This window comes from Propioniciclava sp. MC1683 (genome assembly GCF_014164675.1).
Taxonomy (GTDB): domain Bacteria; phylum Actinomycetota; class Actinomycetes; order Propionibacteriales; family Propionibacteriaceae; genus Propioniciclava.
The window spans coordinates 1-51384 of record NZ_JACJFX010000022.1; the positions used below are offsets into that span (position 1 = coordinate 1).

General features: G+C 69.1%; 46 protein-coding genes. 27 read left to right on the forward strand and 19 right to left on the reverse strand.

Annotation, left to right across the window (positions count from 1 at the left end):
* Positions 1-123 precede the first annotated feature (123 nt).
* Both H5397_RS12335 and H5397_RS12340 read right to left on the reverse strand, forming a co-directional pair.
* On the reverse strand, positions 124-906 hold the full coding sequence (locus H5397_RS12335; RefSeq protein ID WP_182817785.1) for a hypothetical protein: 783 nt from the start codon (positions 904-906) through the stop codon (positions 124-126).
* A 17-nt stretch (positions 907-923) separates the two neighbouring features.
* On the reverse strand, positions 924-1577 hold the full coding sequence (locus H5397_RS12340; RefSeq protein WP_182817786.1) for a nitroreductase family protein: 654 nt from the start codon (positions 1575-1577) through the stop codon (positions 924-926).
* A gap of 80 nt (positions 1578-1657) precedes the next feature.
* Here H5397_RS12340 and H5397_RS12345 point away from each other — a divergent pair, with 80 nt between their 5' ends.
* From H5397_RS12345 to H5397_RS12400, 12 genes are all read left to right on the forward strand, one after another.
* A complete protein-coding gene (locus tag H5397_RS12345; protein WP_309224363.1) occupies positions 1658-2791 on the forward strand; it encodes a radical SAM protein in 1134 nt (377 codons plus the stop codon).
* Positions 2792-2793: 2 nt separating this feature from the next.
* Positions 2794-3678 (forward strand): hypothetical protein, encoded by an 885-nt coding sequence (locus tag H5397_RS12350; protein WP_182817787.1) that lies wholly within the window; start codon positions 2794-2796, stop codon positions 3676-3678.
* A 132-nt stretch (positions 3679-3810) separates the two neighbouring features.
* Complete coding sequence (locus H5397_RS12355; protein ID WP_182817789.1) at positions 3811-3963, forward strand: hypothetical protein; 153 nt, start codon at positions 3811-3813, stop codon at positions 3961-3963.
* Positions 3964-4233: 270 nt separating this feature from the next.
* Positions 4234-5331: a radical SAM/SPASM domain-containing protein gene (locus H5397_RS12360; protein WP_220492251.1), complete on the forward strand. Its 1098-nt coding sequence runs from the start codon at positions 4234-4236 to the stop codon at positions 5329-5331.
* Positions 5303-6682, forward strand: a complete 1380-nt coding sequence (locus tag H5397_RS12365; RefSeq protein WP_182817791.1) for a radical SAM protein — start codon at positions 5303-5305, stop codon at positions 6680-6682. Before H5397_RS12360 ends, H5397_RS12365 begins: the two co-directional genes overlap by 29 nt.
* A 94-nt stretch (positions 6683-6776) precedes the next feature.
* Positions 6777-7415 (forward strand): bifunctional 2-polyprenyl-6-hydroxyphenol methylase/3-demethylubiquinol 3-O-methyltransferase UbiG, encoded by a 639-nt coding sequence (locus tag H5397_RS12370; RefSeq protein WP_182817793.1) that lies wholly within the window; start codon positions 6777-6779, stop codon positions 7413-7415.
* A complete protein-coding gene (locus H5397_RS12375; RefSeq protein WP_182817794.1) occupies positions 7366-8124 on the forward strand; it encodes a TrmO family methyltransferase in 759 nt (252 codons plus the stop codon). The genes H5397_RS12370 and H5397_RS12375 overlap by 50 nt, the downstream gene beginning before the upstream one ends.
* A gap of 84 nt (positions 8125-8208) precedes the next feature.
* The gene (locus tag H5397_RS12380) at positions 8209-10848 is read left to right on the forward strand and encodes a hypothetical protein (RefSeq protein ID WP_182817795.1); all 2640 of its coding nucleotides are present in this window, start codon (positions 8209-8211) and stop codon (positions 10846-10848) included.
* Complete coding sequence (locus H5397_RS12385) at positions 10833-12191, forward strand: ATP-grasp domain-containing protein (RefSeq protein WP_255438886.1); 1359 nt, start codon at positions 10833-10835, stop codon at positions 12189-12191. Before H5397_RS12380 ends, H5397_RS12385 begins: the two co-directional genes overlap by 16 nt.
* Positions 12192-12193: 2 nt before the next feature.
* Positions 12194-14461 (forward strand): hypothetical protein, encoded by a 2268-nt coding sequence (locus tag H5397_RS12390; protein ID WP_182817797.1) that lies wholly within the window; start codon positions 12194-12196, stop codon positions 14459-14461.
* Entirely contained in the window at positions 14458-17148 is a 2691-nt protein-coding gene (locus H5397_RS12395; protein ID WP_182817798.1) for a pentapeptide repeat-containing protein, read from the forward strand. Before H5397_RS12390 ends, H5397_RS12395 begins: the two co-directional genes overlap by 4 nt.
* Positions 17145-18311: a hypothetical protein gene (locus tag H5397_RS12400; protein WP_220492252.1), complete on the forward strand. Its 1167-nt coding sequence runs from the start codon at positions 17145-17147 to the stop codon at positions 18309-18311. Before H5397_RS12395 ends, H5397_RS12400 begins: the two co-directional genes overlap by 4 nt.
* A 41-nt stretch (positions 18312-18352) precedes the next feature.
* On the opposite strand, the gene H5397_RS12405 is transcribed toward H5397_RS12400, so the two are convergent.
* From H5397_RS12405 to H5397_RS12450, 11 genes are all read right to left on the reverse strand, one after another.
* Positions 18353-18814, reverse strand: a complete 462-nt coding sequence (locus tag H5397_RS12405; RefSeq protein ID WP_182817800.1) for a hypothetical protein — start codon at positions 18812-18814, stop codon at positions 18353-18355.
* A gap of 239 nt (positions 18815-19053) precedes the next feature.
* The gene (locus tag H5397_RS18370; RefSeq protein ID WP_255438887.1) at positions 19054-19176 is read right to left on the reverse strand and encodes a hypothetical protein; all 123 of its coding nucleotides are present in this window, start codon (positions 19174-19176) and stop codon (positions 19054-19056) included.
* A gap of 105 nt (positions 19177-19281) precedes the next feature.
* Positions 19282-19581: a hypothetical protein gene (locus tag H5397_RS12410; protein WP_182817801.1), complete on the reverse strand. Its 300-nt coding sequence runs from the start codon at positions 19579-19581 to the stop codon at positions 19282-19284.
* Positions 19582-19592: 11 nt separating this feature from the next.
* The gene (locus tag H5397_RS12415; protein WP_182817802.1) at positions 19593-19877 is read right to left on the reverse strand and encodes a hypothetical protein; all 285 of its coding nucleotides are present in this window, start codon (positions 19875-19877) and stop codon (positions 19593-19595) included.
* Positions 19870-21006: a C2 family cysteine protease gene (locus H5397_RS12420; protein ID WP_182817803.1), complete on the reverse strand. Its 1137-nt coding sequence runs from the start codon at positions 21004-21006 to the stop codon at positions 19870-19872. The genes H5397_RS12415 and H5397_RS12420 overlap by 8 nt, the downstream gene beginning before the upstream one ends.
* Before the next feature lies 1 nt (position 21007).
* Positions 21008-21268 carry a hypothetical protein gene (locus tag H5397_RS12425; protein ID WP_182817804.1) on the reverse strand — a complete coding sequence of 87 codons (261 nt, stop codon included), beginning with the start codon at positions 21266-21268 and terminating at the stop codon, positions 21008-21010.
* A gap of 15 nt (positions 21269-21283) precedes the next feature.
* Positions 21284-21787, reverse strand: coding sequence for a hypothetical protein (locus H5397_RS12430; protein WP_182817806.1), 504 nt, complete (start codon positions 21785-21787; stop codon positions 21284-21286).
* Complete coding sequence (locus tag H5397_RS12435; protein WP_182817807.1) at positions 21784-24516, reverse strand: FtsK/SpoIIIE domain-containing protein; 2733 nt, start codon at positions 24514-24516, stop codon at positions 21784-21786. The genes H5397_RS12430 and H5397_RS12435 overlap by 4 nt, the downstream gene beginning before the upstream one ends.
* Positions 24516-24992 carry a nucleotide exchange factor GrpE gene (locus H5397_RS12440; protein ID WP_182817808.1) on the reverse strand — a complete coding sequence of 159 codons (477 nt, stop codon included), beginning with the start codon at positions 24990-24992 and terminating at the stop codon, positions 24516-24518. Before H5397_RS12440 ends, H5397_RS12435 begins: the two co-directional genes overlap by 1 nt.
* On the reverse strand, positions 24989-26107 hold the full coding sequence (locus H5397_RS12445) for a tetratricopeptide repeat protein (protein WP_182817810.1): 1119 nt from the start codon (positions 26105-26107) through the stop codon (positions 24989-24991). Before H5397_RS12445 ends, H5397_RS12440 begins: the two co-directional genes overlap by 4 nt.
* A gap of 1 nt (position 26108) precedes the next feature.
* Positions 26109-27614, reverse strand: coding sequence for an Hsp70 family protein (locus tag H5397_RS12450; protein WP_182817811.1), 1506 nt, complete (start codon positions 27612-27614; stop codon positions 26109-26111).
* Between the two features lie 412 nt (positions 27615-28026).
* On the opposite strand from H5397_RS12450, the gene H5397_RS12455 reads away from it, so the two are divergent.
* The gene (locus tag H5397_RS12455; RefSeq protein WP_182817812.1) at positions 28027-28923 is read left to right on the forward strand and encodes a hypothetical protein; all 897 of its coding nucleotides are present in this window, start codon (positions 28027-28029) and stop codon (positions 28921-28923) included.
* Here the strand turns inward: H5397_RS12455 and H5397_RS12460 are convergent.
* Complete coding sequence (locus H5397_RS12460; RefSeq protein WP_182817813.1) at positions 28917-29828, reverse strand: L,D-transpeptidase family protein; 912 nt, start codon at positions 29826-29828, stop codon at positions 28917-28919. The genes H5397_RS12455 and H5397_RS12460 overlap by 7 nt on opposite strands.
* 190 nt (positions 29829-30018) lie before the next feature.
* Here H5397_RS12460 and H5397_RS12465 point away from each other — a divergent pair, with 190 nt between their 5' ends.
* From H5397_RS12465 to H5397_RS12480, 4 genes are all read left to right on the forward strand, one after another.
* The gene (locus tag H5397_RS12465) at positions 30019-31227 is read left to right on the forward strand and encodes an acetyl-CoA C-acetyltransferase (protein ID WP_182817815.1); all 1209 of its coding nucleotides are present in this window, start codon (positions 30019-30021) and stop codon (positions 31225-31227) included.
* A 2-nt stretch (positions 31228-31229) separates the two neighbouring features.
* Entirely contained in the window at positions 31230-32009 is a 780-nt protein-coding gene (locus H5397_RS12470) for a CoA transferase subunit A (RefSeq protein ID WP_220492254.1), read from the forward strand.
* 1 nt (position 32010) lies between these two features.
* Positions 32011-32664, forward strand: a complete 654-nt coding sequence (locus H5397_RS12475) for a 3-oxoacid CoA-transferase subunit B (protein ID WP_182817818.1) — start codon at positions 32011-32013, stop codon at positions 32662-32664.
* Positions 32665-32895: 231 nt separating this feature from the next.
* Positions 32896-34377 (forward strand): sugar transferase, encoded by a 1482-nt coding sequence (locus H5397_RS12480; protein WP_182817819.1) that lies wholly within the window; start codon positions 32896-32898, stop codon positions 34375-34377.
* A 43-nt stretch (positions 34378-34420) separates the two neighbouring features.
* Here the strand turns inward: H5397_RS12480 and acpS are convergent, their stop codons facing one another.
* From acpS to H5397_RS12495, 3 genes are all read right to left on the reverse strand, one after another.
* Positions 34421-34801, reverse strand: a complete 381-nt coding sequence (acpS, locus tag H5397_RS12485; RefSeq protein WP_182817820.1) for a holo-ACP synthase — start codon at positions 34799-34801, stop codon at positions 34421-34423.
* A 1-nt stretch (position 34802) separates the two neighbouring features.
* Entirely contained in the window at positions 34803-35660 is an 858-nt protein-coding gene (locus H5397_RS12490; RefSeq protein WP_182817822.1) for a hypothetical protein, read from the reverse strand.
* Positions 35661-35724: 64 nt separating this feature from the next.
* Positions 35725-37236, reverse strand: coding sequence for a class I adenylate-forming enzyme family protein (locus H5397_RS12495; protein ID WP_182817823.1), 1512 nt, complete (start codon positions 37234-37236; stop codon positions 35725-35727).
* A 105-nt stretch (positions 37237-37341) separates the two neighbouring features.
* Between H5397_RS12495 and H5397_RS12500 the strand changes: the two genes are divergently transcribed.
* From H5397_RS12500 to H5397_RS12520, 5 genes are read left to right on the forward strand one after another with little or no spacing between them, the layout of a single operon-like run.
* Positions 37342-37611 (forward strand): acyl carrier protein, encoded by a 270-nt coding sequence (locus H5397_RS12500; RefSeq protein ID WP_182817824.1) that lies wholly within the window; start codon positions 37342-37344, stop codon positions 37609-37611.
* Positions 37592-37822: a hypothetical protein gene (locus H5397_RS12505; protein WP_182817826.1), complete on the forward strand. Its 231-nt coding sequence runs from the start codon at positions 37592-37594 to the stop codon at positions 37820-37822. Before H5397_RS12500 ends, H5397_RS12505 begins: the two co-directional genes overlap by 20 nt.
* A complete protein-coding gene (gene asnB, locus H5397_RS12510) occupies positions 37822-39807 on the forward strand; it encodes an asparagine synthase (glutamine-hydrolyzing) (protein ID WP_182817827.1) in 1986 nt (661 codons plus the stop codon). The genes H5397_RS12505 and asnB overlap by 1 nt, the downstream gene beginning before the upstream one ends.
* Before the next feature lie 9 nt (positions 39808-39816).
* Positions 39817-40818, forward strand: coding sequence for an NAD(+) synthase (nadE, locus tag H5397_RS12515; protein ID WP_182817828.1), 1002 nt, complete (start codon positions 39817-39819; stop codon positions 40816-40818).
* Between the two features lie 10 nt (positions 40819-40828).
* Positions 40829-42301, forward strand: coding sequence for an oligosaccharide flippase family protein (locus H5397_RS12520; RefSeq protein ID WP_182817830.1), 1473 nt, complete (start codon positions 40829-40831; stop codon positions 42299-42301).
* A 17-nt stretch (positions 42302-42318) separates the two neighbouring features.
* Here H5397_RS12520 and H5397_RS12525 read toward each other — a convergent pair whose 3' ends face one another.
* Entirely contained in the window at positions 42319-43269 is a 951-nt protein-coding gene (locus tag H5397_RS12525) for a hypothetical protein (RefSeq protein WP_182817831.1), read from the reverse strand.
* Between the two features lie 108 nt (positions 43270-43377).
* On the opposite strand from H5397_RS12525, the gene H5397_RS12530 reads away from it, so the two are divergent.
* The gene (locus H5397_RS12530; RefSeq protein ID WP_182817832.1) at positions 43378-44319 is read left to right on the forward strand and encodes a glycosyltransferase family 2 protein; all 942 of its coding nucleotides are present in this window, start codon (positions 43378-43380) and stop codon (positions 44317-44319) included.
* A 6-nt stretch (positions 44320-44325) separates the two neighbouring features.
* On the opposite strand, the gene H5397_RS12535 is transcribed toward H5397_RS12530, so the two are convergent.
* A complete protein-coding gene (locus H5397_RS12535) occupies positions 44326-45417 on the reverse strand; it encodes a GNAT family N-acetyltransferase (RefSeq protein WP_182817833.1) in 1092 nt (363 codons plus the stop codon).
* 140 nt (positions 45418-45557) lie between these two features.
* Here H5397_RS12535 and H5397_RS12540 point away from each other — a divergent pair, with 140 nt between their 5' ends.
* The 4 genes from H5397_RS12540 (at position 45558) to H5397_RS12555 (ending at position 51087) form a co-directional block, all read left to right on the forward strand.
* Positions 45558-47276 (forward strand): hypothetical protein, encoded by a 1719-nt coding sequence (locus tag H5397_RS12540; RefSeq protein WP_182817834.1) that lies wholly within the window; start codon positions 45558-45560, stop codon positions 47274-47276.
* 60 nt (positions 47277-47336) lie between these two features.
* A complete protein-coding gene (locus H5397_RS12545; RefSeq protein WP_182817835.1) occupies positions 47337-48572 on the forward strand; it encodes a Coenzyme F420 hydrogenase/dehydrogenase, beta subunit C-terminal domain in 1236 nt (411 codons plus the stop codon).
* A gap of 10 nt (positions 48573-48582) precedes the next feature.
* On the forward strand, positions 48583-49236 hold the full coding sequence (locus H5397_RS18670) for a DapH/DapD/GlmU-related protein (RefSeq protein WP_182817836.1): 654 nt from the start codon (positions 48583-48585) through the stop codon (positions 49234-49236).
* Between the two features lie 270 nt (positions 49237-49506).
* Positions 49507-51087, forward strand: a complete 1581-nt coding sequence (locus H5397_RS12555; protein ID WP_182817837.1) for a DUF4082 domain-containing protein — start codon at positions 49507-49509, stop codon at positions 51085-51087.
* Positions 51088-51384: the final 297 nt, after the last annotated feature.

The following is a 51384-nucleotide window of genomic DNA, read 5'->3' on the forward strand; positions in this document are numbered from 1 at the left end:
CCTGGCACCGGCTCGGGGCATCAACGGCGCCAACCGAGCCCAGTCCTCATCGGTCAACACCGGCATCCGACTCACGGGACCTCACCCTGCCCGAGAAGCCCCTGCAGGGTAACGAGACACGCCCTAGAGGATTTCGTAGGGGCGGAGCGCCTTGCCGCCCTCTGCCATGACGGCGGCATTGTGTGTGGCCGTGGCGGAGAGGTCTGCGATGTCCGCCGCAGTGGCACGGCCGGCCAAGGACTTCGTTCGCACACGCGCATCAGCGGCTTCATCATCGTCCCGGGGATCTAGATAGTCGACCAGCGCGGCTCCCAGGGCCACTTTGATTTCATCCCGTTCGCGACCCTCCGCCCAGTGAGCGGCGCGCGCGTATGCGTCCCGGGCTTGGGCGTGGGCTCCTTCGAGGAGCAGGAGGAAGCCCGTCTTCTCCTCGACCATCCGACGCATTGACCGCAAGGAGGGGGCAGTCCGGGCGGGGGGTTCGGAGGCGTCCTGATCATTGGGTAGAGCCGTCAGAACGGCCTCGATGACGCCCCGGGCTGCGGGGGCGGGCTGCATGACATCGATGGTCCGTCCACGCGCGTAATCGTCGTTCGCTTGGGCCAGCAACGTGAATGCGTCAGACATGATGAGAGCAGCGACACCTTCACGCCAGCCGACGGCGACCGCCCGAGCCAGGCTGCGAGCGCGCCACAGGCGGGTTGCGGTGTGGTTCTCGGCCATCGCAGACGACAGCTGTGCTATCCGGCACGCCTCGGCGTCAGCGATCGAAGGCTCCCGTTGCTGCATCGCAGGCCACGCATCGTCGGCGACCTTGGCTGCTGCCCCGGTCGACGTTCCCATGCCGTCCTCGGAGGCGAACACCCCGGTCATTCGGAGGAGCAGGTCAGCTGCAGCGTCACTCATGGCGGTTCCTTACTACTTCATGCGTGGTACACCACGCGATCCAGCCCGGGTCGGGCCGGGGCATCCATGGGTGGGACCGGGGTGGCATCGCTGTGGCCTAGGGCGAGGGCACCCAACACCTCGCCCTCGAATCCGAGCAGTGACTGGATCGATTCCTCTGCGATGGCCGCATCGCCCAAGAAGCAACCGTGGAGACCGTGGTCCAGCGCGCACAGCCACATGTTCTCAAGTGCTGCTCCCACCCCGATCATCTCCAACGCCAGGCCGAACAGAGCCGAGTCCAGCTTGTCGCGTTCGATGGTGAGGAGTACATCGAGCCCGCGGGTGAACGGGGCCACGTGCTCGATCACGATGGCGACCGGGACTTCGTCGAGGACTGCAGCGGAATCGATGACCGTGGACCGGTAATCGGGTCGGGCCCGCCCGGTCATGGGGTCGTGGGGGACATAGGATGTTATGTTGGGTGCGGCGCGCATCGCATCGGCGATCTCCGAAAGCAGTCGGCGCTCGGCGACGACGTGGAGCCGCCATGGCATCGAGTTCTTCGAGGATGGGGCCGCTAGGCCGCAGCGCACGATGGCGTCCAAGGCCTGCTCATCGATGGGGGCACCGTCGAAGCCGAACCGAATGCTACGGCGCGACAGAATCAGGTCGGTGAGCGTTCGGCCCATCTCTGGTCCGCGCATCGTCACCCCTCTCCGAGTCTCGTAAGGCAGGATAGCGTGTGGCCGTCCAGCACGAGGGAGCGCACGTGACACTGACAGACGCACAGGAGCTGAAGATCGGGCTCATGGCGGAGGGCTTGACCCTCGGCTCCGAGGCCGCTGCCTGGTTGGACGAGGTGACGGGAGGCAAGAGCCTCACGTCGGCGGACTACGCCTCCACCAGCGGTTTGATCCTCGAACTCGACGGGGTGTGGGTCAACGCGCCGATCCACGCGCAGAATCCCAACTTCGTCGGAGTCGAGACGGAGTACCACCTGGAACGTGTCGACGACGAACTCGTGGTGTCTGGGCGTGGTCGCTCAGCCATCGCGCGCTACTGGCCACAACCCGCTTACCACGGTACGGCGAACCAGTACGGTCCCTTGAACAATTTCGTGTTCACCCATGCGGATCGCGTGCGACTGTCGCCTATCCGCGGGTGCGCCATGACCTGCGACTTCTGCAACATTCCCTTCGACGACCCGCTCGAGGTCTACACCCTGAAGTCCATCGAAGGCTCCGTCGAGGCGATCCGCGTCGCGCTGGAGGATCCGGAGCAGCCCGCTCACCACGTGTTGATCTCGGGTGGCACACCGAAGCCAAAGGACGCCGATTTCCATCGGGAACTGTACCGGCGAGTCCTGTCCGCGTTCCCGGAGGTCGCGGTCGACATCATGATGGTCCCCCTGCCCGGGGTGTTGGACCTCCCGGAGCTGGTGGCCCACGGTGTTGCCGAACTCTCCATCAACCTCGAGGTGTACAGCCGGGAGCGCGCACGGGAGGTCGCCCGACACAAGTTCAACCAGGGATTGCCGTTCTACCTCGACTTCATCGAGGAAGCCGCCGGCATCCTGGGGCCCGGTCGGGTGCGCTCGATGCTGTTGGTCGGGCTCGAGCCCCCCGAGGACACCTTGGCCGGGGTGGCGGCCATCGCCGAGCGAGGTGGAGTGCCCGTGCTCAGCCCCTTCCGTCCCGACCCGGTGACGCCGCTGCGCGCCACCCCGCCCCCCAGCGCATCCGTGCTCCGGGAGGTCTTCCTCGCAGCGCGGGAGATCGCCCATGCGCACGGCATCCCGTTGGGGCCAAGCTGCCCACCGTGTTCGCACAACACGCTCAACTTCGCCGAAGATCTGGAAGGGTGTCGCGGGCACGCCCACGGCGAGCCAAGGATGAGGGGCTGACCATGCGCACGCGGCGATCGATGGATGACTTCTCGGACGCCGACGTGGCCTGGCTGATGGACCGCGCCGCTGCACACCGCGAGGGCTCTGCTTCAAGGGTCGTACCGCCCCCGGTGGTGGGATTGCTCTTCCTCGAGACATCGCTGCGCACCCGTCTGGGATTCTCTGCGGCCGCGGCCAGGTTGGGGGGCTGGCCCTTGCCGGTGTTCGAGCAGCGTCACAGTGCGATCTCCATGGACGAGAGTGTGGCGCACACCGTGCGCGCCCTCTCGGGCTACTGCGATGTCATCGTCACGCGCCTTCCGGTCCCCCTGAATTCGGACGTGCTGCCGCTCAGGCCCCGCTGCCCGATCCTCAGCGGTGGGGATCGGGGACCGGCTGGTGAGCACCCGACGCAAGCGCTGATCGACCTCTTCGCGTTGCGCAACGATCTGGGGGGAGCCGCCGGTAGATCGGTGGTCGTGGTCGGTGACCCCCGCATGCGATCCGTGGTCAGCCTGTGCCGGTTGCTCGTCCGTCAGGGGGTGGGGGAGATTAGGGTGCTGACGGTGCCCGGTCTCTTGGCGGGCCGGCAACCCCCCGGTGGCGTGGCCGATCGTGTTCGAGCCGTCTTCGACTGGTCGGACGCCGCAGGTGCGGACTTCCTCTACGTGGCCGGGATCCCCCACGAAGCCGTGTCCCTGGAAGACCGGGATCGGCTGCGTCTGACGCCGGAGCGACTGGCCGGCCTGGGCGAGGGCTGCGTGGTCACTTCGCCCCTGCCGGTCATCGACGAGATCGACGAGGAGTCGTGGGCGGACCCGCGCTTGCGGGCCTTCGAGCACAGCGACGATGCCCTGTTCGTGCGGATGGCGCTGCTGGAACTGGTCCTCGGCGCCGCAGGCTGAGCGGGCAAGCCCCGCCGACCCGAGACGAAGAACGGACACATCCCGGACAGCCCGCAGGGGAGGACGCCCCACCCTCCCTCGATTCCCTACCTTACGTAGTAGGTGCGAGCGACGCTCGCGGGAAGGAGAGAAGTGTCCGTTCTGATTGACGACGAGATCCGCCTCGACGACGTGCAACTGGATGACGTGGACGTGGAGGAGTTGCTGGTGGTCCTGCTCGGGGAGCCCGAACTGGACCGTGTCGAGATGTGCGCCCAGTGCGTGGGGGAGTGCAAGGTCTTCTGACCTCGCGGAGGGGAATGAGCCATGACCGTCGTTGACACCGATGTCTTCATCGTCACCCGAGGCGGGCGAGCCGCAGTTTTCGCGCCGCTGAAAGGGGTCCTGGCTGAACTCCCCCCGACCGTGGCGCAGGCCCATATTGATGGCAGGCCCACGGCGGGCGCCCTGACCAAGGTGCTGTCGGGGCTCGGTCTCCTTGTTGAGGCCGGGTCCCGCACCACCCCGCCTGTCCGCGCTGTGGACGGGTCGTTCGCTCCCACCGGGGTGGTCTTCATGGTGACCGCCGCGTGCAACCTGCGCTGTGAGTACTGCTATGCGGACGCCGGGGACCACGCGGTCGAGTTGTTCGACCGAGCGATGGCCCGGGACGCGGCTCGCTGGGTAGTGGACAATGCTGCGGCCGCCGGAGTGTCGGAAGCCCACCTGAACTTCCATGGCGGTGGCGAGCCAACCTTGGACTTCGACCTGATCGAGCATGTCGTGACTTGGGCACGTGTTTATGCCGCGAACGAGCACGACGGGCGCGTTCGAGTGGTGGCGGGCATGGTGACCAACGGGATGACCACGCCGGCGAGGCTGGAGTGGATCGCCGAGAACATGGACAGCGTCCAGGTGTCCTACGACGGGCCGCAGGAGGTACACGACCGACAGCGGCCCACGATCCATGGCAAGGGATCTGCGGCAGTTGTGCGCCGAGCGATCCTGCACCTGCAGGGGAGGGTGCCCGACCTGTTGGTGAAGGCCACCATTTCCGCGGCGTCCGTGAACTCGATGTCGGAGATCGCCGAGCACTTCTGCACCACCTTCTCCCTGCCCCGGTTCCACTTCGGGCCGGTCCTGGGCGCTGGCCGGGGTCGGTTCCCCCAGTTCGGTGAGCCTGACCCGGTCGACTTTGTCGCGAACTACCTCAAGGCCAAGGAGGTGGCCGCCGGGTATGGGCGGACGATCGTGGTGTCCGGCGCCGAGAACACCTTCCCGCGGATCCGCGAGACCTTCTGCGGCGTGACCGACCCCAACTTCGCCCTCACCCCATCAGGTCACATCTCGTCCTGTTACGAGGTCATGTACGAAGGCGACCCTCGCTCGGGGGCCCATTTCTTCGGACGCTACGATCCCGAATTCCGTTCGTTCGTGACCGACACCGACAGAGTTCGGCAGGCGCGCTCACGCAGCGTCCAAGGGCTCGACCGGTGTGCCCGGTGCTTCGCCAAGTGGCAGTGCGCTGGAGACTGCCAGATCCGCTGGTTGGACAGCCTCTCGGGGGAGGAGAGCGTCGGTCTGGACGTCAGGTGTGAGATCAACCGCAGCCTGATCTCACGGCGGGTCTTCGTTGAGATTGATCGTGTCCACGGACCGCGTGGCGAGGGCTGAAACCTCCGGAACCACCCGTGTGGTGTGGATGATCAGTCCGGATGAGGGAGACTCCTTCGCCCTACTGGGCGAGTACGACGACCTGCGATGGCTCGCGCTCTCCCAGCACTTGGTCCGCCGGGGTTTCGAGGTGGCATCTTCGCTGGGTGAGGGGTTGCCGTCGGCTGCTCGGCCTGCCGCCGTCGTCCTGAACGGCCTCAATCGGACCGCTCCGCAAGCCGGGCGGCTCGTGCGTCGGGTGCGTTCCCTTCTCCCTGAGGTCCCTCTCTACGTGACGGGCCGGGCGGCCGTGGAGGTGGCGAGCGCCCAACCGCCGGCGTTGGCCGTTCAGGCTGCGAGCGAGGACGCCCTGGCCGTCGGTCTGCTCCCGGACGGGAGCCTTTCGTCGGCCACCCCCAGCATGGACTGGTGGCAGCGCCTCACCCCGGACCGCTCAGGCGGCCCCAAAGCGCCCCTCGGTGTCCTCGACGTCGAGGCCACCCGTGGCTGCACCCACGCCTGCACCTTCTGCAGCGTGGGCCTCGGCCCGGATGGGTATCAGCGCGGATGGGCGCCGCGGGCCCCTCGCGAGGTAGCTGCTGAGGTGCAGAGGTGGGCAGGGGACACCGGCGCATCGCGGGTTCAGTTCGTGGATGACAACTTCCTGGGATCGTCACGCGAGGCGGCAGCCTGGGCGCGTGAAGTCGCTGTGGAGTTGCGCCGTTTGGTGCCGGCGCTGAGATTCTCGGTCTACGCGCGCCTTGACCCCACATTGCTCGACTGCCTCGACGACCTCCGTTCGGCCGGACTGGTCCAAATCCACAGCGGAGTGGAGTCGGCCAGCCCTCGCATGCTGCGCATCCTCCGCAAGGGCGTGAGTCGACAAACCCTCGACCGGGTCTACGACCGCGTGGTCGAGCACGGGGTCGAGGTGGTGCCGTCCTTCATCATGTTCGACCCGCGGGCGCAACCCGCAGATGTCCGGGACACGTTGGACTGGATTCGCAAGCGCGATCTTGAAGCGTGGTTCACCCCGACGACGGCACTACCGTACGCGGGAACCGTCCTGACCGAAGAACTCGCGGGTACGACACCACAGGGCTCGGTATTCCTTGGTCGGGACGGTCGCCCCACTGAGCCGGAGTTCGCCTTTTCGTCGGTCAGTGTGGGCCGGGCGCTAGCGGTGGCCCGGGAACTAGACGCGGTCGAGGGCGCTCGACTGTCCCCGCCCTTGGACACGCTTATGCGAATCCGGATGCGGAGGGACGCTGAACTGTTGTGTGCGCCAGTCGATGGGGACGCCGATCTGCGCACGCTTGCAAGGCACAGGGCCCGCCAGATGGCGCTGGTCGCCGCGGAACTGGAGGAATGAGGTGGCGCCAGGCCCGACCTTCACGCCCGGGGCTGTCTTCGACGCCCTGGCGGACCGCCACGACGCCGCCCGCTGGGCGCCGTCCCCGGGTGGCTTGGACGACCATGTGGATGCCCTCTTGGCGCAAATGGCCGCGCAAGGCACGGGTTCCGTGGTGGCACTGGGGGGAGGAAGCGGGCCAGAGCTGCGGGAGTTTGCCAAGCTCGGCTGGTCGTGCACGTTGGTCGACACCTCGACTCGGATGCTGGCCCTCGCCGCTCGGCGCCTCGGCCCGGCGGTCCGCTATGTCCAAGAGGACGCCGTCCGCTACATGACAGTTCAGCCGGAGCGGAGCGCGGGCACGATCCTGCACGTGGGCGAGATCCTTGGTTACGTCGAGGACCCCGAAGGTCTCGTCCGTGCCAGCGCGCGTGCCATGTCCGCGGACGGGAACCTGGTGCAGACTTTCGTGGACGCCGCACGCATGCGCGGACGGCTCGGCGAGTCATCTGTCCGCCACTTCAGCGGGGGGTACTGGTTCCTCGAGCGGCGGGACCCACCCTTGCCGATGGCTGCGTTCGACATTTCGCTCGTCCTCGGGTGGCACGCCACCCACGGACTGGAACCGATCCACCGACGCCTCGGCCCCGGCCCCCGCTGCGTCGTGGTGTCGCGTCTGGCCGACCAGCCCAGAAGGAGTAGTCATGAACCCGGAAGCCTTCCGCCTCCGCCCCATCGGCGTGGTCCGATGTGAGGCTGCCACCGTCGCTGACGTACCGTCCGAGGGCTTGCCCTCCACCGTGGTCGTCGATCCCGCGTACGCCGACGCGCTCGTCGGCGTCGAGGTGGGTGACCACGTCCATGTCATCACGGTGTTCCATTTGGCCGACCCCACGGTGCTCCAAGGCAGCCCGGCGACGGAGCACACGCAAGGGGCCTTCTCGATCCGTTCGTCCTGCCGCCCCAACCTCCTCGGCATGACTGTCGCCAAGGTCACGGCCATCGATGGCCTGAACGTCAGCTTCGACTGGCTCGACTTCGTGGACGGCACACCCGTCGTCGACCTGAAGCGCTACAACTGGCGGTGGGAGTGCATCCTGTCGGCTCGTCGACTCGACCGGCGCTTCATCGAACAGCAGATCGATCCACTGGCGCTTGCAACGGTGTTCGAGCGTCCGGCCGTGAACTTCCATGGAGAAGCGTGTGCCGCCACTGCACGAGCTGGACTGTTGGCGGCGAAGCTCTCGCAGGAGCACGGTGTCCGCATCCACGACCCTGCCTTCCGCGTCCGGGTCCGCGGCGACGGGCACTGGGTGGACGCCATGCAGGCGCTGACCGCCGCTACCTTGGGCAATGGGCGCCTCGAGATTATCGTCGACGCGGGAGGCGCCGAGGTCACGCTCGACAGTGGAGCATCCGTGGTGCACGCCGAGTGGCGCGGCGACGACTGGTTGATCGAGTGAGTGAGTCGTGGTGTGGAACTCGGGGTGCCGACCCGCTGTTCCCCTTACGATGCCAGCAGTCACGTTTTCCGGAAGGGGGGGCACGTGGACACTTTCGACATCGTGGCGGTGACCGGTGCGGAGGGGGATACTAGGGGCGTGGATGCGTCTAGCCCCCCGGAGTTGCGCACGTTCGGGGCCGCGGGTGCCGTCACCATCCACCTCCTTTCGAGCAGCCCGGCGCAGCTTGTGCGGGCCAAGGCACTGAAGGCAGGGAACCGTGACCCCAACGTTTCGGTCGCGGTGATCGACACCGCGGGGGTCCTGCCCGTCCGATACCTCGCACACGACATCAAGTTGTTGCGTCGAGGGCTCGACAAAGGCACCGTGTGGGTGAACGGCGACGCCGGCCCTGAGGTGGATCGAGTTGATCTCATCCAACTCGCGACGGCCTATGAGCTGCCAGTGAGGCACGTCGACGGAACCCGCGTCATCCAGGCGCCACGCCACCAGATGCCGCCATCGCGTCTGGTTCGAGCGCTGCACTTCTCCGTGTCGAAGGTGCCCAGCGAAGACAATGAGGTATTGCTACGTGAGATGGGTTTCGCCGGGCTCGTAGGCATTCGGTCCGAGAAGGAGTACGCCGCCACGCCAGCCTTGCTGGATCTCTTCGCTGACCAGCGGTTTGTCGGGGTCAAAGACACCGAATCCGCCTGCGCAGACCTCTTGGATCGCCTCGGCGACCATCGACGTGCAAGAAAGCTGCGCGGTCTCATTCAGCGGTGGATCCGGAATCGGCTGTGGTCGGTTAACCAGGTTCCCGAGATGGTGGCCCACAACGAGGACCACGCGGTCGCCGTCGACCGCAACATCTCGTTTCTGTGCGAGTCCATCACGCGTCCGTTCCAGCCCGGCAAGGAGGCTGGTGAAATCCCCAGCCCGCGGCTTCTCAAAGAGATCATCTTGTCTCGGAATGACCACAGAGCGACGCTCAGTACCCGTGACCTCTACCTATTGGCCGTGGCTGCCTGGTTGCACGATTGGGGACACGCATCGCTCGTGCTGGGCGCCTCGGGCTTCGTGACCGATCCGGTCGTCGTCCGGAACTACCACGGCTATATGTCAGCGGAACTGATTTCATCGCACAAGCGGGCCGCTGCACATGGCCTCAAGCCCTCGGCGGACAAACCCGACGAGCGGTATGAAGAGGCGCTCGACCAAGCAGAGATCAGGATTCTCTGCGCCCACCACCAAGGCAGTTCATCCTGCGGGCCGCTTGCCTCGGCATCGGAGGGTAAGGGGCTGCACAAGAGCACCGCCCTCAAGGCGCACCTCAGCCTTGAAGACAGGGTTCACGGGGAACTCGAGAGGGTTGACGCCGACTCCCCGAAGCTCATCCGGGACTCCTTGCCTCGAATCCGACTGCTCGTGGCCATTCTGCGCGTGGCGGATGCTGCTGACGTGGGCGGGCACCGCACCCCAGACTTCGAGCACCAAACTGGGGCGCGGGAGGCAGTTACCGAAGCACTATTTCAGCTGAGAGCGCCCATGCGCGTCGATGCGGAACTCGAGCTGAGCTGGGTCAAGGAGATGGCGGAGATCCAGAAAGCGATCACAGCGTTACGCGGCAAGATCCTCCCGGAACATACGGCTGAAGAAGTGAAGTCGATCATCGCACAGGTGAGCGATGAGCCGGAATGGAGGTTTTATCCTGAAGATGGTGACGACAAGGATCCCACTATTCTTGCCATGTGGAGCTATGCGCTGCATGTGATTTCGCAGTCGGGTTTCTACCAATTGCACCACACCGTGAGATGCGCGGTCCCCTTCATTTCGGACGAGCGACATCTGCGTCTCGCGGTCGTCCCGGATAAGAACGAAGACCCTGGCGTCGCGTGGAAGAGCGTAGAGACGGACATCCTCCGTGAGTTCGGCAAGGTGCGGGGAGGCGACGGGGGGCCCCTCATGACTGAGGAGAAACCTCCCGGCTGGAAGGGGCCCATTCGGGAGGCCTTCAGCTTCTGGCTTGGGGTGACACCCGCAGTGGATGCCGTCGCGCTCCCACCGGAATCTTGGAGCGAAGTGCCCTTGGCGCGAGCGGCGCTTGCGGTCAAGACTGCTCCTGTGGGTATCGAAACCTCGGGAGTGCTGCTTTCCGCGGCGGGGGACCTCGCGGCGCGCAAGGTGGCTGATCTGGTGACGTTCACATTCGGAGGAGCCGAGGAAACCCGCAGGTTCAAGGGCTCCGTGTCGGGTGAGCTGCTCGCGGTGGGCTGGGTTGATGGTGCGCACAAGGCGGTCGTCCTGGCGTACCCCCGAGGTTTGGGGCTCGTTGGGGAGGGAGGGATCAGCCGAATCCTTGATACAGAGCCGGGTGCCAGAGCAGCCGCGCTCACACCCGATGCCGTGCTGTGGGCAGATGGGGCTGGGAGGTGGAGAGCGCACTGCTTCCAGGGATCTGCCCTGGAGGAACCTCCAACGTGGCTGGTGCCCGGCGAGATCCTACACTTGGACGCGGCCTCCACAGGGAAGGGCACGGCGCTCGCCGTGCTCCAGTCAACGGATGGGAAGGTCCTGGTCCGCACCGGCTTGGTCACCGAGGAGGGGGCGTGGCTGCGCGGCCCCTGGATCGAGGCGGGTGGGGCGAGGCGCGTCGAGTGGCTCCGTGAGCCCGGTCGTACCTGCCTGACTCTGTCGAGCCCCGACCTCCGTGAATCCCACGAGGTCCAATGGGCGGACGGATGAATGCCCGGGACGCGCTGGTCCGCAGGCTCAGTGATGCTCTCGGCCCCCGGCGCCTGATCTGGGCCGGCCTGCGTGGCAGCGATGCGGAGTCCCTCGTAGACCTTCCCCAGTTCGATGCCTCCTTCACGATCCTGGACGCCTATCAGCGGCGTCCGCTCACTTACGGGGTAGCGTACGAGTCCTTCACTGGTGAGCGTCCCGACATGGAACGGTGGGACATCGACGAACACCTCGAGGATCCCGCGTCCAGGGAGTTCCGCCATGGCTTGTTGACCGCCATGGGCGTGGAGTCGGCCCTCCTCCCGTACCGGCCGTCCAGTTTCCTGTCCTCGCTGTGGTTCGCTCGTAAGGACCGATGCCTCAACCTCGGGCTGTTCGGCGCTCACCAGAACGCCTTCGAGCACAAGCCGTGGGTCGAATCCTCCTTGGCTGATCGGGGTGTCCCGGGGATGGGATGGACGTACGTCGCTGATGAGGAGCAACTCCTTGCGCAGAGCCGCCTCTCCAGCGGGCCCTTGGTCCTGCGTCGCAGCCGTACGTCCGGCGGCGAGGGCATGGTCTCTGCCCGCACGGCCGCCGAGATGGTGTCGGTGTGGCCGCAGGCCGACGAGTCATTCGTCAGCGTGGCGCCGTACATCAGCGGTGGAATCCCACTCAACATCGGAGCCACGGTGACCGAGGGCGGCATCGCGGTGCACCACGCCTCGGTGCAGTTGATCGGCATCCCCAGTTGCACCACGCGCCCGTTCGGCTACTGCGGTAACGACTTCGCTGCCGCTCAGGATCTCCCGGACTCAGTCCTGGACGAGGTGGAGGCGAGCACGCGCACGATCGGCACGTGGCTGGGCCGTCACGGCTACCGGGGCTCCTTCGGGGTTGACTTCTTGGTCAAGGATGGTGTGCCGCTCTTCACCGAGGTCAATCCCCGGTTCCAAGGGTCGACCGCGGCGTCAGCCCGCCTCTCCGTCGAGCAAGGGCTGCCCTGCCTGCTGATGGAGCACACGGCTTCCTTCCTCGACGTGCCGCTGATCGAACGGCCGCCGCTGCGCTATCAGGTCCGGCGTGCTGCGCCCCTCGCCCAAGTGGTCGTCCATTGGGTCGGGGAGCAGCCCGCGGCGGTGGACGCCGCCGCACTAGTCGATGCCGTCTCGGCGCTGGCACCCTCCTGTGAGGTGGAGGCTGTCGTCCCCGAGGGATGTCTGGTGCACCCAGGGGCCACCGTGGCGCGATTCGTGGTGCGGGAGCGCCTCACCGGGACGGGCTTCGACCTGGCACCTGCTTGGGACGAAGTGATCGCTGCCTGGAATGGTCAGGCCCTGCAGGGCGCAAAGAACAAGGAGTAGCCGTGCCTTATCGTTATCCTACCGAGCTGCCCGAAGGGACCGTGGAGGAGCCGTGGGAGTCCTGGACCACCTTCTCGAGCCACGTTACTGGTGCGGCTGACGCCCGCCTGTGCCAAGTTGCGCACGAAATCAAGCCCAAGATGTCCAGAGGCGGACTCGCTTGGCCGACTCTCGTTATCGGTAGCGAATGCCTGCGCGTCCGCAACCCTCAGACGGATCGGGCCATCGAACTGCTTCCGGATGCCTTGCGTGACGAGCTTGCCGAGGCGTTGACGACCATCCTGTCCGGTATGGCCAACCCCGGGCTGGCTGGAGCGGAGGATAAGAATAACGTCTGGCTCGACGCCGTTGTCGGCTTTGTGGACCAAGTGGTCACCGATCGCCTGGGGCGTAGTCCGTTCAAGCATGGGGAGAGGCCGACCACCTGGAGCTCTGGGCCTTCTTTGGAAGGCATCGAGGAAGAAGAGGATCCGTTTGAGGCCGAGACGGGCGGCGAGGTTTCCGCTCCCGCTCCCCTGACCCAGGCAGAGGAGGACCGAGCGCGGCTGGAAGCCAACAAGAAGTCGGGGCAGTTCCTTGGATGGGAGTTGCGCCTAATAATCGCAGCTGCCACGCTGACGCAGCACTACTTCAAGGGCAAGCTCCAGACCACCAAGTCGGTCAGCCGCTGGGCGCTCGAGACGCTGACCATTTCTGAGGTGTACGAGCCTTACAGTACGCGGTCTGTAGTGTCCCTCAGCGCGCTCTTGGGGGAGTTGGAAGAACTACCACAGGACGAACAGCGATCCATGCGGCAGATCTCGTCGGTGGCCTCGACGATGCGTGAGGCGCTGCGGCCAGAGTCCCGACAGGAGACGATCTCGCTGGCACACCTCCAGGCTTTGACCGAGTTCGCGTGGGACCGGATCATCCGGCGCTTTAGCCTGTACTCGTGGTACCCCGACTGGCCGGAGTTCTTGGTGCGGCTCAGCATGGACCACCGCTCACACCCGGTGGGGCGGGGTTTCACCCGACCTGCGCCCCGCACGGTTTCGGACGCAGCGGGGATCGTTCAAGCCGCGTTGCAGGAGACCACCCGGAAATCGGCGGAGGAATACCCGAGTAGCGCGACCGGTCAGGACGACAAGGCGGAAGAGGCCCGGTTGAGCACTTACGCTGCCTATGCCGACCTTCTGTTCGCGATGGCCGATATCCGCGAGGAGCGTCCAGTGGTTGACCCACCGGCCGGTGGTCAGGCCAAACAGCTAAAGGCTCCGGGGTCCCGTAGGGGCACCCCGCCCCCTGCGAGCGCATTCGTCACCACATTCGACGTGGAATTGGAACTGGCGCTGGCGTCGCGCTACCCGGACCGGGCGTTCGTCATCGCGCTGCCGGTCAACCTGGTGGAGGACCTTGAGGGGGATGACTTGGCCTCCACGATGTGGCTCGGCTGCGTGGTTAGGCCGGATGATGCGAAGCCCATTCTTGAGAGGGTCACGGAACCCGACGCGGATGCCTGGTTCCTCTTTGACGCCTCGCCGAGCGGGGAGAATAGACCAACGATCGATGCGCCGGCAGAGGGGCTCATCGCCGAGGCGCTGGCTGGCCACGCAGAGAGTCTCGGTGCACTGCCGATCGTGATTCGCTTGGCGGGTTCGCCCCTGATGCGCTTGCCCGCCATCCAGGGCCACGCGGGGATCGGCCGACTGGGACAGGCATCCTTGGTCCGCGCGCAGTTGGAGGGAAAGCTGGACAAGGACCGGCAGGGCCTCACCATCTGGGACGACCCGCAGCGGGCAGAGAGACCGGTGGAGATCCGGTTCGTCCACGCCACCTTACTCGACGAGCACCACGCGATCCGGCTCAGCCTGCCTGAGGTGCTGGACACAGGGCGATCCATCCCTCTCCCCCCCGAGCTGACCAGTGGCATGGCGGACAGCAAGTACTGGCGCTATTGGTTGTTGCTCGGGGTCGAGATGGCGGACCCGGTGATCCGTTACCGGGTTGCGGCCCAAGTGTTGGGTGTGAGTCTCCGCGGTGATCCGGCCAGCCACCTCCGTGCGAAGCGGGCCGGAGTCGTCTTCAACCGACGTCGGCTCAACTCTCGAGCGCTCGACATGCTGGCCTGGTGCGGTTTCGATGTCGTTGTTGACGCGACGGCACCCCTGCCGATGGTCTCCGAGATTCAGCATTACGTGGATCATCTGCGGGCGGAGGTTGGGCATTCCTGGCCCGACAAGGCGAACGTGTGTCGTCTGAACGAGCGACACGAGAGGGAGGCCGACCGATGAGCAACGCGAGTGAGCCCGGAGGCGGGCTCCGTGGCCGATGGAAGCGGTCCTTAGTCGAACTGGAGGGGACCTGCCCTTGGGCGGGCCCGCGCCCTCTGACGCGCGTCAGGGACGGTTCGGCGCGCTACCGTTTCGTGGAGCGGGCGAAGGAAACCAAGACCTTCGTCGATGTGGTGCGGAACAACCGGCTCATCGTGCTCCACGGCGAATCGGGCGCGGGCAAGTCCTCGCTGCTGGACATGGTGCTGCTCGACAGGTTGGACGACGACGGGTATGCGGTGCTCCTATGCCGCGCCTGGGGGCAGTTAGGCGACCGCCACCCGGAGGAGTTCCTGACCGAGGAGTTCCGGCGCAGTGACCTGCTCCATCCACAGGTCTTAGAAGAACTCGAGCGTGGCCGGACGCTGATCGACGTGTTGGACGACCTCTACGAGGGCGATGCGGTGATCGTCCTGGACCAGTTCGAGGAACTTATCCGCAACCGGCGGCCGAGCGACTTCGATCGCATGAGCGACTGGATTCTGGGGGTGAACCGGAGCCGGCGCACCAAGGTCGTCATCTCCCTCCGGTCGGAGTACCAGCACCGGTTGACGGGGCTGATCCAAGGAGCACGGCCCTTCTCCACCACCTACGTGGAACTCCCCATCGTCCAGAACCGTGAGGCGATCCAAGCAGTGGTTGAGTCGGCCAACAAGCGGAGCGAGGGCGTCGCCATCGAGCCGGACGCCGTTGCTGCCTTCATGGACACGTGGGGAGAGGCGGAGGAGGCCGGCCGGCGTTATGGGCTGCTGGCCGTTCAGGCCAGCCTCTACTCGTTGCACTACTTGGCTCGGGACCGAATGGCCGGTCAAGGCGCCACTCTTGCAGGTCCGGTCGTTGTGACCGAGGAAGACGTGCTGGCGCTGAGGCAGTCCGCGGACGAGGCCGCTCGCACCTCGGTCGCCCACCTTGACATGTTCACGCACAGCTTCGACCAGGCGATCGAGTTGCGTTTGGCCCACTGCATGGAGGCGTGTCAGGGTTTGGAGATCCCCGAATGGTTCGTGCACAACGCTCGGGCCTGCGTCGTGGACGCCGCCCAGCACCTGTCGAGCGGCGACTACAAGCTCGAGCGGGAGGTGGGGGACCTGTTGGTCCGCAGCAAGGACCGTGAGTTCCGTCTCACCGGGTGGCCCCGCGACACCGCCAAGCGAGCGGCGGCCGACTTGGTGCGCCAACGAGAGGATTTCGACTACCTGACGGCCACCCGTCCGGGCCTCAGCGCGAGCTTGGACCTGGCGATCACGGAGCCGTCCGCCACGGATGGCGACCGGGGCTTCATGCGCGCACAAGGCGTATTCCCCCTGCCGTGGGTGGACGATCCCCGCGATGTGTCGGCTGGAGCCATGCTGGCCTTCCCTGCTTCAGCCGTGCTGCTGGAGCAGCTCCGGGCCTATACCTTCGCCCTCGACTGGCTCGTCGAGTCCTACTTGCTGAGGGTGACCTCCAGCGAGGAGGCGCTGTCCGTCGCCCTGATCCACGATGGTTTCGGCCCTCCTTTGGAGGCATGGGCGAACCGGCTGGGCCTGGAGACCTGGGCGGCAACATCCGCCGTCGTGGCCTATGAGGGGCGGCGGTTCGACTGGGCTGCGCAGGCCGGGGCGCCGCTGGCCAACGATGCGTCAGCGCCTCGACACCTCGTCAACGTGCGGTGGCGCAATTGTCGTGTGGACCAGGCATCGTTCGCCCACGTCGTGTTCGTCAACTGCGACTTCCGCGGGGTGACCTTCGAACGGTGCAGGTTCGAGGGTGTCACGTTCGTCAACTGCCTGCTGGACGGTGCTTCCTTCGAGGGGTGCACAATCGTGGGGGCGGCCGACATCGGATTCGACTTCGAGTTAGGCGCGACCGACGCGGAGTACCAGGTCTCGGTGGCGGCAGCCGCCGCCGAAGCCGGCAAGAAGGTGACCGACATGCCCGACTTCCTCCTCACCCGGGGCGTCGGACAGGTCGTAGCGGATCTGCGCTGGTTCCGAGGCGGTGGCGTGGCGGAGGACTGCCTCTACTCACCCACCTCCGGGGTCTCCGCGGTCCCGTGGCCGTCGGGGAAGGACCTCGGCGTCCCGTGGGTGCCCCAGACGTCGGGCGTGGCCATGTACGGCGGACGCTTGAGTTCGCTGATGCTCAAGGACTGTGAGTTCTTGCCCGGCGAGGATGGCGAAGAGGCGAGTCTGGCACTCTGCTTCATGGCTGGAAGCTCCCTCGACTTCGTTGAGCAGGGCACCGGCCGGGTGCATCTCTACTTCTCCACGATCCGAGGACTGGCGGTCACGAACAAGGTTGATCCCGAGTCCAGGAAGCCAGAAGAGCGATTCCACCTGCGAGCCCACGAGTGCGTCCTGGCCAGCACATTCTTCGGCGAGGGGCTGCAAGGGGACGCGTGGTTGCGCTCGTCCATCGTGTTGGGGGTCACCAGCGCCAGCGACGATGCGTTCCGGGTGACAGTGGAGGACAGTTCGGCTGCGGACGGCGACAACGTCGTCTTCAGCCTCGTCACCCCGTACCCGGGGTTCGGGACAGGCGCCTTGAGCCCCGAGGCCCAATCCGTCCTGGCCCGCGAGACCCGTCTGTTGGCCTACCGCTCCGTCCCCGCCAAGCTCGAGGTCGAGAGCCGGGTCCGCCAGCAGGGGGCCGCCGCCCCAGAATGAAGAACCCCTTTCTGTCCCGCGTCGCCCTCCGTCTGCGGCATGGCCGACCGGCCTTCCCCTCAGACCGGCTCACGACCATCCACCATGAGGTGGTGGGTGGACGGCCCTTCGTCAGGCTCTGGTTCCTGACCGAGGGCTGCACACACGATCGCCGCGGACACTGCACGATGTGCAACTACGGGATCGGCACCCCGGTGCGTTGGGACGCAGTTGTTGACGCCGTCGCTGAAGACCTGGCCGTACTGGACGGTGCGAACGGCACACTGTTGTTGTCCCCGTCGGGCAGCATGTTCGACGAGCGCGAGGTTCCCGCCGATATCCGCCGTGAACTGTTCGCGTTGGCTGCACGTTCGTCCTTTGAACAGGTCCTCTGCGAATCCCGTCCGGAGTCGCTGACCGAGGCGGTCGTGGCCGAGACGACCAGCATCCTTCCGGGAAAGCAGTTCGCCCTCGAAATGGGCTTGGAATCGAGTGACCCGTGGGTGCTGCGTTGGTGCGTCAACAAGGGCCTAGAACTCGCGACGCTTCGCGACGCGCTCGTGATGGCCGCCCGCCACGGTGTCCCCACGACCCTCAACGTGTGCGTCGGGACGGCATTTCTGACAGTGCGTGAATCCATCGAGGATGCCCTCGCCGCCGTGCGCTGGGGTCTGGGAGCGGGGGCGTCCGACATCGTGCTCTTTCCCCTGCTGGTGCGCGACTGGACCGTGCTCGCCCACCTGCACCGTCAAGGGCTTTACGAACCTCCCTCGTTGTGGTCGCTCGTGGACGTGCTTGGTCAGCTCGGACCGGACTTGGCACCCAAGGTCTCGATCGCGTGGTACCGCGACTACTCCGAGGCGGACGGGGGAGCGCCGGCCAGTATGGCCGTGCGTGCGCGTCCGGGCACCTGCCCCCGCTGCGAGGACGCCGTGCTGGGCAGCCTGGACGCCTATCGTGACTCGCAGGACTTCGCCGAGGTGACGGCACTCGTTGGCATTCACTGTGCTTGCCGTATCGCGTGGTTGGACGAACGTGCAGAGGTTCCGTCCGACCCGTTGGAGCAGCGGGTGGGGGCTCAGTACGCAGCCCTCGGGCGCGAGGTGCTGGGTGAGGCGTGGTGGGAACGCCACGGCGTTCGTGTGCTGGGGGAGATTCCACCCAGGTACGCAGCTGTCCGGTAAAGCGCTGGTGGTTCGCCCTCGGGTGAACCACCAGGTGGGGGTCAGGCTTCTTGATCTATAGCGTCGGCTGCCAGCCGTTCGAATTCGAACTCGTCGTTGAGGGTCCTCAGGGTGAAGGACATGGCGGCGCGCAGGCGGGGGAGGACCGTTGCGAGTGCGCGGGGAGTGGGCAGGCAGTCCGCCGGCGCAGCAACGCTCGCGACGGTGACGATGACCGAGTCTTCGACCTGGAGGCACTTCGACAGGGCGGAACAGGTGTTCGCGCGTGCCAAGCTGCGGGCGACGGCATCGCGGGGCAGGTCAGGCGGGGCGTTGAACTGGCAGCGGATCATGACCAGTTCGGGGTCGGCAGGCGCGGTGACGGGGATAGAGCACCACAGGCCGACGATCTTCAGCACGATCTGCTGGATTCCGTCGTCGGCCGACGTGACTCGGAAGGACATGCCCAGTCGGTCACGGATGGTCGAGGTGTAGCGTTCGATGAAGGCGTCGATGGTGCACATGGCGGCTCCTTGTCCGTTGGATCGGGTGTGCACCCAGTCAATGCCAAGGGCGTCCGTGGTGGTGGGTGGGGGCGCATGAGTGCCGGTCACGAATGGATCGTGACCGGCACTCGTCAAGGGGTGGGGACTACTTCGTCCTGGGACACTTGGGGAGCTGCGAGCATCGGTGGTCGGAGAAGTTGTTGACCCGTGCTTCCTTGCACCAGGCACACTGACAGCTGCACATGGTCTGCGCCCTCCTACTTCTTCTGGGCGGCGTCCACAGCCGCCTTGCCCAGCTTGCGGATCTGCTCCTCGGTCGGCTGCGGCTTCGGCCGCAGTTCGCTGGAGTTCGGGCGTTCACGGTTCTCGGGGTTGCGCATGATGGCGTCCTTTCTCTATGCCAGCGACGCTAGTCGAGCGGTGCCCGGTGGGGTGGCCCAGCGCCTCGTTGACCGGCTTTCGACCGTTCAGGCCAGAGCAACTGCTCAGGGGTAGAGCTCGATGAGCGGCTCAGTGGGGAACCCGACGACTTCGCAGAGCTCGAGCATTTCCAGACGCACCATTTCGATCACCTCCTCATCCACGCCCGAGACGCCGGTGATGGCGATGCGTGGGGTCGTCACCCCCTGGACTCGTAGCTGCTGCAGCTGTTCCTGGTGCCTCGCCATCGGCCCCGAGGCCGCTTCCACGGCGACGACCCCAGCGGGCAGCTCTCCCGTGGGCTGGCCTGCCCACTTCCCGTGGTGCTGTGGTGTCGGGTCCTGCTTCCCGAACATGTTGCTCAAGAATCCCATGGCTACTCCTTGTCAGATGGGCGGTTGATCGCAGCCGTCCATGTGTGCACGAGTTGGACGATGGCCTCCCCTGTGTCGGGGAAGTCGATTGACTCGACGGTGAGGCGAAGGCCACCGGGCAGGTCGAGCGGGTCGTGGGGACGTAGGGTCGACACCTCCTGGTGCGAGCCGTACGTGGCGAGCACCTGCACCCACACCTCGTCCCCGACCGGTTCCACGCGCATCACGCACAGGTCGATGCCGGGCAGGTGGGCGCACGTGCCCCGGGCGATGCGACTGTCAGTCATGGCTCTCCTCACGTGCCGCCGGGATGTAGGCGGCGTCGAAACTGTCCTTGAACTCGGCCTCCGAGAGCCACAGTTCATCGGCGCGCTGCGGGCCGTGGGCGACCTCACGGCCCGCAGCACCCCACGGGTTGACGAGGTGGATCAGCGGCTGCCTCACACCGGTCCTCGGATGGTCGCCCTCGGTCACGGTGGCCACGGCATAGGCGTGGTTGGGGACGACATCCTGGTTCCAGGGGCGCGTCCCTAGGACCATGGGCACGGAGCCTGCGCCGGACGTGACCGCTACGGGGCCGTGCGCCAGTGCCGCTGAGATCGTCTCCAGCGTGGGTGGCGGCATGCGGTGATCATAGGGTTCCCCGGTGATGAGTCGAAGGGCCAGCCCGGTGTCAAAGCCCTGGAGTGCGGCGTACCCCCGTCCTTCAAGAATGGCGATCGCCTTCTCGTAGAGGGTGACCACGCTGGGGGCGGGGACGCCCGTCCCCCGGCAGTAGGAGCCGGCCGCGTTCTGCGGGGCGGACGGCGACACCTCGATGTCGACCGGGCCCCGTTCGGGCTGCAGTCGAACGGTGTAGGTCCCGTCCGCACGCGCGCGGCACCCCTGAGCGAGCAGAGCCGGCCGCGTGATGCGGACGGCGTCGACCGCAGCCACCAGGCCGCAGTCCCCGATCTGGCCCTGTGCGCTCCGCGAACCGATTACGGCCGCCAGCCCGAGCGGAACCGGGTCGGGGAAGGCGAAGTAGGGCCCCAACTCCTCGGTCGTGTCCGGTTCGCTGGTGGAGTCGTCCGTGCCGTCCTCCAGGGGGACGCGACCCGTGGGCATTGTGTCCGGAGCCAAACCGGTTGCCCCCCCCGAAGTCCTGCCCACCGTCTGCTGGACGAACGACCGGCCTTGGGACGCCGCCTGGGCCAGGAGCGCCCCCGCCATGGCCACTTGGCGAGCCGCGAACTCGAGTTGGCTCGCCACCGCGTGGGTGCCCGGGGGAGGGCGTCCCTCGTCGTCGCGGGCGGCGGCCGCGACGGCTGCCGCTCCCCGGAGACGGGATGCCTGCCCCTGCAGGTGCCCGCCCAGTCGGCCGATGTCGTCGTTGACTGAGGACAGGACCCTGCACAGTGCCTCGAGCTCGCTCAACTCAGGCTCGTGCTGCCCAGTCGTTGGCGGCCTGGGCAGCCTGCTGCAGCGCGTTGATGGCCGACTCGAGTTGACGTTCTGCCGCCTGCAGGGTGGCGATCATCTGCTTGTCCACGCCGGTGGTCGTGCCACCGATGGTGGCGTTCACCTGACCGACGGCTTGGGAGAACTTCGACTTGAAGGCGGAGAGACCGCCGGCTGTCGACTTGGCGTCTCCGGCCACCTGGAGTACTTGTGCCTTGACCTGGCTCAGCTGGGACATGCCCACCTTCCTTCTTCAGCGGGGAATCGTGAGGATGACGATCATGAGGATCAGTGCGAGCGTGATGCCGGCGATCAACGGCCAGGGCACCGGGCGGCTGTCCTGCACGGGCACGGGCGGGGCATGCGCGGTGGGAGGGCTGGGTGCCGGTTGGGGTGCACGTCGGGCGCGGTCGGCCAAGGTGCGCAGGGTGATGACGGCGGTGTTGAGGTCCGCCATCGACTGCAGGACCTCTGTACGACGCACGTTCACCGGAACCGCGGCTGGACGCATGCGGGGAGGGATGAGCGTCTCCTCGACGAGTCCCTCCACCCCGTGCCACGCGTTCTTCAGGCTGCGCTCGACGAGTTCGTTGGCCTGGGCGGCTGTCTCGGTGCCCTGATTCTCTGCAGCCGCCGCGAGTTCAAGGGCCGCCTCGTACGCAGCTGCCGCGGCACCCTCGCGATGCTGCAGCCTGGCGAGGGCGTCGCGTGCTTCGGCCACGTGGGCGAGGTAGGCCTTGTAGTCCGGTGTGCTCATGGACATCCCTCATCCGGCGTCAGCGTGAGGGGCATGAGCACCATCGGATCCGGCTGGAGCGAGATATCGCGCACGAGGACGCGAAGGTCTGGTGAGGACCACTGCACGAAGGGACCGAACTGGTCGCTCACGGCATCGGGGGCGACGCGGAAGAGCGCGACCACGTCGACCAGCCCCCCCTTGCCGCGGTTCGTCGTGTGGTCGTGGTAGTTGCGCGCGTTCGTCCACCAGCCCAAGAGGTGTACGTCGTAGGGGACGCCTTCCTGCCAGATGGTGTGGATGTCGTCGAGCGTGCAGGCGCCGTCGGCGGCAAAGTTCGGCACCGTGATCTGCGGGATGCGGTCGACGCCGAACACCACGAGGTGGAGGGCTGTTCCGAGGGAGGCTTCGCGGCGGACATCGACCTCGGCGACTGCATCGTGGATCAGGCCCGTGGCCCCCGCGCGATCCGTCCGTCGGACGATGTACCCGCGCCGCGCGAGCTCGGACTCGAGCATGTCCACGACGCCGTGGTCAGCGTCGGCGTCCGGGAGTACATCGACCACCCAGAACTCGGCACGGTCCGGCGAGGAGGTGGCGGCCAGCGACAGGGCAGCGATGGCGAGCGATACGGCAGGCTGGGAGGCGGAGTTCGGTTGCTCCTTGCCGGTGCCCAGGATGCTCAGGTGCCGACCCGGATCCGGGCCGAAGCTGAGCCACACGGGGGCCGGGTCCACGCCGATCGAGTGCCCGAGCAGCACGTGGGGGCCTTCCGGGCAGGACCCGGTAGCGGTGTCGTAGTGGGGAAGTCGCCCGCCGTCGAAGGTCGAAGGAACGTGGCGCCCGCCGTCCGCGATGACCATCCGCCGACGGATCGCCGCGAGTTGGCTCGGCTCGGCGAGTGCCACGACTCCCCGCGCGTTGGCCTCGACCTCCCCGAAGTCCCTGTTCACCACGATCTCGCCGCGGTACCGGAGCCGCGCTGCCTCGGTGTTGGTCTGGGACAGGACCGCCCGCGACTCCACTGCGGAGTTGTGCAGGGCCAGTCGGATGGGGAACTGGGAGAAGATGCCGTCCTTCTTCGCGACCAGGCCGGTGACACCGGAGAGGGTCTGGGTGGCGAGGACGAGGTGGATCCCGTAGGCGCGGCCCTTCCTCGCCAATCGCTCGAGGGCGAGCAGGGCTTCGGCCGAGAGGGCGTCATCGTGCTCGAACAGGACGTGGAACTCATCGATGACGGCAACGATGCGGGGCATGGAGGCGTCCGGTCGTGCCGCGCGGAAGCGGGTGATGTTGTCGCCGAACGGCTTGATGATGGCCGCTCGTCGCTCGAACTCGGCGACGAGGTGGTGCAGGACGGCCACCCCGTACGCGCGGTCGCTCTCCAACCCCAGCAAGCGCGCATGGGGCAACCACGCGCTCTCCTCGTCATGGCGGGCCAAGGGATACAGCGTGACCCCGTCCTTGAAGTCGAGCAGGAACATCTGCACCTCAGCGGGGCTGTAGCGCATGGCCAGGCTGTGGATCAGTGTCATGAGCAGGTTGGACTTGCCCTGGCCGACCGCACCCGTGACGAGGACGTTGTGCGTCTGCTCGACATCGTCGCCGAGCACGATGTCGATCTGCTGGTGCCCGCAGCGTCCGATCGTCGCGACCAGTCGCTCCGCGGATGACTCGGACCACAGGTCGGCCGGTTGAAGGGCTGCGAAGTCGATGCGGGGCGCGGCCGCACTCTTCACCCGGGCCGCCAGCCGCGCGATGACGGCCTCGACGATGGAGGGCTCAGGCGTCCTGCCCCAACGGACGTCGAAGCCCTCGAGTCCAGCGACCGTGCCACGGTCGAGGTCGAGGGACCACCCCTCGCGGAGGACGGGTTCTATGTCCACACGGTCGGGGATCGCGCAGTCGGGGTCGACGTGCACGAGGAAGTTGATGCCGCATGCTGGGCCCGTCCGCATCAGCGTCGCCAGGCGTGAACTCAGTTCGGGCGTGAAGCCACGGGGGTAGTTGAGGACCGTGACGACCCGGAACGACTCGGTCGGTTGGCTGGTGGCGCGGCGGAAGCCGCCCAGCGTGGTCCGCTCGCCGCGGTACATGTCAGTCACGCGCCGAACATCGCGGGTCAGCTGGTCGAGGAACTCGCCGAACTCGGCTGCGCCGGCAAGTGCTGTGGACACCAGGTCGTCGTGGGCGCCACGCAGCGGCGCGAACAGGGCGAGCGTCGGGGAGAGCTCGGGGTCGAAGGAGGCCAGCGTCAGCTGCCCCGCCCCGGTGCCCAGCAGGGAACGCAGGAGGATGTCCTGGACGAGGGGCCGTGCGCGATCCTCGGCAGCTCGGCTCGCTCGCACGACGATGTTGCCGCCATCCAGCCAAGGAAGGACGACGGGGATCTGGATCGCCGTCGTGGGGTCCAGCGCCAGCCGGGCCGTGCCCACGCGCACATGGTCGGCCACCGCGAGCACCCCCACCGCCACGTCGCCGGCGTCGCGGGACCACGGGGCTGACAGGGGGCCCGGGGCGAGACGCTCGGCGATTCCTGCTGCCGCCGTGGCTGCATCCGCCGCTGCGCGGCGGGCCTCCTCCCGGCCCGCGCGCACCGAGGCCTCGCGGGTTTTGGCTGCCTGCGCCCGCGCCGTGGCCGCGTTCCTCGATCGGGTTCGCTCGAGTCCAGCGGCCAAGGTCGCCGTCCGGTTGGCCGCGACGACGACCGACGCTACAGCCGCACGCACGGACTCTGTGGTGCCCTCCATCACGACTCCGGCGGCTCGGTCACCGTGAGGGGGGCCGTGACGACCACGTCCGCAGGGCGGATCAGCGTCCCGTTCAGGTGGTACCCCCGGCGGACGACGGTGAAGATGGCGTTGGCCGGGGCGTCCTCGGTTTGCTCGGAACGGACGCAGTGGTGCACGGCGGGGTCGAACTCGCTGGTCTGCTCGATCGGCCGTACCCCATGGCGCACGAAGATCCCCTCCAACTCGGCCGCAACGCTGTGCGCCATCGGATCCTCCTGACCCACAACGCGGTCGTGCAGGCTGAGGATGTCGCACAGCAGGGGGGCCAGGATCTGGCGCGTGAACCCCTCGCGATGGAAGGCCGCCTCCTCGCGCAGCGCGTCGATGGCCTGGGACTTGGCCCTGTCATCTACCAGTCGCCGGTGGAAGAGATCCCGCAGCTGCATGACCTCGCGCAGCAGATCGTCCAGGGTAGGCGAGATCTGATCTGTCATATACCAGCCTTGACGATGGGTGCCTCTGCCAGGGTGAAGCGCCACTGGGGCTTGCGGTGGCGGGTCACGTAGGCGAGCACGATGCCAGCGATACTCAAGATGCCGATCAGGATCAGCATGCCATAGCCGGAGAACACCATCAGCAGCGAGACTGCGAGGCCGCCGAGGTACCACGTCAAGTTTCCGGAGTGGCTCCAGACGGTCTCCTCGGCCTTGAGGGCCAACTCCATGTTCTCCTGCAGCGAACTGCGCAACTTGTCGTCGACGAAGCGGAGGGCAAGCGCGCGCTGGGTCATCTCCTTCGTCACCCGGATCTGCTCCTCCGAGGTGATCGCGAAGCGCCCGTTGATGAGCTGGGACCACTTGGACAACGTGACCTCGTGTAGGGCCCACGCGAGGTAGTAGGCGAAGAACTCGTTGTCGGGGGCGACCTTCACCACGTCCTCCATCAGCGCCAGGGCCTCGGCCGGTCGGTCAGTCTGCAGGTAGAGGTTGGCGATGGCGGTCTTGTAGGCCGGGTTCCCCGGGTCGAGGCGCAACGCCGTCTCGTACTCGGCCAGGGCTGCGGTGAACTCACCCGTGCCGCACATCGCGTCGCCGTAGTCGAAGTGGTAGCTCGCATTCTGCGGCTGGAGCCGGATCGCCTCCCGGAACTCGAAACCTGCATCGCGGTAGTCGCCCAGCATGAACGAGGAGTTGGCGCGGATCGACCAGGCCTCGTGGTCCGCCCCGTTCGTTGCGATCGCCTCGCGGGCAGCGTAGTTGGCCGAATGCGCGTTGCCGACCGACAGGAAGTTCCGCGCACGCGTGAGCCAATCGGCATTGCCCTCCGCTGAGGTGGCACGGCTGTTGTCCGCCGCAGCGCGAGCCCTCTCTGCGCCGCGCGTGGAGTCGTACTGCTGACGGCGGCCTGCTTCCAGGAGGGTCCGCTCCGCGTCGGCCAACTCCGAGATGCGGCGCTCAGCCAGCTGCTTCTGCGTGGGGTCTGCCTGCCCGGCCCGTTTGTTCCAGAGCCTGCGCTGCGAGCGGATGGCATCCTTGATCCGGTCGTCGTCGGCCGTCTCCGGCAGGTTGAGGATGTCGTAGAAGTCCACCCAGGTCTGCGTCGTGGTCATGTCAGTTAACCTCCGTGTTCCTATTGTCGTCGTGGGCGTCGTCAATGTCGTCGGCGCTGAGGTTGGCGTCGTTGGTTACTTCGAAGCTCGTGATGAGCGTCTGGGCCGAGTAGTCGTAGACGCTGATGAAGACGATCTGGTCGATGTCGTAGGCGTACTCGACACCGATGGGGGCACCCTTGGGGTAGGGCGGGATCTCGATCGTCTGGGTGCCGATCAGTTTCACGTACGTCGGGTCGTCGTCGTCCCCCTGCGTGACGCGGATGTTGATCTCGGTCTGACCGTCGACCACGGTGGAGAATCCCTCAGAGCGCTTGGCCGGGATCTTCGTGTTGCGGGGGATGATCGTGAAGTTGCGCTCCTGCCCGGTGTCCGCGTCGAGGGCGATCACGCCCAGCCCTTGGGAGGTGACGTCTTTCACCACCAGGGGCGGCGTGTCGTCTCTTCCCGGGGCCTCCAGGCCCGCTTGGAGCGCGGCGCCGAGGGAGACGACCTCGTCGGGGTTCCCCGCGACCTGCGGCTTGCGGCCGGCCACCACTTCGAGCATCCGGGGCACCGCTGGCATGCGTGTCGACCCACCCACCAGCAGGATCTGGTCCACGTGGCTCCAGCCGAGACCCAGTTCCTCCACCAGGGAGATCGTCATGTCCCGCGCTTGGTTGAGCAGGTCACTCGTGATCTCCTCGAAGGTGTCCCTCGTCAGGGACAGCGTTCGTGTCACACCGCCCGCGGACAGGGGGACCTTGGTGGTCAAGGCCTGGGAGAGTGTCCGCTTGGCCGTCTCGGAGCGATCCCGCAGCATCGCCTCGTCCTCGAAGGTCGCCATCAGGTCGGGGCCACCCGCCGCCTGGAACTCACGGTTCAGCCAGATCATGACCCGGTCGTCCCAGTCCTTGCCGCCGAGCTCGTGTAACCCGTCGGTGCCCATGACATCGAGCACGCCGTTGCGGATGTTCATCACGGTGACGTCGAATGTTCCGCCTCCGAGATCGAACACGAGGAACGTCCCGTCCCGTTCCTTCTCAGCCCCGAAGGCCAGCGCCGCCGCGGTCGGCTCGTTGAGCACGCGCAGGACGTTGAGGCCCGCGATCCGGCCGGCATCCTTCGTGGCGCGACGCTTGGCGTCGTCGAAGTAGGCGGGCACGGTGATGACGACATCGCGCACGGCCCCGTCGCCCAGGTACAGCTCGGCGTCCTCCTTGAGGCGCTTGAGGATCAGGGCGGACACGCTCTCTGGGGTGTGGACGACCCCGTTGGGTGCCTCGAAGCGCCAGTCGGGGTTCCCCATGTGGCGCTTCACCCACTCCACCGTGTCCAGGGGGTTGACGGCGGCGCTCCGCTTGGCCATTTCGCCGACCAGGACTGATCCGTCATCCTGGAAGTACACGACCGAAGGGGTGATGCGTCCACCCTCGCGGTTCGGCAAGATGGTGGGCGTCCCGTCCTCACCCAGCATAGAGACCGCTGAGTAGGTGGTGCCCAGATCGATACCTATTGGCCGGCCCACGATGAGCCCCCTCCCCGTGCGTGCCTGTGGCCCCGGTGTGGGGCCGCGGCAGACTCGCCTTGGAGTTTGCCGCGGCGGGGACCTGCCAGATCGGGGTGGCGTGAACAGTCCGGCATCTGTCCGTTCTCGACGGGGGGTCTGTGAAGCGTGGCTGGCCGCAGCGTGCGCGGCCAGCCACCGTCAGGACCCGCCGGTCACGAAACGATCAGGAACAGCAGGAAAGCGACGACGTTGAAGACGGTGTAGATGACCACGGTTGACCCCCTCTCCAGTGCGGCACTGGAGTGATGCCAACGGCGTCCGTGGTCGTGGAGGGCCTGGAGGTGCGGGGTGGGGACTTCCGCGCCATGATGGGAGGGTGGATGTGGGTTCGCTCCGGGCCGAGCTGAGCACCTTGTGCAAGGGGCGAGGCTTGGCGCGCTCGAATCCACGCGGCTGGATCGGGCCGGGCCTGCAGCGCATCTTGGACCTCGATGCGGGTGCGAGCGACAACGTCTACCGCGACCGCCTGCGTGGGTTGTTGGTGGACGCGAGTGACGCCTTGCCCGCAGACCTGAGGTTCCTGTTCCTCGCCGCTCTGGGTGAACAGAGCGACCTGCCCTTCCTCGAGGCGAGGCTCGAAGAGGCTGGCGAACTCCTCGACCGGGGAGTGCGGGCTCTCCGCCGCCACCTGCGTGAGGCCGAACGTCTCGTGGCCGAACACCTCATCGAGCGGCATCGGGCGGGTTCCCACCCATTCGCCGAGGACGCGTGGCATTGGCGCAACCAGGAAATCTGTCTGAGCGAGAGGCCCGATCCGGGGATCGTGCTGGGCAGGACGCTGGTGTCGCTGCAGGCGGGACTGGACTCGCTGGTGGAGGTGTTCACGATCCCTGCCACCCCCGGTGAAGGTGCGGTCACCTTCACCGCCGGAGAGGGAGTCCTCGGGGTCGATGCACAGGGCCAAGGGGGGAGCACGTGGCAGGTGACGCTCCGCGTGGCGCCGATGCGGTTGGGCGAGAGTCGGTGGACGCAGCTCCGGGTGGGGCTCCCGTCGGTTGACGTGCTCAAGCCGTATCTGGCTCTCGCTCCCGTCCGGCGGCACACCGGTGCTCGGGTCACGGTGGACTTCGGCAGTCCGCCCTTCGCAACCACGGCGTGGGTCCTTGACGCGGTGCTCCCTACGCAACTGGGGGCGCCACGGGGGGGCTTAGAGGTGGTCAACCTCTCCAACGGACCGGTGTCAGTGCCGTTTGAAGGTCCACGTCCGGGATTCATGTACGGCTTGGGGTGGGAGTGGGCCCCTGGGCGTGGACGTGGGCCTCAGTAGACCCAGACGCGGGCCTCGATGGGGGTGTTGTCGAAGATCCACTTCGCGTCGTCCTTCGAGGCGACGTTCACGCAGCCGTGGCTGGACCGGCTGTACCCGCGCTTGGCGAAGTCGGCCGAGTAGTGCACGTACATGTTCGGGTCGAACATCACCGAGTACGGCATGACGCCCTCGCCGTAGGTGGGCGAGCTCGGGTTGCGGTGCTTGTTGTAGACCCGCCACAGGCCGTTCGCGGTCGGGAAGAGGCGCCACTTCTTCGTCTTGGCGTCCGACGTCCAGCCACCCAGGCGCACGTCGATGGTCCTCTCGGCCACGCCGTCGCGCACGAAGGTCAGGGTCGAGTGGGCCTGGTCGACGCACAGCACCACCCCCGGGATCTCGGTGCACTCGCGGGGGAGGGCGGCCGAGCGGGCCGGGCGCCCGGACGCCAGCGCGTACCAGGTCTGCGCGCCCGCGTACCCGTCGGGGTTCACCTCGCGGGAGCGCTGGTAGCGCAGCAGCGCGTTCACCGCAGCGACGCCGATCCGCTTCTGGGGCTCGCCCTCGAGGTAGCCCAGCTCGATCAGGTCGTTCTGCAGCAGCGTCGCGCACTCACCCTTCGACCAGTTCGACACCGTGGTGTCCAGGCACGCCCCGTACTTCGCCTCCTGCGCGGCGGTCAGGACCGGCCGCGGGTGCTCGGGGTAGGTGGGCCGGCGCAGCCCGATCGTGGTGTCGATCGGCTCGGGCGTGGGGGTCGGGGTCGCGCTCGGCGTCGCCGACCCGGACGCCGCGGGCTGCGGCGGGGCGGGGGCCGGGCTCGCCGCGTCCGGGGTGGACACCGAGGCGAGGCCGGTCGAGGGCGGGGCGACCGCGCACGCGGCGAGCAGGGGGATGGCCGCCAGCGCGGCGAGGAGCTTCTTCATGGGGACTCCGGGGGGTGTCGGGGTCCGTCCATCATCGCCCGTAACCGCGGGAAGGCCGAATCGGCGGCAACTCGTCCCTGACTGTGACACATTCACTTATGAATCGAGCGAGATCAAGTCTTGGACCTGACAAGGACTGACGTGGGACCGTTGAGGGGAGAACAGGTCCACCACCGACAAGGGAGTTCGTATGGAACCCGTCGTCATCTGCCACCCGGTGCGCACACCGGTGGGTGGCTTCATGGGCTCGCTGGCCGCGATGCCCGCCGACGAGCTGGCCACCGTGGTCGTGCGCGAGGTCGCCCGCCGGGGCAACCTCGTGGAGGGCGACGTCGACGACGTCATCCTCGGCAACTGCAACCCGAGCGGCGAGTTCCCGGCCATTGGCCGCATCGCCGCGCTGAACGCCGGGCTCGGCATCGGCGTCCCCGGCCTGCAGGTCGACCGCCGCTGCGGCTCCGGCCTCCAGGCCGTGCTCTACGGCGCGATGCAGGTCGCCACCGGGGCGTCCAGCCTCGTGATCGCCGGCGGCGCCGAGTCGATGAGCCGCGTCGAGCACTACGCGCTGCTGCGCCAGGGCGTGAAGGGCGACGGCGTCCAGTTGGGCGACCGCCTGGCCCGCGCCCGGTCGACGGCCGGCGGCCGCGACCACCCGATCCCCGGCGGCATGATCGAGACCGCCGAGAACCTGCGCCGCGAGTACGGCATCAGCCGCGAGGAGCAGGACGAGCTGGCCGTGGCCTCCCACCGCAAGGCCGCCGCCGCAGCTGCGGCGGGCCGCTATGCCGATGAGCTGGTGCCCGTCGAGGTCCCCGGACGCCGGGGCGAGACCACGGTCGTCGACACCGACGAGCACATCCGGCCGGACGCCTCGCTGGAGGCCCTCGCCAAGCTGCGGCCCATCATGGGCCGGACCGACCCCGCCGCGACCGTCACGGCCGGCAACGCCTCGGGCCAGAACGACGCCGCGGCCGCCTGCATCGTGACCACGCGCTCGGAGGCCGAGCGCCGCGGCCTGCAGCCGCTGCTGGAGCTGAAGTCGTGGGCCGTCTCGGGCGTCGCCCCCGAGATCATGGGCATCGGCCCCGTGCCGGCGTCCGCGGCCGCACTGGCCAAGGCCGGCATCACGCTGGCCGACCTCGACGTGATCGAGCTGAACGAGGCGTTCGCGGCGCAGGCGCTGGCCGTGCTGCGCGAGTGGGGCATCTCGGCCGACGACGAGCGGCTGAACCCCAACGGGTCGGGGATCTCGCTGGGCCACCCGGTGGGTGCGACCGGCGCCCGGATCCTGGCGACCATGGCGTACGAGATGCAGCGCCGCGAGGCCCGCTACGCGCTGGAGACGATGTGCATCGGTGGCGGCCAAGGCCTGGCCGCCGTGTTCGAGAGGGTGGCATGAGCATGGACAAGGTGGTGGCGTCGGCGGCCGAGGCGGTGGCCGACATCTCCGACGGGGCGACCATCGCCGTCGGCGGCTTCGGGCTCGCGGGCATCCCGTGGTTCCTGATCGACGCGCTCCTGGAGCAGGGGGCGTCGGACCTGGAGATCGTCAGCAACAACCTCGGCGTGGACGGCCAGGGTCTGGGCAAGCTGCTGGAGGCGCACCGGATCCGCCGCGCGGTGTCGAGCTACATCGGCGAGAACAAGGAGTTCATGCGCCAGTACCTCGCCGGCGAGCTCGAGGTCGAGCTGACCCCGCAGGGCACCCTCGCCGAGCGGCTGCGCGCCGGCGGAGCGGGCATCGGGGCGTTCTTCACGCCGTCGGGCGTCGGCACGGTGGTCGCCAACGGCGGCATGCCGTGGAAGTACGACGCGGACGGGTCGGTGGCCATCTCGTCGCCCCCCAAGGAGGTGCGCGAGTTCCACGGGCGCCGCATGGTGCTGGAGACCGGCATCGAGGCCGACGTGGCGCTGGTCCGGGCGGCCGTCGCCGACCGGCACGGCAACCTGCGGTTCCACGCCGCGGCGCAGAACTTCAACCCGCCCGCCGCGATGTCGGGCCGCCTGACCATCGTCGAGGCCGAGAAGGTCGTCGAGCCGGGCGAGCTCGACCCCGCCGACGTGCACGTCGCCGGCGTCTTCGTCGACCGGGTCGTGGCGCTGACGCCCGAGCAGGCGCAGTTCAAGATGATCGAGAAGCGGACGACGACCCCTCGTCCCGGCACGGACGAGGAGGCCTGACATGGCGTGGACGCGTGAGGAGATGGCGGCCCGGGCCGCCCAGGAGCTGGCCGACGGCCAGTACGTCAACCTCGGCATCGGCCTGCCGACGCTGATCCCGAACTACCTGCCCGACGACGTGCACGTGATCATGCACTCCGAGAACGGCATCCTCGGGACCGGCCCGTACCCCTACGACGACGAGGTCGACCCTGACCTGGTCAACGCCGGCAAGGAGACGGTCACGGTCAACCCGGGGGCGTCCTACTTCGACTCGGCGACGAGCTTCGCGATGATCCGCGGCGCCCACCTGGACGTGGCCGTGCTCGGCGGCATGGAGGTCGCCTGCAACGGCGACCTCGCCAACTGGATGGTGCCGGGCAAACTCGTCAAGGGCATGGGCGGCGCGATGGACCTGGTCCACGGCGCCCAGAAGGTCATCGTCCTGATGGACCACCAGAACAAGCACGGCGACTCCAAGGTGCTCACGACCTGCTCGCTGCCGCTGACCGGTGAGGCCGTGGTGAAGCGTGTCATCACCAACCTCGGCGTCCTCGACTGTGCGGGCACCCACTACGTCCTGCGCGAGCTCGCCCCGGGCGTCACGGTCGAGCAGGTGCTCGCCGCGACCGATGCCGTGGTCGACACCACGCACTGCCCCTGGGGGAGGGTCTGAACCACCCCCTGCCCGTGGGGAGGAGTGGTCCCCCTTGTCCCCCGCCTCCAGCAGGAGCACAATCCATAACATCGTCCGGAAGGACGCATGATCGGGGGATCGCGGTCCGGCAAGTCTTTGGCGCGCCGTTTGCGCCTCGTGATCCCCTCGACCCCCACTGGCCGCACCCTCCGTCGCGCACCGATCGCTGCCAGGGATGACCATCGGTGCGCGATCAGAGGAGGTCGACCCGTGACGACATGGAACAACGAAGTCCGCCCGGTGAGGCCAGCGGACCTGGGGCTGCGGCTGCCGGCCGCTCGCCCGCGGCAGGCGCACGGAACGTTCGCGGCGGTCAGCCGGAGCTACGTGGCGTGGCTGGCGCTCGCCGACCTGGGCCTAGGTCTGGCAGCGTTCGGGTTGGCGGCGGTCATCGATGCCCTCGCCCTGCCAGGAGACATGGTGCCCTCCCGGCTGGCCGCTCTTGCGGCCGCGATGTGGCCCGTCCTCATCGGAGCGGCTGGTGGCTACCGTCGCCGACGGATCGGGCTGGGTGGGAGCGAGCTGCGCGCGGTGCTGCGCGCCGGGCCCGCCCTGGTGGTCCTCGGCGCGTACCCGGCGGCGGTGATCGGTGAGGTCCACCTGCTGACGATCACGGCGCTCACCGTCCCGCTGTGCGTGGTGTTGTCCTTGCTCGCACGTCTCGTTTCGCGACGAGTGCTGCACCGTCTGCAGGAGCGCGGCATCGGGTCTCGCCGGACGCTGGCCGTGGGCCCGACGGACGCGGTGATCGCCCTGAGACGAGCCGTCGCGCGGGAGCCCCACTGCGGGATGGAGATCCGGGCGGCGTGCCTGCCGAGCGGTGAAGGTCCACCGGGTCTGGACATCCCGGTCGTCGGTGACCTGGGGCGGGTGCGTGCGGTGGTGGACCAGGGAGGATTCGAGGCGGTGGCCGTGACCGGTGGCGAATGCCTGCGTGAGGACTACCTGAGACGCCTCGCGTGGTCGCTGGAGGGGGCGGAGGTGGAGATGCTGGTCGCGCCCGGACTCGCCGAGGTGGTGCGCCCCCGCCTCGACATCAGGCCGTTGGTGGGAATGCCCCTGTTGGTGGTCCAGCAGCCGCGCTTCACGGGGTGGCGCCATGCGGTCAAGAGGACGTTGGACGTCGTCCTGACCGCACTGGGGCTGGTCGCGCTCGCGCCGTTGCTGGTGGGTGTGGGATTGGCGATCAAGCTGCAGGATGGTGGTCCGGTCTTCTTCCGTCAGAAGCGCGTGGGGAGGGACGGCAAGCCGTTCGAGATGCTGAAGTTCCGGTCCATGGTGGTCGATGCCGAAGCGCGCAAGGCAGCGCTGATGGCACGCAACGAGGGCCACGGGGCGCTGTTCAAGCTGCGCGACGACCCGCGGGTGACTCCCCTGGGGCAGTTCATCCGGGACTACTCCATCGACGAACTGCCCCAGCTCTTCAACGTGTTGGCCGGCTCGATGTCGCTGGTCGGGCCGCGGCCGCACCTCGCTGACGAGGTGGCCCAGATGCCGGCCGACGCCGCACGTCGTGCGCTGGTGACGCCGGGGCTGACGGGCCTGTGGCAGATCAGCGGGCGATCGGACCTGCCCGGGGAAGACGGCGTGCGCCTCGACCTGCGTTATGTGGAGAACTGGTCCATCACCTTGGACCTGTCGATCCTGTGGAAGACGTTCCGCGCCGTCGTCACGAAGGCCGGAGCGCGGTGACGGGCTGATCCGTGGCGGAGCTCCCCGGGAGAGCTTCAGCGGATCAGCGCTGGGTGGCGATCGCCACGGCGGTCGCGTGCAGCCGACTGTGTGACAACGACACCTCCACGACGGTGATCGACTGCCTCGCTGCCCAATCCGCCACCTGACCGGTGAGGCGGACGAGGGGCGCACCCCCCGCATCGTGGAGGACCTCGATGTCGCGCCAGGGCACCGGCCCGGTCCACTGCCAGCGGAGGGCCTTGGCCACGGCCTCCTTGGCGGCGAGGCGGGCGGCGTAGTGCGCGGCGGGGCTGGCCTTGCCGGAGCAGTAGGCGCGTTCCGCCTCGGTGAACCAGCGCGTCAGGAACGCGTCGTGGCCCCCCTCGATGAGGCGTTGGACGCGCTCGATCTCGATGATGTCGGTACCCGGCAGCAGACGCATCTCAGCCGACCGGTTCGGGGCGGGCCAGCAACCCGAGGAAACGGGTGGCGGCGGCCAGGGAGCCGGTCGCGTTGAGGTGGCCCGAGTCGGACGCGTTCTCCAGGGCGAGGGCGAGGTGCTGACGCCCGTCGTGCGGCACCATCGTCAGCGCGCCTCCGGGGGCGGTCGCCTCGACCGCCGCCAGGTCGAACAGCAGGTCGTCGCCGTACTCCTCGCGCATCAGGGCGTTGTAGCGCTCGCGGGCCGCGTTGTCGTTCGGCCGGCCGATCAGTTCCTTGGCGAGCCACTTCAGGTCCATCGGCTCGGTCCTGACCGGCGTCGTGACGTGCACGAACGTCACCTCCGGGTACGCCTGGGCGAGGTCCGCCAGCGTGCGGCGGTACTCCTCGAACAGCGCCTCCACGTCGGTGTCGGCCGTGATGTCGAGGTAGCACAGCTTCATCGCCGCCACGTCCACCTGGTCCCCCAGACCGCCCCGCAGCCGGGCGTCGAAGTCCCGGAGCTTGAGCAGCGGGTACCGGTTCTCCCCCAGGTAGGCGTGGGCGATCACGGGCGCGTCGGCGTCCGGAAGCCGGGAGCCGTCCCCCAGGTCGACCACCACCGGCGCGTCGGCACCCCGTGCGGCGTAGGCGCCGGGCACCCCGTCGAGCACGTTCTTACCGACGGACTGGTGTCCGAAGAAAATCCGCCGCGAGGCAGCGGTGGTGAGTTCGGCGTCCGTCGCCGGCTCGGTCACGACCGGTTCGAACGCCAGCGGCTCACCGGGCCGCGTCGTGTTCCACAGCATCACCCCGGACGTCACCCCGGCCACCACGACCAGCGCCAGACCGGACAGTCCCCATTTCGTGGCCCTGCGCATCGCCTGGCCCCCTCCTGTAGCGGTGTCGGACCCTTCTCCGGCACGCGGCCGGAATCCGCAAATCCTACCCCGCGACGTCCGCCGTGACCATGGCCCGCAGGGCACCCTTGGACACTTTCCCGTTGTCGTTGAGGGGAAGGGCGTCGAGGAACCGGATCGTGGCGGGCACCATGTGCTTGGCCAGCCGGCCCCTGAGGTGGCCGGCGATCTGCTCGGCGTCCAGGTCCGACCCGGGACGCCGCACGGCGAACAGCACGATCGCCTCCCCGGCGTCGGCGTCGGGGACGCCCACGACGGCGGCCGAGACCAGGTCCGTCAGTTCCAGCGCGGCGGCCTCGACCTCCTGGCTGGACACCCGATTCCCCCACGTCTTGATGAAATCGGCAAGCCGGTCGACGATGAAGAGGTAGCCGTCGGCGTCCGCGACCGCCAGGTCGCCGGTGCGCATGCGGCCGTCCGCGAACTTCTCGCGCGTCGCCTCGGGGTCGTCCAGGTAGCCGGGCGAGATGTTCTCTCCCGTCGCGACGATCTCGCCGGTCACTCCCGCCGGCACCGGATGGCCGTCCTCGTCGACGACCGTCAGCTCGACACCGGGGATGCCGCGCCCGATCGAGCCCAGCTTCGTGTCCAGCAGGTCGGGCGGCAGGTACGACAGCCGGGCGGTGGCCTCGGTCTGGCCGTACATCACGAACACGCGTGCCTGCGGTTGCGCCGCCACCAGCTCCCGGATGAGCACCGGCGGCAGCTTCCCGCCCGCCTGCTGCAGCTGGCGCAGGGTCGGCAGGGGGCGGCGTCCGAAGCTGGAGGCGCGCAGCAACAGCTGGTACGTCGACGGCACGCCCGCCAGCCCGGTGCAGCGCTCGGCCTCGATCATCGTCAGCGCCGTCTCCGGGAACGTGAAGGTGGTGCACAGGGCGACACTGCCGCCCACGCGCAGGTGGGTGTGCAGGAGCGAGGCCCCGTAGCAGTAGAAGAAGGGCAGCACGACCAGCATCCGGTCGTCGGCACGCAGGCCCAGGTACTCGATGATGGACGCGGTGTTCGCCCGGAGATTGCGGTGGGTGATGCGGACGGCCTTGGGGCTCGCCGTGGTCCCGGACGTGAACATGAGCGCCGCGTCCTGATCGAGGTCGACCTCCGCAGCGGGCCACGCGGGTGCGGTGGCGTCCGCCAGGTCCGCGTCGGTGACCCGCGGGCGGTCCCCGAAGGCGTCCCCGTAGGCACGCTCGTGCCGGGCGTCCATCAGTACGGCGGCGCAGCCCGCCCAGTCGGCGAGCCGTGTCACCTCGGCGGCCGGCAGCTTGGTGGAGAACGGCACTGCGACGTGGCCGTGCAGGGCGGCGAGGTAGGCGGCCACCCAGAACGCCGAGTTCTCGGCCAGGATGGCGATGCGGGCCCCGGGCGCCACCCCTCGGGCGTCCAGGGCGGCGAGGATCCGGGCCACGTCGGCCCGCAGCTGCCCGTAGGTGACGACCCGCTTCGCCTCGACGACGGCGGGGGCGTCCGGTGAGCCCGCCGCTAGGAGGAAGTCCGTGGTGCTCCCCTGGCGGGGGGCGTTCCTCGCCCGTCCGGTCACGTCAGCCTCCTCGGCGCCTGCCCCCGAGGGGGCTCGATCCCCTTACCCCGGCAAGGATTGCACGCTAACCTCAGCACGCATAACCCACCTGCTAGGGGAGGTCCCATGGTCGAACAGGTGCAGACCCGCATCATGGACTTCATCGTGTCCAACTACCTGTTCGGGGATGTGTCGCGCGCTCCGGAGCCCGATGAGTCCCTGCTGGAGAGCGGGATCGTCGACTCCACGGGGATCCTGGAGTTGATCCAGTTCCTTGAGTCCGACTTCGCCCTGGAAGTGAAGGACTCGGAGACCGTGCCCGACAATCTCGGCTCCGTCGCCAACCTGACGCGCTTCGTCCTCGAGCGGAGTCCCGATGCCGAGCCGGCCGTCTGACGCACCCCCCGCGCCGGACCGGGTCGACGCCGTCCTCGACGAGTTCTACGCGCTTCGGACGCCGTCCGGCGACCCCGTCCTGGACGCCATCGCCACGGCCATCTTCGTCGAGGACGCCTTCGGGGTGACACTGTCCGACGCCGAGATCGACCCGGCGCACCTGGCCGGACGCGACGCTGTCCGACACCTCCTGACGCGCCACCTCGCCTGATGTGCGGCATCTGCGGGGTCGCGACACCCGGGCCCCCGCCCGATGCCGCCCTGTTGCTCCGCATGGTGGGACGCCTCCGGCACCGCGGACCCGACGGCAGCGGTTACCTGCGCGACCAGGGCGTGGGTCTGGGTCACGCCCGGCTCGCGATCATCGACACCACCGGGGGCGCCCAGCCGCTGTCGAACGAGGACGGCAGCCTCTGGGTGACCTTCAACGGCGAGATCTTCAACTACGTCGAGCTCGGGGCCGAGCTGCGCGACCGGGGCCACACGTTCGCGACGGCGAGCGACACCGAGGTCATCGTCCACGCCTTCGAGGAGTGGGGCGAGGACGCCTTCCGCCGGTTCAACGGCCAGTGGGCGCTCGCGTTGTGGGACCGGCGGCACCGCCGGCTGATCCTGTCGCGGGACCGGGTGGGCGTCCGGCCGCTGTTCTACACCCGCTCCGGACGCCGCCTCGCCTTCGCCTCCGAGGTCAAGGCCCTGTTCGCCGACCCGGCGGTGCCCCGCGCACTCGACCCCGTGGGGCTGGACCAGACGCTCACCTTCTGGTCCCCGGTCGCGCCGCGCACGCCGTTCGCCGGCATCGAGCAGCTGCCGCCCGGGCACGTGGCGATCCTCGACGCCGACGGCTTCCGCAGCCACCCGTACTGGACCATCGACTTCCCGCCGCAGGGCGAGGAACCGGGGCAGGACGCCGACGCCAACGCGGACGCCCTGCGCGAGGGTCTGGTCGAGGCCACCCGGCTGCGGTTCCTGCGCAGCGACGTGCCCGTGGGCGCCTACCTGTCCGGCGGCATCGACAGCTCCGTGACGGCCGCGGTGGTCACCGGCTACACCGACGCGCCTCTGGACACGTTCTCGCTGCGGTTCGCCGACGCCGAGTTCGACGAGGGCGTCCACCAGCGGCTCATGGTCGATCGCCTCGGCACGCGCCACCACGACGTCGTCGTCGCGCCCGGCGACATCGCCCGGGTCTTCCCCGACGTGGTGCGCCACGCGGAGGCGACGCTGCTGCGCGCCGCGCCGGCCCCGCTGTTCCTGCTGTCGCAGCTCGTGGCCGCCAACGGCTACAAGGTGGTGGTCACCGGGGAGGGCGCCGACGAGGTGCTGGGCGGCTACGACCTCTACCGCGAGGCCCGCGTCCGCCAGTTCTGGTCGCGGAACCCCGACTCGGCGGTCCGCAGCCGGGCCGTCGAGCTGCTCTACCCGTGGATGGCCAGGTCTCCCGGGCAGGCGCCCGCCTTCGCGCGCGGCTTCTTCGGCCAGGGGCTGGACGCCGCCGACCCGGCCCTGTCGCACCGGCCGCGCTGGCAGACGACCGCGGCGGTCAAGGGGCTGCTCACCGCGGACGCCCGCGCGGAGGCCCACGCGGCGGCGTCCGACGCGCCCGCAGAGTTGCTGGCGTGCCTGCCGCCCGCGAGCGCCGGGTGGGACCCGCTGGCCCGGGCCCAGTGGCTCGAGATGACGACCCTGCTGCCCGGCTACATCCTGTCGTCGCAGGGCGACCGGATGCTGATGGCGCACTCGGTCGAGGGGCGGTTCCCGTTCCTCGACCGCGACGTGCTGGCGCTGGCCGGCTCGCTGCCCGCCCGCCACAAGCTGTCCGGGCTGACCGAGAAGTACCTGCTCAAGCGGGCGTTCGCCGACGTGCTGCCGCCGGAGATCGTGCAGCGGCCCAAGCAGCCCTACCGGTCGCCGGACGCCGCCAGCTTCTGCGGGCCCGACGCCCCCGAGTGGGTGGCGGACCTGACCACCGCCCGGGCCTGCGAGGCGGCCGGCGTCTTCGAGCCGGGCCGCGTCGAGGGCCTGTTCGCCAAGGCCCGCCGTTCGGGCGGCGCCGGCCTGGGGAACACCGACAACATGCGCGTCCTCGCCGTGCTGTCCACCCACCTGCTGCACCACCTGTTCGTCACGGGGGACGGCAGCCACGCGGAAAACGCCCCGGCCGAACCCGTCCTCGCCATCGACCTGACCACGTAAAGGAGCCCCATGCCCGCCCGCGAGCCCTTCAGCGCAGCGACGCTGCGGATCGACCCCGAGCTGGAGACCGCCCGGATCGCCGCGTTCCTCACCCGCTACCTGGCCGCCACGCGCCGCCGTGGGGCGGTGGTCGCCCTGTCGGGGGGCATCGACTCCAGCGTCGTGGCCGCCCTGTGCGTGCGGGCCCTGGGCGCGGACCGGGTGTTCGGCCTGCACATGCCCGAGAGGGAGTCCTCCGACGAGACCCTCGCGTTCAGCCGTGAGGTCTCGGACGCCCTCGGCATCGACTCGGTCCTCGAGGACATCTCGCCGATCCTGGAGGCGGCCGGCTGCTACCGGCGCCGCGATGACGCGATCCGGCTCGTGGTGCCCGACTACGGGCCCGGGCACCGCTCCAAGATCGTGCTGCCCAGCGTGGTGGACTCCGACGCCTTCCGGCTGTACTCCGTCGTGGTGCTCGCACCGGACGGCACCACGACCCGGCACCGTCTCACAGCGGAGTCGTACCTCGGCATCGTGGCGGCCACCAACTTCAAGCAGCGTGTCCGCAAGATGCTGGAGTACCACCACGCCGACCGCGTCAACTACGTGGCCACCGGCACCCCGAACCGCCTCGAGTACGACCAGGGCTTCTTCGTGAAGCTGGGGGACGGAGCGGCCGACGTCAAGCCGATCGCCCACCTGTACAAGTCGCAGGTGTACCAGTTGGCCGAGTACCTCGGCGTCCCGGACGCCGTGCGCGCCCGTCCGTCCACGACCGACACGTACTCGCTGCCCCAGTCGCAGGAGGAGTTCTACTTCTCCCTGCCACACCAGCGCATGGACCTGTGCCTGTACGGCCTCAACCACGGCATCGCAGTGGAGGAGGTGGCCGAGGCGGCCGGGCTGGACGTCGAACAGGTGCACCGGGTCTACCGCGACATCGAGCAGAAGCGCTCGACGACGCAGTATCTGCACCTGCCGCCCGCGCTGGCCGCCGACGTGCCCGAGGTCTCCTCCGAGCTGACGTGAGGCGGTGACCGTGCACGGCCCCGAGCCGGGCCCTGGGGAGGGGATGGGGCGGGCGGTCCTGCGCGGGGGGTCCGTGTTGGCCGCCGGCACGCTGGTGGAGCGCCTGGCCCGCTTCGCGCGCAACGTCGTGCTGGCCCGCATCATCGCCCCGGACCAGTTCGGCCTCATGGCGATCGTGCTCGCCGCCATCGCCTTGTTCGAGGCGCTCACGGAGGTCGGCGTGAGCCAGGCCGTGATCCAGAACCGACGGGGGCACACCCCCGAGTTCCTCAACGTGGCGTGGTGGATCAACGTGGTGCGCGGCGTGGCGATTTTCGCGATCGCCGCACCGCTGAGCCCGCTGATCGCCGACTTCTACGGCGAGCCGGCCCTCGGCCCGGTGCTCGCGGTGGCCTTCTCCACGATGGTGTTCACCGGCCTGATGAGCCCCAAGGTGTACGCCCTCCAGCGGCAGTTCCGCTTCGGCGCCAGCGTCGCCATCACGCAGGGTTCGGGGCTGCTCGGCACCGCGCTCACCCTGGTGCTCGGCGTGCTGTGGCAGAACGTCTGGGCGCTGGTGCTGGGCACGGTGTTCGAGGCGTTCGTGCGGTTCGTGCTGTCGTTCCTGCTGTGCCCCATCCGGCCGACGTTCCGGATCGACCGCGAGTCGTGGCGCGATCTGTTCGCCTTCACCAAGGGCATGTTCGGCCTGGCGTTCATGACGTTCGTGGTCGCCCAGGCGGACGTGTTCGTGCTTGGCCGCCTCGTCAGCGCCGAGACGCTCGGCCTGTACGCGATGGCCGTCACGCTGGCGATGTTCCCGCTCACGCTGTTCAGCAAGGTCGTCCAGCCGCTCGTGGTGCCGATCCTGGCCGCCTTCCAGGACACGCCGGACGCCCTGCGTGCCACCTACCTGCGCCTGGAACGCCTGATCTGGCTGTTCGGCCTGCCCATGGCGGCGACCATGGCGGTGGCCGCCGCGCCCCTCCTCACGCTGGTGTACGGGCCGCCCTACGCCGCGGCGGCCGCGCCGTTCGCCGTCATCGGGGTGTACACGGTCGTCTACATGGCGTCGATGGTCAGCTTCTCGGTGTACCTGGCGATGGCCCGGCCCGAGCTCCAGCGCAGCTTCACGCTGTTGCGGGCCCTGCTGCTCGTGGTCTCGATCTACCCCCTCTCGCTCACGTACGGGCCGGTCGGCGCGTCGTCCGCGATGCTGGGTGCACTGGTGCTCGCCATGGTCCTGCAGGTCGCCAACCTGCGCCGCATCATCGGCCTGCGGGCCCGGGCCTATCTCGGCACGCTCGGCGGCGGGCTCGTGGCCGCCGCGCTCGTCGGGGCGCTCACGGCTGCCCTGGGCCTGCTCAACCTGCCGGTGCTCACCCTGGCCGGGCTGTCGGTCGTGCCGCTGCTCGCCGTGTGGGGGCTGCTGCTCTTCCGCGAGCGGCACGAGGTGCGCGCCCTGCGCCGCCGCGGGGGCGGGGCGGCGGCGTCCGACCGCTGAGGTGGAACCAGCTCGGCTCAGTCCGGCTGAACGCTGCCGCCGTCGGACCACACGTTGTCGCGCCACTCGTTGCCGGGGGCGTCGGGGTCGAACGACGCCACGGTGCCGAGGTTGCCGCAGCGCCCGTTCGGGCCGCGCTCGAAGACGTTGCCGACGAAGCGGATCCGGTTCGCCCCGTCGGCGAACTCCTTGCTCTCCGAGGAGCCCCCGTAGGCGCAGAAGGTGGAGGTGCCGGCGGCGAAGTAGTTGTCCTCGATGAGGTTGTTCTCCACCGGAGCCGTGCCGCCGTAGCCGGTCAGCCCCGCCGAACAGCCCGACTCGGGCGGCGTCCGCGGGGCGTCACAGACGATCAGGTTGCCGCGCAGCGTCGTGTTGCGGCCCATGCGCACCGCGCTGAGGTGGGCCTGACCCTCCGGGTCGCCGGCCTGCGCGTGGAACCAGGAGTCCTCGATCAGGCAGTCGGCCTCGCAGAAGGCGGACCGCCGGCCCCCGGTCACCTCGACCCGCCGGGCGGTGAAGCTGCCGTTACCCAGCCCGGTGTCGAGCGTGTCGCCCGCGTGCACCTCGCTGTCGGTGATCGTGAACGACCCGTCTTCGGGCTCACGCACCGACACGTTCCCGTTGATCCGTGACCGCGTGATCACGACGTCCGTGGTGCGGATCCTCAGGCGGCAGTCCACCACCTTGGCGTCGATGACCGTGCCCGCTGTGTCGATCGTGCACGGGCCGGTGTAGGGCGTCAGGGTCGTCCCCTCCGGCACACCTGTCGTCGCGGGCCCCGGCCAGTCGGTGTGCGTCGGCGTCGGGACGGGGGAGGCGGCTGCCGGCGACGGCGAGGGTGTCACCGAGGAGTCCGGGGCCGCCTGCGGAGGCGTGCCACCGGGGGCGGGCTGGGTCGCCGGCGCGGCACAGCCGGCCAGCGCCAGCACCACGGCCAGCGCCGCACCCGGCCAGCTCGTGTGCCGCATGGGATCCAGCGAAACACACCGCCTCCCGGCCCACAAGGGGACGGTCGGCCCCGTTGACCGGCCGTGGGGGCTGGCCTAGATTCGGCACCGCGGGAGGGGGTGGGGTGAGTGGGTCAGGCCCGTCCGGACGTCTCGATCGTGATCGTCAACTGGAACACGCGCGCCTACCTCCTCGACTGCATCGCGTCCCTGAAGGCGACCACCGAGCACGCCACCCTCGAGCTGGTCGTCGTCGACAACGGCTCCCACGACGGGTCGGTCGAGGCCGTGCGTGCCGCCCATCCCGACGCGGTCGTCCTCGAGAACGGGGCCAACCTCGGCTTCGCGAAGGCCAACAACGTCGGGTTCCGCGTCGCGACAGGCCGCTACGTGTGCCTGGTCAACACCGACGTGATCGCCCTGGCCGGTGTGATCGACACGATGGTGGACCACCTCGACCGCCAACCCGACGTGGGCGCGCTCGGCCCGCGAACCGTCACCCGCGAGGGCGCGCTCCGGCAGAACTGCCGCCGCTTCCCCAGCCTGGCCAACGCCGCCGGCGACTACCTGATGCTCAAGCGCCTGCTGCCCGGCCGTTTCGCCGGGCGCACCCTGCCGGCCGACACGTACGGGCGGACCCACGACGCGGAGGTGTTGTCGGGGTGTTTCCTCATGGTGCGCCGCGAGGTGCTCGACCAGGTCGGCCCGCTCGACGAGGTGTTCTTCTTCTACGGCGAGGACACGGACTGGTGTCGTCGCATCCACGACGCGGGCTGGCGGCTGGTGTACCTCGCGGACGCCGAGGCCGTCCACTTCGGCGGCGGCAGCAGCGGTGACCGCCCCGAGGCGTACTACCTGACGATGGAGAAGGCCGACCTGACCTACTGGCGCAAGCACCACGGTCCCGCCGCCCGGGCCGCCTACGTCGCGATGAAGACCGTCTACCACGCCGCGAGCACGCTCGCCTGGGTTCCGCTGGCGGCCGCCCGCCGGGACGGCCCATCGCTGCGGAAGCTGCGCGGCCACGCGAACAACCTGGTGTGGCTCGTGACACGCCGGTCGATCGTGTGACCGGGATCAGACGTCGTTGCCGTCGCCCTGGCTGAGCAGCCAGGCCTCGGGGTCGTGCACCGCGGGCTCGCCCAGATCGGGGCTCAGCAGGAACGGCAGCGTGGCCCGGGGGATCGCGAGCCCCGACCGGATCAGCCGGCGGTCCACCCACGTGCCGCGGATCGCCCACGCCTCGACGACCGCGCAGCCTCGCCGCCGCAGGACGTCCACGGCATGGCGCAGCAGCAGCCCCCAGGTGCGGGCGTCGCGCGCGGGGGCCACCACGTCGACGACCTCGCCGACCGCCAGCCCGTGGCGGACCGTCACCTTGAGCACCGCCAGCCCCCGCAGTACGCCGTCCCGCCGCAGGGCGAGCACGGCGTAGTCGTCGGGATTGTCGGAGTACCGCCAGCGCAGGTAGCCGGCATCGCGCACGATGGCGACCCGGTAGCCACCGCCGACGCGGCGCCACAGGTCGTCCACCTCGGGACCGAACGTGTCCTCCTCGGCCACGCTCCAGCCGGCGGGCAGCCGCGGCGTCCGGTCCAGCAGCCGGGCGAGGGGCGCGACGGCACGCGAGGCTGCGGACGCCCACCGGCCCGCCCGCGGGCGCACGGACGCGACGGTCGCCGCGACGTCGAGCGGCCGCGCCCGGAAGTGCAGCACGAAGTCCTCCCGGTAGCCCCACCGCTTGAAGATCGGGTAAGAGTTCACCGACGGCGTGACGTACCAGCCCTCGAGACCCCCCTCGCGCGCACGGGCGAAGACCTGGTCGGCGCAGCGCCCCATGAGCCCGAGCCCCTGGTAGTCGGGGTGGGTGAACATGTCCATCGTCTTGCCGAGCAGCACGCGGCGTCCGTCGACCTGCATCGCCTTCGGCGCCACGGCGAAGGAGCACACGACGCGGCCCTCGTGCCGCGCGAGGCAGCCGAACGCCTGCCCGGCCGGGTTCTCGAAGTACATCCACCGGTAGTAGGCCGCGCTCTTGTCGCGGAGCCGCAGCGACTCGCCGTCGCGGCTCATACCGGTGATGAGGCCGGAGATCTCCTCGAGATCGTCGACCGTCAGGTCGTGGAACTCGATCTCCCTCGCCAGGCGTTCCCGCGTGTCCGCGTCCACGTCGCCTCCTTCGGCCCGGGCCGGCCGCCCCGCCGGCGAGCGCCGGCAGTGTGTCCGACCTTACGGAACGGGCTGGTGCCCCCTCAAGGCCCTTCCGTCCTATAGTGAGCGCCACCTCGGCTGCCGACGGGAGGATTCCCATGTCCGACGCCCTGCCCGGCTTCCTCGTGCTGACCGGTCCGGCGGACGGCACCACGGCCGGCTCCGGAGCTCGCGAGGGGTGGCGGCTGACCACCTGGGACCTGTCCGGGGCGCCGCCGGAGGGTGGCAGTCCACTGCCGGTGAGCCGAACGGTCTGGTCCTCCCGTGGTCCCGTGTCTCCGGCACTGCTGCAGGGCTGGATGACCCGCGGCGACGAGCCCGGGCTGCGCTCGATGATGCCGCCGTTCGCCGCCCTCGCCGTCGACGGCGACGACCTGGTGCTCGCGACCGATGTGCTCGGCTTCCGTCAGGTGTTCGTGCGGGAGGACGACGACCGGGTCGCCGTGTCCACCTCCGCCCGCGCCCTCGCCACGCTGCCCGGCGGCGGGACGGCGTCCCGGCTGGACCGCGGGGCGCTGTTGCTACAGAGCCGCCTGGGGTACCAGCTCGGCCAGGACACGGTCTACGCGGGCGTCCGCAAGCTCGAGCCGGGGACGCTGCTGCGCTGGTCATCCGACCTGAGACGGTCCCGGGTGACGCTCGAGGAGGGAGAGACGCTGCCGCTGTCCGAGGCGGTCCGGCGCGCGGCGGCGGGGCTGCGCGAGTTCCTCGAGCGGTACCTCGACGCCAACCCGGAGCCGACCCTGCAGCTGACCGGCGGGCAGGACTCGCGGCTCGTCCTGAGCGCGATCCCGCCCGCCCGCCGTCACCAGGTGCGTGCACTGACCATGGGCGACCCCGGGACCCCCGACGTCGACCTGGCCGCGGAGATCGCCGGCAGGCTCGGCCTCCAGCACACGGTGCGCGGCCTCGCGGACCTCGGCTCGCTCTCGCCCGCGGAGTGCTTCGAGCGCGTCCGGGACGCCTCCGCCCGGCTCGACGCCATGGCCGACCCGCTGGCGAAGGCGGCGACCCTGTGGGCCGAGGAGGGGTTCGAGCAGGGCGCACGGCTCGGCGGGCTCGGCGGCGAGATCGGCCGCGGCTTCTTCTACACCGGCCGCGTCCGCCCCCGGCCGGTCACCGACGCCCGCACCCGCCGGCTGGCCCGGTGGCGGCTGTTCGTCAACGAGGCGGTCGAGCCCGCCGCCCTCGACCCGTCCTTCGCGGCCGACGCCTCCCGGCACGCGATGGACGTGGCCACGCGCACCTTCGCCGACGCCGGGCCGGAGTGGTACGGCGCGACAGACGAGGTCTACCTGTGGCACCGCATGCAGCGGTGGGCCGGCCTGAGCGAGACCGCGGTGTGTTTCGACCGGGAGCTGGTCAACCCCCTGCTCGACGCCGGGTTCCTCCGGATCGCACGGGCGCTCGCCCCGCGCGACAAGGCCCACGGCCGGTTCCTGGCGCGACTGCAGGTCGCCCTGGACGCCGACCTCGCCGCGCTGCCGCTGGAGGGCCGGCCCTCCCCCGCCGCCCTCGCGGGCACCGGGCCGGCCGTCCGGGCGGCGGCGGTGGCCTCCACAGGACGCCGCGTCGCCGGCAAGGTGGCGCAACGGCTGGCGCGGCACGGACGCGCGCCGGCGGGTGGACACGCGCTGGCCAACGGCGTCCTGCGGCACGTGCGGGCCACGCCCGCCGTGCTGGACCCGGTGCGGGGGCTGGGCATCTTCTCCGACGCCTGGCTGGACGATCTCACCGCGGGGCGGACCGGCGCGCAGCCCGCCACGGTGTCGTTCCTCGTCAACGTGCTGGTGGCGCAGGACGCGACCACCCATTGACCCCGGCGCGGCGGGCCACCATGCTCGGGGGCACGACCAGGCCGCACCCGGAGGCACCCGATGCCACACACGCATGAGCTCGACCGCATCCTGCAGAACAGGCTGTGCCTGGGGTGTGGGGCGTGCGCCTACCTCGGCGAGGCGTCCGGCGTGACGATGGTCGACCACGTGGGCGTCGGGCTACGACCGCAGGGCACCCGCGACCTGCCGATCACGGTGAAGGACGCCATCGTGGCCGCCTGCCCCGGAGTCGCGCTGACCGCCCCGGCCGCCGCGCTCCCCCCGCCGACGGATCCCGACGAACTGCTGGTGGGCCCCACCGAGGCCATCTGGGAGGGCTGGGCGAGCGACTCCCGCGTCCGCCGCCTCGCCTCCTCGGGAGGCGCGGTCTCAGCCCTGGCCACCTACGCCGTCGAGAAGCTGGGCATGGCGCTGGTGCTGCACACGGGCATGGATCCGACGCGCCCCTGGCTCAACACCACGACGACCAGTACCGACGCCGACGGCATCGTCGCCCACGCCGGGTCGCGCTACGCCCCGTCGTCGCCCGTCGAGGCCCTGCGCCTGATCGAGGAGAGCGACCGTCCCTGCGTCTTCATCGGCAAACCGTGCGACGTGGCGGCCGTCGCCAAGCTGCGGGCGACGCGCCCTGCCCTCGACCGCAACCTCGGCCTGGTGCTCAGCTTCTTCTGCGCCGGCACGCCGAACACGTCCGCCACCCTGGGGCTCGCCGCCTCCCTCGGCTTCGACCGGCCGGACGAGATCACCCGCCTGTCCTATCGCGGAGACGGCTGGCCGGGACGGTTCCGGGTCACCGATCGGGCCGGGCGCGAGGCGTCCCTCAGCTACGAGGAGTCGTGGGGCGCGCTGGCCGCCCGGCACCGCCAACTGCGCTGCCAGCTGTGCCCCGACGGCCTGGGCGAGTTCTCCGACGTCACCGGTGGTGACGGTTGGCACCGCAAGCAGGAGGGCTCGGACGGCGTGTCGGTCATCCTCGCCCGCACCGACCTCGGACGCCGCGCGGTCGAGGGGGCCATCGCCGACGGCTACCTCACGGCCACACGCTCGGACGCCCACACGGTTGTTGTCGGCCAGGGCCTCGTGCGCCGCCGCCGGCTCGTGGGCGCCCGCATCGCCGCCCTGCGGCTGTTCGGACGCCCGACGCCCCGCTTCCGCGGTTTCCACCTGGCCCGCGCTGCGCGGCAGGAGGGCCTGCGGGCCCAGGTTCGGGAGTTCGTCGGCATGGGGCGCCGGATCGTGAGCCGTGGCTACCTGCGCCCCGAGCCGCGGGATTGAGGGGAGACCAATGGACACGCGGGCGCTGGCCCTGTGGCTCTATGGAACCGGACGCGGCTCGGCCCGTCGGGCCGCCGTCCGCCTGGCGACCGCCACCGAGGGCGGTGAGTTCCTCTCCTCGACGCTGCGGGAGATCTTCCGCACCTTCCACGGGGTGGAGATCGGGCTCCACACGCACGGCGGCTGCTTCGTGCCCCATGCGTTCGGCCGCGGGACGACGATCGGGCGGTACTCCTCGATCGCCCGCACCGCCTTCGCCGCGACGCTGGACCACCCGATGGACCGCAAGTCGATGCACGGCTACTTCTTCAACCCCAACCTCGGCCTCGTCGGGGAGGAGCGCGAGTACCACTCCCTCGAGATCGGCAATGACGTGTGGCTCGGCCACAACTCCATCATCCAGGCCGGGGTGTCGAGCATCGGCGACGGTGCCGTCGTCGGCGCCGGGGCCGTCGTGGCACGGGACGTCCCGCCCTATGCCGTCGTCGTCGGAAACCCCGGCCGGGTGGTGCGCTACCGGTTCTCCCCGGACACGATCCGGGACCTGCTCGTAGAGCGGTGGTGGGAGCGCGAACTCGACGAACTGGGACCGGACCTGACCGCGTTCACGCGTTCGCTCGAACCGTCGGAGGCGCCGCCGCCGGAGGGCCGCCCGGCCCCCTGAGCAGGCGCGGAGGGTCCCGGCAGCAGGAAGCCGGATCGCGGACGGCCTCGGACGGCCACGATGCCGCCCGATGGCAACTGCCACGCCCGGATCTGAGAAGTATTTTCATCAGTGGGCTAGGACAAACGCCACACAGACTCCCACAACGTGCACAAGCACCCTCGCGGATGTCTTATGGTTTTCTTAGGATCCTCTTGGAATCCTGACGCACCTCGGAGCCCGGCCCGCCAATGTGTCGGCGCTGCCATCAACACGGAAGGTACTTCCCACATGCGTTCCTACGCACCTTCGACGAGCCCCGCCCCCGGGCGCTCGCGCTGGGCGCGACGAATCGCAGCAGCCGTGGCTGCGCTCATCGCCCTGCCCCTCCTGCCGACGCTGGCGAGCCCCCTCGCCGACGCGGCCACCACAACGACGACGTCGACCATCTGGAGTGCGAGCGACAAGCCCGCCTCCCTGGCCTCGGTCAGCGGACCCTACGAGGTCGGGCTCAAGTTCAGCACCTCGGTCGAGGGCGAGGTCTCCGGCGTCCGCTTCTACCAGGGACCCGGCAAGCCCGGCACCCACCGCGTCGGCCTGTGGACCGACTACGGCCAGGGCCTGGCGTTCAGCAGCTTCGAAGCCGACACCAAGGCGGGCTGGACGACGGTGTCGTTCCGCAAGCCCATCGCCGTCCGTCCCGGGACGACGTACGTCGTCAGCTACTACTCACCAAACGGCTACTACGCGGCCACTCCGAACTCCCTGGCCACCGACAAGACCAGCGGCGTCCTGACCGCCCTCGGCGGGAACAACGGCATCTACAAGGCCGGCAAGGGCTTCCCCGTGCGCTCGACCGACTCGACCAACTACTGGGTCGACGTCGTGCTCAACCACGAGGTGACCTCGGTCGCGCCGTCGCCCACCCCGACCGCCACCGCGACGCCCACGCCGACCCCGACCGCCACCGCGACGCCGACCCCCACGCCGACGCCGACCCCGACGCCGACCCCGACGCCCACGCCGACCCCCACGCCGACGCCGACGGCCACCGCGACGCCGACCCCCACGCCGACCCCGACGCCGACGACCCCTCCGTCCAGCGGCTGGCCGAACGCGTCGAACACCGGGGTTCCGGACGGCACGGCGCTGACCACCTACACGGGCCCGACGACGATCACCGAGGACAACACGGTGATCGACGCCAAGATCGTGAACAGCAGCCTGCGGATCATGGCCGACAACGTCCGCATCACCCGGTCGATCATCAACGGCGGCGTGAGCGTGCGTTACGCCACCGACGGGTCGTTCAGCATCTCCGACTCCGAGGTGCGGATCCAGAACTACCTGGGCACGGGGCTCGACCGCCACAACTTCACCGCCAACCGCGTCGAGGTGACCGGTGGCCGGCGTTCGATCTACTGCGAGAACAACTGCACGATCGAGAACTCGTGGGTGCACGGCCAGGGTGAGGACCCGGACGGCGAGGCCCACATGAGCGGCATCCGCATGAGCCAGAACACGACGATCCGGCACAACACGATCACGTGTGACGGCGTCCGGACGCCTCCGGGCTCGGGTTGCTCCGCCGGCCTGACCGGGTACGGCGACTTCGCCCCGGTGCGCGACAACCTCATCGAGAACAACCTGTTCATCGGTGGCACGTCGACCATGTGCGCCTACGGCGGCTCGTCGAGCAGCAAGCCGTACGCCGCTCAGGCGGGCAACATCCGCTTCATCGACAACGTGTTCGTCCGTGGCCCGAGCGGCCACTGCGGCAACCTCGGCACGATCGCCAGCTTCGACTCGTCGGCGCCGGGCAACGTGTGGTCGAACAACCTGTTCGACGACGGGACGCCGGTTCGTCCCTGACGACCGACCTCCAGGTGCTCCCACGCCCCGCGGGCGTGGGGGCACCGCCGTACCCGGCGGCCCGAAGGCCGACGCGGCGCCTGCCCGGGCCTAGGAGCCTGCTGAACAATCTGTCCGCGTGCCCACGGGACTGACCGGCAGCTGGCTGGAATTGTTGGGTTGTGCAGGGTGAGTCGAGTCCGCAGCGGGATGTGTTGGACGTGGAGTCGCTGGCGGGGCATTTGTTGCCGGCTGGCAGCGTGTTCCGGTTCTTGGCCGAGCACCGGCACCGCCTGTTCCCGGACGCGTTGTTCGCCG

Coding starts and splice junctions, on each gene's coding strand:
- H5397_RS12465 (WP_182817815.1), top strand. CDS start 30,019: ATGGAACCCGTCGTCATCTGCCACCCGGTGCGCACACCGGTGGGTGGC.
- H5397_RS12500 (WP_182817824.1), top strand. CDS start 37,342: ATGGTCGAACAGGTGCAGACCCGCATCATGGACTTCATCGTGTCCAAC.
- H5397_RS12375 (WP_182817794.1), top strand. CDS start 7,366: ATGAACCCGGAAGCCTTCCGCCTCCGCCCCATCGGCGTGGTCCGATGT.
- H5397_RS18370 (WP_255438887.1), bottom strand. CDS start 19,176: ATGCGCAACCCCGAGAACCGTGAACGCCCGAACTCCAGCGAACTGCGG.
- nadE (WP_182817828.1), top strand. CDS start 39,817: ATGCCCGCCCGCGAGCCCTTCAGCGCAGCGACGCTGCGGATCGACCCC.
- H5397_RS18670 (WP_182817836.1), top strand. CDS start 48,583: ATGGACACGCGGGCGCTGGCCCTGTGGCTCTATGGAACCGGACGCGGC.
- H5397_RS12490 (WP_182817822.1), bottom strand. CDS start 35,660: ATGCGCAGGGCCACGAAATGGGGACTGTCCGGTCTGGCGCTGGTCGTG.
- H5397_RS12540 (WP_182817834.1), top strand. CDS start 45,558: ATGTCCGACGCCCTGCCCGGCTTCCTCGTGCTGACCGGTCCGGCGGAC.
- H5397_RS12475 (WP_182817818.1), top strand. CDS start 32,011: ATGGCGTGGACGCGTGAGGAGATGGCGGCCCGGGCCGCCCAGGAGCTG.
- H5397_RS12555 (WP_182817837.1), top strand. CDS start 49,507: ATGCGTTCCTACGCACCTTCGACGAGCCCCGCCCCCGGGCGCTCGCGC.
- H5397_RS12400 (WP_220492252.1), top strand. CDS start 17,145: ATGAAGAACCCCTTTCTGTCCCGCGTCGCCCTCCGTCTGCGGCATGGC.
- H5397_RS12470 (WP_220492254.1), top strand. CDS start 31,230: ATGGACAAGGTGGTGGCGTCGGCGGCCGAGGCGGTGGCCGACATCTCC.
- H5397_RS12430 (WP_182817806.1), bottom strand. CDS start 21,787: ATGAGCACACCGGACTACAAGGCCTACCTCGCCCACGTGGCCGAAGCA.
- H5397_RS12335 (WP_182817785.1), bottom strand. CDS start 906: ATGAGTGACGCTGCAGCTGACCTGCTCCTCCGAATGACCGGGGTGTTC.
- acpS (WP_182817820.1), bottom strand. CDS start 34,801: ATGCGTCTGCTGCCGGGTACCGACATCATCGAGATCGAGCGCGTCCAA.
- H5397_RS12405 (WP_182817800.1), bottom strand. CDS start 18,814: ATGTGCACCATCGACGCCTTCATCGAACGCTACACCTCGACCATCCGT.
- H5397_RS12395 (WP_182817798.1), top strand. CDS start 14,458: ATGAGCAACGCGAGTGAGCCCGGAGGCGGGCTCCGTGGCCGATGGAAG.
- H5397_RS12525 (WP_182817831.1), bottom strand. CDS start 43,269: ATGCGGCACACGAGCTGGCCGGGTGCGGCGCTGGCCGTGGTGCTGGCG.
- H5397_RS12460 (WP_182817813.1), bottom strand. CDS start 29,828: ATGAAGAAGCTCCTCGCCGCGCTGGCGGCCATCCCCCTGCTCGCCGCG.
- H5397_RS12350 (WP_182817787.1), top strand. CDS start 2,794: ATGCGCACGCGGCGATCGATGGATGACTTCTCGGACGCCGACGTGGCC.
- H5397_RS12545 (WP_182817835.1), top strand. CDS start 47,337: ATGCCACACACGCATGAGCTCGACCGCATCCTGCAGAACAGGCTGTGC.
- H5397_RS12445 (WP_182817810.1), bottom strand. CDS start 26,107: ATGACCACGACGCAGACCTGGGTGGACTTCTACGACATCCTCAACCTG.
- asnB (WP_182817827.1), top strand. CDS start 37,822: ATGTGCGGCATCTGCGGGGTCGCGACACCCGGGCCCCCGCCCGATGCC.
- H5397_RS12440 (WP_182817808.1), bottom strand. CDS start 24,992: ATGACAGATCAGATCTCGCCTACCCTGGACGATCTGCTGCGCGAGGTC.
- H5397_RS12360 (WP_220492251.1), top strand. CDS start 4,234: ATGGTGACCGCCGCGTGCAACCTGCGCTGTGAGTACTGCTATGCGGAC.
- H5397_RS12505 (WP_182817826.1), top strand. CDS start 37,592: ATGCCGAGCCGGCCGTCTGACGCACCCCCCGCGCCGGACCGGGTCGAC.
- H5397_RS12425 (WP_182817804.1), bottom strand. CDS start 21,268: ATGTCCCAGCTGAGCCAGGTCAAGGCACAAGTACTCCAGGTGGCCGGA.
- H5397_RS12415 (WP_182817802.1), bottom strand. CDS start 19,877: ATGACTGACAGTCGCATCGCCCGGGGCACGTGCGCCCACCTGCCCGGC.
- H5397_RS12385 (WP_255438886.1), top strand. CDS start 10,833: ATGGGCGGACGGATGAATGCCCGGGACGCGCTGGTCCGCAGGCTCAGT.
- H5397_RS12340 (WP_182817786.1), bottom strand. CDS start 1,577: ATGGGCCGAACGCTCACCGACCTGATTCTGTCGCGCCGTAGCATTCGG.
- H5397_RS12435 (WP_182817807.1), bottom strand. CDS start 24,516: ATGGAGGGCACCACAGAGTCCGTGCGTGCGGCTGTAGCGTCGGTCGTC.